Annotated in this window: 48 protein-coding genes (1 of these 48 only partly in view); 19 read left to right on the top strand and 29 right to left on the bottom strand. The window is 72.6% G+C overall.

Annotated features, from left to right (window positions below):
- The 5 genes from BIV23_RS40900 to BIV23_RS40920 form a co-directional block, all read right to left on the bottom strand.
- Positions 1-261: undecaprenyl-diphosphate phosphatase (locus tag BIV23_RS40900; RefSeq protein ID WP_143079147.1), on the bottom strand; the 261-nt coding region annotated here is incomplete at its 3' end.
- Between the two features lie 211 nt (positions 262-472).
- Complete coding sequence (gene mgtA, locus BIV23_RS40905) at positions 473-3148, bottom strand: magnesium-translocating P-type ATPase (RefSeq protein WP_079173735.1); 2676 nt, start codon at positions 3146-3148, stop codon at positions 473-475.
- Positions 3141-3503, bottom strand: a complete 363-nt coding sequence (locus BIV23_RS40910; RefSeq protein ID WP_071386124.1) for an ArsR/SmtB family transcription factor — start codon at positions 3501-3503, stop codon at positions 3141-3143. The genes mgtA and BIV23_RS40910 overlap by 8 nt, the downstream gene beginning before the upstream one ends.
- Before the next feature lie 121 nt (positions 3504-3624).
- Positions 3625-4953: a diaminopimelate decarboxylase gene (lysA, locus tag BIV23_RS40915; RefSeq protein ID WP_071386080.1), complete on the bottom strand. Its 1329-nt coding sequence runs from the start codon at positions 4951-4953 to the stop codon at positions 3625-3627.
- A 14-nt stretch (positions 4954-4967) separates the two neighbouring features.
- On the bottom strand, positions 4968-5309 hold the full coding sequence (locus tag BIV23_RS40920; RefSeq protein WP_071386081.1) for an SAV_915 family protein: 342 nt from the start codon (positions 5307-5309) through the stop codon (positions 4968-4970).
- Positions 5310-5592: 283 nt separating this feature from the next.
- On the opposite strand from BIV23_RS40920, the gene BIV23_RS40925 reads away from it, so the two are divergent.
- The gene (locus BIV23_RS40925) at positions 5593-6132 is read left to right on the top strand and encodes a universal stress protein (protein WP_071386125.1); all 540 of its coding nucleotides are present in this window, start codon (positions 5593-5595) and stop codon (positions 6130-6132) included.
- Between the two features lie 18 nt (positions 6133-6150).
- Here the strand turns inward: BIV23_RS40925 and BIV23_RS40930 are convergent, their stop codons facing one another.
- From BIV23_RS40930 to BIV23_RS40960, 7 genes are all read right to left on the bottom strand, one after another.
- Positions 6151-8700 (bottom strand): sensor histidine kinase, encoded by a 2550-nt coding sequence (locus tag BIV23_RS40930; RefSeq protein ID WP_071386082.1) that lies wholly within the window; start codon positions 8698-8700, stop codon positions 6151-6153.
- A gap of 14 nt (positions 8701-8714) precedes the next feature.
- Positions 8715-9398, bottom strand: a complete 684-nt coding sequence (locus BIV23_RS40935; RefSeq protein WP_071386083.1) for a response regulator — start codon at positions 9396-9398, stop codon at positions 8715-8717.
- An 88-nt stretch (positions 9399-9486) separates the two neighbouring features.
- Positions 9487-10194: a potassium-transporting ATPase subunit C gene (locus BIV23_RS40940; protein ID WP_071386084.1), complete on the bottom strand. Its 708-nt coding sequence runs from the start codon at positions 10192-10194 to the stop codon at positions 9487-9489.
- A 5-nt stretch (positions 10195-10199) separates the two neighbouring features.
- Positions 10200-12305 carry a potassium-transporting ATPase subunit KdpB gene (kdpB, locus tag BIV23_RS40945; protein WP_071386085.1) on the bottom strand — a complete coding sequence of 702 codons (2106 nt, stop codon included), beginning with the start codon at positions 12303-12305 and terminating at the stop codon, positions 10200-10202.
- A gap of 29 nt (positions 12306-12334) precedes the next feature.
- Complete coding sequence (kdpA, locus tag BIV23_RS40950; protein ID WP_071386086.1) at positions 12335-13999, bottom strand: potassium-transporting ATPase subunit KdpA; 1665 nt, start codon at positions 13997-13999, stop codon at positions 12335-12337.
- 8 nt (positions 14000-14007) lie between these two features.
- Complete coding sequence (gene kdpF, locus BIV23_RS40955) at positions 14008-14097, bottom strand: K(+)-transporting ATPase subunit F (protein WP_016434100.1); 90 nt, start codon at positions 14095-14097, stop codon at positions 14008-14010.
- A 240-nt stretch (positions 14098-14337) separates the two neighbouring features.
- Positions 14338-16179 carry an APC family permease gene (locus BIV23_RS40960; protein ID WP_071386087.1) on the bottom strand — a complete coding sequence of 614 codons (1842 nt, stop codon included), beginning with the start codon at positions 16177-16179 and terminating at the stop codon, positions 14338-14340.
- A gap of 197 nt (positions 16180-16376) precedes the next feature.
- Here BIV23_RS40960 and BIV23_RS40965 point away from each other — a divergent pair, with 197 nt between their 5' ends.
- Together BIV23_RS40965 and BIV23_RS40970 are read left to right on the top strand one after the other, a co-directional pair.
- The gene (locus BIV23_RS40965) at positions 16377-16898 is read left to right on the top strand and encodes a hypothetical protein (protein ID WP_071386088.1); all 522 of its coding nucleotides are present in this window, start codon (positions 16377-16379) and stop codon (positions 16896-16898) included.
- A gap of 46 nt (positions 16899-16944) precedes the next feature.
- Positions 16945-17145, top strand: coding sequence for a hypothetical protein (locus BIV23_RS40970; RefSeq protein ID WP_143079225.1), 201 nt, complete (start codon positions 16945-16947; stop codon positions 17143-17145).
- A 42-nt stretch (positions 17146-17187) separates the two neighbouring features.
- Here the strand turns inward: BIV23_RS40970 and BIV23_RS40975 are convergent, their stop codons facing one another.
- Complete coding sequence (locus BIV23_RS40975; protein WP_071386126.1) at positions 17188-18306, bottom strand: methyltransferase domain-containing protein; 1119 nt, start codon at positions 18304-18306, stop codon at positions 17188-17190.
- A 217-nt stretch (positions 18307-18523) separates the two neighbouring features.
- Complete coding sequence (locus BIV23_RS40980) at positions 18524-18931, bottom strand: hypothetical protein (RefSeq protein ID WP_245790895.1); 408 nt, start codon at positions 18929-18931, stop codon at positions 18524-18526.
- Between the two features lie 628 nt (positions 18932-19559).
- On the opposite strand from BIV23_RS40980, the gene BIV23_RS40985 reads away from it, so the two are divergent.
- Positions 19560-20156, top strand: a complete 597-nt coding sequence (locus BIV23_RS40985; RefSeq protein WP_071386127.1) for a DNA-binding protein — start codon at positions 19560-19562, stop codon at positions 20154-20156.
- 127 nt (positions 20157-20283) lie between these two features.
- On the opposite strand, the gene BIV23_RS40990 is transcribed toward BIV23_RS40985, so the two are convergent.
- Positions 20284-21072 (bottom strand): DUF4118 domain-containing protein, encoded by a 789-nt coding sequence (locus BIV23_RS40990; RefSeq protein ID WP_071386090.1) that lies wholly within the window; start codon positions 21070-21072, stop codon positions 20284-20286.
- Positions 21073-21082: 10 nt separating this feature from the next.
- Entirely contained in the window at positions 21083-23584 is a 2502-nt protein-coding gene (locus BIV23_RS40995) for an ATP-binding protein (protein ID WP_071386091.1), read from the bottom strand.
- 247 nt (positions 23585-23831) lie between these two features.
- Here BIV23_RS40995 and BIV23_RS41000 point away from each other — a divergent pair, with 247 nt between their 5' ends.
- The 7 genes from BIV23_RS41000 (at position 23832) to BIV23_RS41025 (ending at position 32657) form a co-directional block, all read left to right on the top strand.
- A complete protein-coding gene (locus BIV23_RS41000) occupies positions 23832-25430 on the top strand; it encodes a Na+/H+ antiporter (RefSeq protein WP_071386092.1) in 1599 nt (532 codons plus the stop codon).
- Between the two features lie 312 nt (positions 25431-25742).
- A complete protein-coding gene (kdpB, locus tag BIV23_RS41005) occupies positions 25743-27896 on the top strand; it encodes a potassium-transporting ATPase subunit KdpB (RefSeq protein WP_071386093.1) in 2154 nt (717 codons plus the stop codon).
- A gap of 384 nt (positions 27897-28280) precedes the next feature.
- Positions 28281-29090, top strand: a complete 810-nt coding sequence (locus tag BIV23_RS41010) for an SDR family NAD(P)-dependent oxidoreductase (protein WP_071386094.1) — start codon at positions 28281-28283, stop codon at positions 29088-29090.
- 51 nt (positions 29091-29141) lie between these two features.
- Positions 29142-29300, top strand: coding sequence for a hypothetical protein (locus tag BIV23_RS52840; RefSeq protein WP_245790896.1), 159 nt, complete (start codon positions 29142-29144; stop codon positions 29298-29300).
- Positions 29301-29444: 144 nt separating this feature from the next.
- Positions 29445-29933 carry a GNAT family N-acetyltransferase gene (locus tag BIV23_RS52845; RefSeq protein ID WP_245790897.1) on the top strand — a complete coding sequence of 163 codons (489 nt, stop codon included), beginning with the start codon at positions 29445-29447 and terminating at the stop codon, positions 29931-29933.
- An 86-nt stretch (positions 29934-30019) separates the two neighbouring features.
- A complete protein-coding gene (locus BIV23_RS41020) occupies positions 30020-30538 on the top strand; it encodes a hypothetical protein (RefSeq protein WP_071386095.1) in 519 nt (172 codons plus the stop codon).
- Between the two features lie 76 nt (positions 30539-30614).
- Positions 30615-32657 (top strand): NAD(+) synthase, encoded by a 2043-nt coding sequence (locus BIV23_RS41025; RefSeq protein WP_071386096.1) that lies wholly within the window; start codon positions 30615-30617, stop codon positions 32655-32657.
- A gap of 21 nt (positions 32658-32678) precedes the next feature.
- Here the strand turns inward: BIV23_RS41025 and BIV23_RS41030 are convergent, their stop codons facing one another.
- On the bottom strand, positions 32679-33539 hold the full coding sequence (locus tag BIV23_RS41030) for a TIGR03943 family putative permease subunit (RefSeq protein WP_071386097.1): 861 nt from the start codon (positions 33537-33539) through the stop codon (positions 32679-32681).
- Positions 33536-34555, bottom strand: coding sequence for a permease (locus BIV23_RS41035; RefSeq protein ID WP_071386098.1), 1020 nt, complete (start codon positions 34553-34555; stop codon positions 33536-33538). The genes BIV23_RS41030 and BIV23_RS41035 overlap by 4 nt, the downstream gene beginning before the upstream one ends.
- A gap of 180 nt (positions 34556-34735) precedes the next feature.
- Between BIV23_RS41035 and BIV23_RS41040 the strand changes: the two genes are divergently transcribed.
- Positions 34736-36598: an NAD-binding protein gene (locus BIV23_RS41040; protein WP_071386099.1), complete on the top strand. Its 1863-nt coding sequence runs from the start codon at positions 34736-34738 to the stop codon at positions 36596-36598.
- A gap of 12 nt (positions 36599-36610) precedes the next feature.
- Here BIV23_RS41040 and BIV23_RS41045 read toward each other — a convergent pair whose 3' ends face one another.
- A complete protein-coding gene (locus tag BIV23_RS41045; protein WP_107471422.1) occupies positions 36611-38410 on the bottom strand; it encodes a S9 family peptidase in 1800 nt (599 codons plus the stop codon).
- Positions 38411-38654: 244 nt separating this feature from the next.
- Here BIV23_RS41045 and BIV23_RS41050 point away from each other — a divergent pair, with 244 nt between their 5' ends.
- Positions 38655-39455: an SURF1 family protein gene (locus BIV23_RS41050; protein ID WP_177240225.1), complete on the top strand. Its 801-nt coding sequence runs from the start codon at positions 38655-38657 to the stop codon at positions 39453-39455.
- Between the two features lie 15 nt (positions 39456-39470).
- Here BIV23_RS41050 and BIV23_RS41055 read toward each other — a convergent pair whose 3' ends face one another.
- From BIV23_RS41055 to BIV23_RS41070, 4 genes are all read right to left on the bottom strand, one after another.
- Complete coding sequence (locus BIV23_RS41055) at positions 39471-40580, bottom strand: hypothetical protein (protein ID WP_071386102.1); 1110 nt, start codon at positions 40578-40580, stop codon at positions 39471-39473.
- 70 nt (positions 40581-40650) lie between these two features.
- On the bottom strand, positions 40651-41331 hold the full coding sequence (locus tag BIV23_RS41060; protein WP_079173737.1) for a SigE family RNA polymerase sigma factor: 681 nt from the start codon (positions 41329-41331) through the stop codon (positions 40651-40653).
- A gap of 335 nt (positions 41332-41666) precedes the next feature.
- Positions 41667-42728 (bottom strand): aspartate-semialdehyde dehydrogenase, encoded by a 1062-nt coding sequence (locus BIV23_RS41065; protein ID WP_071386103.1) that lies wholly within the window; start codon positions 42726-42728, stop codon positions 41667-41669.
- Complete coding sequence (locus BIV23_RS41070; protein WP_071386104.1) at positions 42728-44005, bottom strand: aspartate kinase; 1278 nt, start codon at positions 44003-44005, stop codon at positions 42728-42730. The genes BIV23_RS41065 and BIV23_RS41070 overlap by 1 nt, the downstream gene beginning before the upstream one ends.
- A 211-nt stretch (positions 44006-44216) precedes the next feature.
- Between BIV23_RS41070 and BIV23_RS41075 the strand changes: the two genes are divergently transcribed.
- The gene (locus tag BIV23_RS41075; protein WP_107471423.1) at positions 44217-44945 is read left to right on the top strand and encodes a sulfite exporter TauE/SafE family protein; all 729 of its coding nucleotides are present in this window, start codon (positions 44217-44219) and stop codon (positions 44943-44945) included.
- Positions 44946-45211: 266 nt separating this feature from the next.
- Here the strand turns inward: BIV23_RS41075 and BIV23_RS41080 are convergent, their stop codons facing one another.
- Genes BIV23_RS41080 through BIV23_RS41090 form a run of 3 tightly spaced genes read right to left on the bottom strand, consistent with a single transcriptional unit; the run spans position 45212 to position 46862 of the window.
- The gene (locus BIV23_RS41080) at positions 45212-45874 is read right to left on the bottom strand and encodes a DUF5063 domain-containing protein (protein ID WP_071386105.1); all 663 of its coding nucleotides are present in this window, start codon (positions 45872-45874) and stop codon (positions 45212-45214) included.
- On the bottom strand, positions 45867-46466 hold the full coding sequence (recR, locus tag BIV23_RS41085) for a recombination mediator RecR (RefSeq protein ID WP_031164801.1): 600 nt from the start codon (positions 46464-46466) through the stop codon (positions 45867-45869). The genes BIV23_RS41080 and recR overlap by 8 nt, the downstream gene beginning before the upstream one ends.
- Before the next feature lie 51 nt (positions 46467-46517).
- Positions 46518-46862, bottom strand: a complete 345-nt coding sequence (locus BIV23_RS41090) for a YbaB/EbfC family nucleoid-associated protein (RefSeq protein WP_071386106.1) — start codon at positions 46860-46862, stop codon at positions 46518-46520.
- A 287-nt stretch (positions 46863-47149) separates the two neighbouring features.
- Here BIV23_RS41090 and BIV23_RS41095 point away from each other — a divergent pair, with 287 nt between their 5' ends.
- The gene (locus BIV23_RS41095) at positions 47150-47899 is read left to right on the top strand and encodes an SLATT domain-containing protein (protein ID WP_071386107.1); all 750 of its coding nucleotides are present in this window, start codon (positions 47150-47152) and stop codon (positions 47897-47899) included.
- 27 nt (positions 47900-47926) lie between these two features.
- Here the strand turns inward: BIV23_RS41095 and BIV23_RS41100 are convergent, their stop codons facing one another.
- Positions 47927-49813 (bottom strand): serine/threonine-protein kinase, encoded by a 1887-nt coding sequence (locus BIV23_RS41100; RefSeq protein WP_071386108.1) that lies wholly within the window; start codon positions 49811-49813, stop codon positions 47927-47929.
- Positions 49814-50037: 224 nt separating this feature from the next.
- Here BIV23_RS41100 and BIV23_RS41105 point away from each other — a divergent pair, with 224 nt between their 5' ends.
- From BIV23_RS41105 to BIV23_RS41115, 3 genes are all read left to right on the top strand, one after another.
- Complete coding sequence (locus BIV23_RS41105) at positions 50038-51393, top strand: aspartate aminotransferase family protein (protein WP_071386109.1); 1356 nt, start codon at positions 50038-50040, stop codon at positions 51391-51393.
- Between the two features lie 107 nt (positions 51394-51500).
- Positions 51501-52196 (top strand): GntR family transcriptional regulator, encoded by a 696-nt coding sequence (locus BIV23_RS41110; protein ID WP_071386110.1) that lies wholly within the window; start codon positions 51501-51503, stop codon positions 52194-52196.
- A gap of 61 nt (positions 52197-52257) precedes the next feature.
- Entirely contained in the window at positions 52258-52908 is a 651-nt protein-coding gene (locus BIV23_RS41115; RefSeq protein ID WP_071386111.1) for a hypothetical protein, read from the top strand.
- 108 nt (positions 52909-53016) lie between these two features.
- Here BIV23_RS41115 and BIV23_RS41120 read toward each other — a convergent pair whose 3' ends face one another.
- A complete protein-coding gene (locus BIV23_RS41120) occupies positions 53017-54834 on the bottom strand; it encodes a bifunctional metallophosphatase/5'-nucleotidase (RefSeq protein ID WP_071386112.1) in 1818 nt (605 codons plus the stop codon).
- A gap of 172 nt (positions 54835-55006) precedes the next feature.
- Entirely contained in the window at positions 55007-56290 is a 1284-nt protein-coding gene (locus BIV23_RS41125) for an adenylosuccinate synthase (RefSeq protein ID WP_071386113.1), read from the bottom strand.
- Between the two features lie 212 nt (positions 56291-56502).
- On the opposite strand from BIV23_RS41125, the gene BIV23_RS41130 reads away from it, so the two are divergent.
- On the top strand, positions 56503-57162 hold the 5' portion of the coding sequence (locus tag BIV23_RS41130) for a diacylglycerol kinase (RefSeq protein ID WP_177240226.1). Its footprint extends 180 nt past the window's final position; only the first 660 of its 840 coding nucleotides appear in the window; it begins with the start codon at positions 56503-56505; its stop codon lies off the right edge, out of view.

A 57162-nucleotide genomic window follows, 5' to 3' on the forward strand; every position in this document is an offset into this window, starting at 1 on the left:
CGACGTGACCAGGCCGCGGACGATGCGCACCCAGTCCCGCCAGAAGTAGACGACGAGTGCGAGGGCGGTGGCCAGGTGGAGGCCGACCAGCTCGTTGAGGTAGAGGGATCCGTCGGCGGAGACGTCCAGGTCGTGCTTCCAGTGCCCGCCGAGCAGGGCGGGAATCAGGATGCTGTGCCCCAGGCTGGAGACCGGGAACAGCTCGGTGACGCCTTGCAGCAGGCCGACGCCCACCGCTTCGGGATAGGTCAGAACGGACATCGGCCGGCCTTCGTCTCCAGGTGCGCGAGGGGGCGGAGCCGAGGACCCGCGCGCGGCGGACGGCTCCGGCGGCGCAACCTACTACACGCGAGCAAGAACCCGGACAGGCCGCGCGAAGCACCCGGCTCGCGGCCGGTACCGGCCCCTTATCCGGCCGTCGGCGGTCACCGACACCCGGACCGGCGCCGGGAATCATCCGGTTCCGCCCGGTTCACCAGTCGCCGAGCAGGTTCCGCTCGTGGCGCCTGCGGGCCAGTACGAGCCCGGCGGCGTACAGCGCGAGGACGATGGTGAGAAGCAGGTAATACTCCAGCGGGAGCGTGGTGAGGCCGAGCAGCGGGCCGAGCGGGGACGGCGGCAGCACCAGGCCGATGACCGCGAGGGCGGCCGCGGTCCAGCCGACCGGGCCGGGCGGACGGTCCTCGAAGAGCCGGCGTCCGGTGCGCAGCAGCATCATCACCAGGCTCTGGGTGATCAGGTTCTCGGTGAACCAGCCGGAGTGGAAGACCGCCTCGTCCTCGGCCGGGCCGGGGCCGTGCAGGGCGAGGGCCAGGACGACGAAGGTGGCGAGGTCGGCGGCCGCGTTGAGGACGCCGAACCCGGTGATGAAGCGCAGCAGGGCGCGCGGGTCGAGGGCGGCGGGGCGGCGCAGCAGGGCCGGGTGGGGGCGGTCGTAGGCGAAGGCGAGCTGCACCGTGTCGAAGCACAGGTTCTGCACCAGTACCTGCGCCGGGAGCATCGGCAGGAAGGGCAGCAGCAGACCGGCGGCGAGCATCGCGATGACGTTGCCGACGTTGGACGACAGGGTGATGCGCAGATACGTGGCGATGTTGCCGCCGCTGTGCCGGCCCGCGTGGATGGCGTGGTCGACGGCGGTGAGGTCCTTCTCGGCCAGCACCACGTCGGCGCCCTCCCGGGCCACGTCGGTGGCGTCGCGCGGGGCGATGCCGACGTCGGCCGCCCACAGGGCCGAGACGTCGTTGACCCCGTCGCCGAGGAAGCCCACCGTGTGCCCGCCGGTGCGCAGCGCGGCGCTGATCCGCGCCTTGTGCTCCGGGGTGCAGCGGGCGAAGACCGTCGTACGGCGGGCCAGGTCGGCCAGTTCCGCGTCGGTCAGGGCATCGGTGCGGTCGGCGGTGACCACCTGGTCCGGGCCCAGCTCGATGCCCAGGTCGCGGCAGGCGCGGGCCGCGGTGCCGGGGTGGTCGCCGGTGAGGATCCTGATGGCGACGCCGCGTGCGGCGAGCGCGGCGAGGGCGGGCGCGGCGGTGGGCGCGAGCGCGTCGCGCAGGGTGACGAAGCCGCGGAAGTCGAGGCCGCGCTCGTCGGCCGGGGTGTAGTCGCGCAGCCGGGCCGGGCGTTCGGCGGTGGCGACCGCCAGCACCCGCAGTCCGTCCCGCGCGGCCCGGCCCGCGAGGTCCGCGAGCCGGTCCGCCTCCGCCGGCTCCAGGGCGCAGCGCTCCAGGACGGCCTCCACGGCGCCCTTGACGACGAGCGTGTGCGAGCCCAGCCGGCCGGGGGTGCGCACCACGGCCGTGGCGAGCCGGCGCACGGGGTCGAACGGGAGCGCCGCGACCCCGTCGTACGCCATGAGGTCGTCCTCGTCGGCCGTGTCCAGGACCGCCTCGTCCAGGGCGTCGGGCTCGGGCAGTTCGGCGAGCTGGAGGGTCCACCAGGCGTTGACGGCGGCCCAGCGGACCACCTCGGGATCGTCGGCGCCCGCCGCGTCCAGGCCTCGCTCGACCACCGGCCGGTCCTGGGTGAGGGTGCCCGTCTTGTCCAGGCACAGCACGTCGACCGCGCCCAGGTCGTGCAGGGCCGGGAGCCGTTTGACGATCACCCCGTGCGTACGGGCCAGCAGCGACGCGCCGCGCGCCAGACAGGTGGTGACGACGACCGGCAGCATCTCCGGTGTCAGTCCGACCGCCACCGCCACCGCGAACGGCAGGGTCTCCAGCCCCCGGTCGCGCAGCGCCGCGTTGGCCATCAGCACCAGCGGCGGGGTGAGCAGCATGAACCGGATCAGGATCCACGAGATGCCGTACACCGACCGGTCGAAGGCGCTCGCCTCGCGTCGGCCGACCGTGCGGCCGTGGGCGGCCGCGAACCGGGTGCGCCCGCCCGTCTCCAGCACGACGGCGGTGCCGCTGCCGGTGGCGACGCTGCTGCCCTGGAAGCACAGCTGCGGCTGCTCGAAGACGGCGGTGCCGGCCGGCCCGGCGGCCGCTGCGACGTCGGCCGCGTGTTTCGGGACCGGGGCCGACTCCCCGGTCAGCGCCGACTGGTGCACGGTCAGGCCCCGCGCGCGCAGCAGCCGTACGTCCGCCGGGACCAGGTCGCCCGCGCCGAGCTGGACGATGTCGCCGGGGACCAGGTCCTCCACCGGGACCTCGCGGGCCTCGGGGGCCGCCTCCTCGTCCGCCCGGCGCAGCACGGTGGAGGTGGTGGCGACCAGCTCGCGCAGCTGGGCCATGGACCGGTCGGCGCGGTACTCGCCGGAGGCCCGCAGCACACTGCTGGTCACGACCAGGGCGAGGATCACACAGGCGGTGGACCAGGCGAACACGGCGGCGGAGACCAGGGCGAGACAGAGCAGCACCGCGGTGAAGGGGTCGCGCAGGCCGCGCACCAGCAGGCGCGGCCAGGAGGCGTCCTCGCGGGCGGGCAGCGTGTTCGCGCCGCAGCGGGCGAGGCGCAGCGCGGCCTCGTCCTCGGTCAGTCCGCGCGGCCCCGTGTCCAGCCGCCGCAGCACCTGCAGTGCGGTGGCCGCGTCCGGCGCCCCGGCGGCCGGCTCCGGCCCGGTGCCGTCCGCCGCGCGCGTGCCCGGTACGACCCCGGCGGCCGGCGCCTCGGCGTCCTCTCCCCAGGCCGGGGCGCTCCTAGGCACCGGTCCCCTGCAGCCCGGTCAGCGGCGCGAGGGGCTCCCCGGCACGCTGGGACAGCCGGCCGACCAGCACGCGGACGACCGCGACGGCATCGGGGTCGCCGACGTAGTAGATCTGCCGCCGGCCCTCCCGGCGGGAGCGGACGAGTCCGGCGAGCTTCAGCTTGGACAGGTGCTGGCTGACGGCGGGCAGCGCCCCGCCGACCCGGTCCGCGAGGGCGCTCACGTCGCTCTCTCCCTGGGCCAGCGCCCACATGATGTGCAGTCGCGGCGCCGCGGCCAGCAGCCCGAAGGCGGCGGCCGCCGTCGCGAGCACCTCGGCGGACGGATCCTCGAAGCCGCGGGCGATCTGTGCCACGGTCCCCTCCTTGTCGCCACCCGTCCACCGGTCGATGCGGACCTCGCACATGTGGTGACCAGTCTAGGGGGCGTCGCGGGGATCACCCCGGCGTCGCGGGTCCCGGCACGCGCACCGGCGGCTACAGGCCCACGTCCCGGCCGCGGATGTCCTCCAGGGACTCGCGGCGGACCAGCAGCCGGGCCAGGCCCTCGCGGACGGCGGCCACCGGCGGGCGGCCGACCAGGTTGTAGCCGGAGGCCATCGACAGGTGGTACGCGCCCGCCACCGGTACGGCGAGCAGGTCGCCGGGGTGCACGTCCCCCGGCAGCTCGACCCCGGCGGCCAGCACGTCACCGGCCTCGCAGTGCCGGCCCACGACGGTCACCGGGGCCGGCGCCGCCGTGCTGCGCCGGCCCACCAGCCGGGGCGCGTACCGGACGCCGTACAGCGCCGGGCGCGGGTTGTCGCTCATGCCGCCGTCGACGGCCACGAAGACCCGGTCGCCGGTGTGCTTGACGGACAGCACGCGGTACAGCGCGACGCCCGCCGGGCCCGCGATCGCCCGGCCCGGCTCGATGATCAGGCGGGGCACCGGCAGCCCGGCCGTGGCGCAGGCGTCGGCCAGTTCGGCACGGACCCTGCGGGCCAGCGCCGTCAGGTCCAGTGCCTCCTCGCCGGGGCGGTAGGCGATGCCGTGGCCGCCGCCGAGGTCGAGTTCGGGCAGCACCAGCCCGTGCTGCTCGTACAGCCGGGACATGAGCCCGACCATGCGGCGCACCGCGACCAGGTACGGCTTGACGCTGGTGATCTGGGAGCCCAGGTGGCAGTGCAGGCCGGTGAGCCGGAGCTGCGGCTGGTCGAGGATGCGGGTGATGGCGTGCTGGGCGTAGCCGTCGCGGATGCTGAGCCCGAACTTCTGGTCCTCGGTGCCGGTGCGGATCTTGTCGTGGCCGCCCGCGCCGATGCCGGGCACGACCCGGACCATCACCTTCTGGTGCCCCTGCGGTCCGACGGCGGCGGCCAGCCGGGCGATCTCGGACGGGCTGTCGATGACGACGCGTCCGACGCCGAGGCGCAGCGCGGTCTCCAGGTCGCGCGGGGACTTGGCGTTGCCGTGCAGCACGATCCGCTCCGCCGGGAAGCCGGTGGTGACGGCGAGTTCGAGTTCGCCGGCCGAGCAGACGTCGAGGCCGAGCCCCTCCTCGGCCGTCCAGTGGGCCATGGCCCGGCACAGGAACGCCTTGGCGGCGTAGAGGACTTCGGCGTCGGGGAAGGCGTCGCGGTAGGTGCGGCAGCGGTCGCGGACCTCGGCCTCGTCGAGGACGTATACAGGGGTGCCGAAGCGCTCGGCGATCTCCGCGAGCGGTACGCCGCCCACGGCGAGGTCGCCGTGCGGGGACTCGGCGGTGGAGGCGGGCCACACCGACAACTCGGCGGCCCGGGTGGCTGGTTCGTGAACCGTGGTCATCGTGACTGCCCCTCTCAGGCGGCGAACGCGGATGCCGGTGCGGGCGCCGGCCTGGGTCCTGTCGGCCCGGCGGCCGGGGCGGTGAACTGCGGGTCCACCGTGAGGGCGGTGACGCCGAGCGGGGCGGTCAGCGCGCGCAACGCGGGCTCGGCGAGGCGGATCCAGGGCTGGTCGGGGCCGAGCGTGGCGGTCAGCCGGAGCAGACAGGTGAAACCGACGGCGGTGCGCTCGCCGAGGGGGGTGCGAAAGAGCCGGGCCGCGCATCCCGAGGGTCCCGGCCGGACCGGCACGTACAGGGGTCCGGCCGGGGTCGGATCGGAGGGCTCGGGGTCGTCGCCGAAGAGAAGTGCTGCCATGGGGTGCCTCCCGAAGGGCAGGGAGCGAGTGGTCCGAAGGGCCCCGGACGCGGGGAGGCGGACCGGGGCTCGCCGTCGACGTTATGCCCGCTGTCCGGGGGGTTCCGGCGGGCCCTGACGGGACGCTGACGACGATCCCGGTGACCTTGACGCGCCGCTGACGGGCTCGGCGGAAGGGGTGGGAACAGGCCGTCAGAAGCCCGCCAAGAACTGACGTACGGGCTGTTCGAAGGGCGGGAGGGGCGGTGTGATGGACGTGGTTCCCGCTGACGAGGAGGATCCGATGTCCGAGTACCGCCCGCCTTCGGCCGCCCGGGTCGTGGTGGGAGTGAACGGCTCGCCGGGCGGTGCGGCCGCACTGGCCCGGGCCGCCGTCGAGGCCAGGCGCCGGGGGGCCGAACTCTGGCCGGTGCTGGCGTGGGAGCCGCCGGAGGGCGATCTGGCCTCCCGCCGGTTCCCGGCCACGAGCGCCCTGGTCCCACGGTGGGAGCAGCTGGCCCGCGAGCAGCTGGCCGGCGCGCTGTGCGACGTGTTCGGCGCCGCGGACACCGGGCTGCCCGGACAGGCGGTCGTCGTCCGCGGCGCCCCCGGCCGGGCGCTGGTGCGCACGGCCGACCGGGAGGACGACGTCCTGGTCGTCGGCACCGGCGGCCGCGGCCTGCTGCGCCGCGGCCTGTGGCCGTCGGTCAGCCGCTACTGCCTCGCCCATGCCACCTGCCCCGTGCTGGCGGTACCACCGTCACCGCTGGAGGCGGAACTGGCCGCGGTGCGGCGGCGGAACACCTGGGGACTGCCGTTGCTGCCGCCGACCGCGACCCCCTGAGGCGGGATCAGCCCCCGCTCACCCGCACTCGCCCGACGCCACCGGCCCCGTGCACCGCTCGCGCGACGGCGCCGTCCGTACCGTCAGGACCATCGTCAGTCCCCCGCCCGGCGTGTCCTCCGCGTGCAGCGTGCCGCCGATCGCCTCGGCGAAGCCCCGCGCGACCGCCAGGCCGAGCCCCACGCCGACGCCCCGCGGCGCGTCCCCGTAGCGCTGGAAGGGTTCGAAGATGCGGTCCTTGGCCTCGTCCGGGACACCCGGCCCCCGGTCCACGACCCGCAGTTCGACCCGGTCGGCGAGGGCGCTCGCAAAGACCAGGACCGGCTCGTGCGGCGGGCTGTACTTGACGGCGTTCTCGACCACGTTGGCGACGGCCCGCTCCAGCAGGCCCCGGTCGACCGCGACCATCGGCAGCGTCTCCGGGATGTCCAGCTCCACACTGTCCTCCGGCACCCCGCCGAGCGCCATCGGCACGACCTCGTCCAAGTCCGTCTCGCGGATGATCGGGGTCACCGTGCCGGTCTGCAGGCGGGACATGTCCAGCAGGTTGCCGACCAGGTGGTCGAGGCGGTCGGCGCCCTCCTCGATGGCCGCGAGCAGTTCCGCCCGGTCCCGCGGGGACCACTCGACGTCGTCCGAACGCAGCGAGGTGACCGACGCCTTGATGCCCGCGAGCGGGGTGCGCAGATCGTGGCTGACGGCGGCCAGCAGGGCGGTCCTCATGCGGTTGCCCTCGGCCAGTTCCTCGGCCCGGTCGGCCTCGCGCTGGAGCCTTTGGCGGTCCAGGACGACGGCCGCCTGCGCGGCGAACGCGGCCAGCACCCGGCGGTCGGCGGCGGGCAGCACCCGGCCGCTGAGCGAGAGCGCCATGTGGTCGCCGACGGGGACGTCCACGTCGGCGTCCTCCGGGATCGCGGCCGGGCGGGGGCCCACGCTGCCCGCGCAGGTCCACGGCGCCGTCTCGCCCGAGCGCTCCAGCAGCGCGGCCGACTCCATGCCGAAGGTCTCGCGCACCCGCTCCAGCAGCTCCTCCAGGCCGGTCTCGCCGCGCAGCACGTTCCCGGCGAGGAAGGACAGGATCTCCGACTCGGCGCGCAGCCGGGCCGCCTGCTGGGTGCGCCGGGCCGCGAGGTCCACGACCGAGGCGACGGACACCGCGACCCCGACGAAGATCGCTATGGCGACGATGTTCTTCGGGTCGGCGATCGTGAGGGTGTGGACAGGCGGCGTGAAGTACCAGTTGAGCAGGAGGGAGCCCACGACCGCCGAGGCCAGCGCCGGGTAGAGGCCGCCGAGCAGCGCCGCCGCGACCGTCAGCGTCAGGTACAGCAGCATGTCGTTGGCGAGGCCGACGTCCGGCGTGGTGCTGGTGAGCAGCCAGGTCAGCAGCACAGGTCCGAGCACGCCGACCAGCCAGCCCCGGATGACCCGGGAGCGGCCGAGCCGGGCGCCCCGGGCGGCGGGCAGCGCCGGGCCGCGGCCCCTGCCCGCCTCGTCGTGCGTGATGAGGTGCACGTCGAGGTCGGGACCGGACTCGACGGCGACCGTGGCGCCGACGCCCGGCCCGAGGACGTACTGCCAGCCGCGCCGGCGCGAGACGCCGAGGACGATCTGGGTGGCGTTGACGCCGCGCGCGAAGTCGAGCAGCGCGGCCGGTATGTCGTCGCCCACGACATGGTGGAAGGTGCCGCCGAGGTCCTCGACCAGGGTGCGCTGGTCGGCGAGTTCCTTCGGCGAGGCAGCCCTGAGCCCGTCGCTGCGGGAGATGTAGACCGCCAGCACCTCGCCGCCCGCGCCCTTCTCGGCCAGGCGGGCCGCACGCCGTATCAGCGTGCGCCCCTCGGGGCCGCCGGTCAGGCCGACCACGATGCGTTCGCGCGAGCCCCAGATGGTCGACACCCGGTGCTCGCTGCGGTACTCGGTCAGGTACTCGTCGACCCGGTCGGCCACCCACAGCAGCGCCAACTCCCGCAGGGCGGTGAGGTTTCCGGGCCGGAAGTAGTTGGCGAGGGCCGCGTCGACCTTGTCCGGCCGGTAGATGTTGCCGTGCGCCATCCGGCGGCGCAGCGCCTCCGGGGACATGTCCACCAGCTCGATCTGGCCCGCCCGCCGGACGACCTCGTCCGGCACGGTCTCCTGCTGCCGGACGCCGGTGATCGACTCGACGACGTCGCCCAGCGACTCCAGGTGCTGGATGTTGACCGTCGAGATGACGTCGATCCCGGCGGCGAGCAGCTCCTCGACGTCCTGCCAGCGCCTGGCGTTGCGCGAGCCGGGGATGTTGGTGTGCGGCAGCTCGTCCACGAGCGCCACGCGGGGGCGGCGGGCGAGAACGGCGTCCACGTCCATCTCGGTGAAGACGCTCCCCCGGTACTCGATCTCCTTGCGCGGGATCTGTTCCAGGCCGTGCAGCATCACCTCGGTGCGGGGCCGGCGGTGGTGTTCGACGAAGGCGACCACGCAGTCGGTGCCCCGCTCGATACGGCGGTGGGCCTCCGACAGCATCGCGTACGTCTTGCCGACGCCGGGTGCCGAACCGAGGTAGATCCGGAGCTTGCCGCGTGCCATGTGGTTCCTCGGGGTCATTCCTCGAAGCGGTAGCCCATGCCGGGCTCGGTGATGAGATAGCGGGGGTGGGACGGGTCGGTCTCCAGCTTCCTGCGCAGCTGGGCCATGTAGACCCGCAGGTAGTTGGTCTTGTTGCGCTGCGAGACCCCCCAGACCTCCTGGAGGAGGTGCTTCTGGGTGATCAGCCGGCCGGGGTTGGTCACCAGGATCTCCAGCAGGTGCCACTCGGTCGGGGTCAGCCGGACATCCCGCCCGGCCCGTACGGCCTTCTTGGCGAGCAGGTCGATGCTGAAGTCCGCCGTCCGCACCAGGGTCAGCTCGGGGACGAGCGGGGTGTCCTCGGTGCGGCGGACGGCGGCCCGCAGCCGGGCGAGCAACTCGTCCATGCTGAACGGCTTGGTGACGTAGTCGTCGGCGCCGGCGTCGAGCGCGCCCACCTTCTCGTCGGAGGCCCGCCGGGCGGAGAGCACCATGATCGGCACCCGGCTCCAGCCGCGCAGCGCCTTGATGACGTCGACGCCGTCCATGTCGGGCAGGCCGAGGTCCAGCAGCACCACGTCGGGCTGGCGCGCGGCGGCGAGCCGGAGCGCGGTGGCGCCGTCCGGGGCCGCGTCCACGCCGTAGTGACGTGCCTGCAAGTTGATGACGAGGGCCCGTACGAGCTGCGGGTCGTCCTCCACCACGAGCACCCGGGTCATGGGCGTGTGCCTCTCCTGTCATGCCTGCGGGAGCCGGCACCCGGGGTGTCCCGAGGTGCCGGCTCCCGGCGCGAATCGCGTAAGACCGTCACTTCCCGGCCACGAGGTCCTTGAGCGCGATGTTGAGTTCCAGGACGTTCACCTGCGGCTCACCGATGAAGCCGAGGGTGCGGCCCTGGGTCTGCTCCTTGACGAGCTTGTCCACCGCGGCGACGGACAGTCCGTTCTTCGCGGCGACCCGGTGGACCTGGAGTTCGGCGTACTCCGGGGAGATGGCCGGGTCCAGTCCGGAGCCGGAGGAGGTGACGGCGTCGGCGGGGACGTCGGCCGGCCTGACGGTGTAGCCGGGCACGGTGTTGTCCTTGACCACGGCGTCCCTGGCGGCGAGCACCTGGGCGCAGAGCGTCTTGTCCGCGGGCTGGGCCGGGCAGACGCCCTTCACCGCGCCGCTGTCCGCGGACAGGTTGGTGGCGCCGGACAGGATCAACGAGTACCGCGTGTTGACGGTGTTCGGGCCGAGGCCGTTCTGCGGGCGGCCCTGGAACCACTTCAGGTCCGGGTCCGCGCTGGTCTGCCCCTTCTTCAGCGGCAGGTTGTACGACTGCCCGATCAGGGACGAGCCGACGACCCTGCCGTCCGCCTTGATCTCCGAGCCGTTCGCCTTGTTGTTGAACAGGGCCTGGGCGACACCGGTGACGACCAGCGGGTAGATGACGCCCGTCACCAGGGTCAGCACGAGCAGGGCGCGCAGGCCCGCCCCGAGCAACCGGACGGTGTTGGTAACCGAGTTGTTCATGGCGATCAGCCGATTCCGGGGATGAGGGAGATGAGCAGGTCGATGATCTTGATGCCGACGAAGGGCGCGATCAGGCCGCCGATGCCGTAGATCCCGAGGTTGCGGCGGAGCATCTTGTCCGCGCTCATCGGCCGGTAGCGCACGCCCTTCAGGGACAGGGGCACCAGCGCGATGATGATCAGCGCGTTGAAGACGACGGCCGACAGGATCGCCGAGTTGGGCGAGGACAGGTGCATGATGTTCAGCTTGTCCAGGCCCGGGTAGACCGCCGCGAACAGCGCCGGGATGATCGCGAAGTACTTCGCGACGTCGTTGGCGATGGAGAACGTGGTCAGCGCACCGCGCGTGATCAGCAGCTGCTTTCCGATCTCCACGATCTCGATCAGCTTGGTCGGGTTGGAGTCGAGGTCGACCATGTTGCCGGCCTCCTTGGCGGCCGACGTGCCGGTGTTCATGGCCACGCCGACGTCCGCCTGGGCGAGCGCGGGCGCGTCGTTGGTGCCGTCACCGGTCATCGCGACGAGCTTGCCGCCGGCCTGCTCGCGCTTGATGAGGGCCATCTTGTCCTCGGGGGTGGCCTCGGCGAGGAAGTCGTCGACGCCGGCCTCCTCCGCGATCGCCCTGGCCGTCAGCGGGTTGTCACCCGTGATCATGACCGTCTTGATGCCCATGCGGCGCAGCTCCTCGAACCGCTCCCGCATGCCCTCCTTGACGACGTCCTTCAGGTGGATGACGCCCAGGACGCGGGCGCCCCGGTCGTCCTCGACCGCGACGAGCAGCGGGGTCCCGCCCGCCTCGGAGATCCGGTTGGCGATGGCGTCGGCGTCCTCGGCGACGGTGCCGCCCTCGTCCTTCACCCAGGCGATCACCGAGGCGGTGGCGCCCTTGCGGATCTTGCGGCCGTCGACGTCCACGCCCGACATCCGGGTCTGGGCGGTGAACTCGATCCACTCGGCACCGGACAGCTCGCCCTGGTGCCGCTCGCGCAGCCCGTACTTCTCCTTGGCGAGGACGACGACGGAGCGGCCCTCGGGGGTCTCGTCGGCCAGCGAGGACAGCTGGGCCGCGTCCGCGACCTCCGCCTCGGTGGTGCCCCTGACCGGCGCGAACTCTGCGGCCTGGCGGTTGCCGAGGGTGATGGTGCCGGTCTTGTCCAGCAGCAGCGTGGAGACGTCACCGGCGGCCTCGACCGCACGGCCCGACATCGCCAGCACGTTGCGCTGCACCAGCCGGTCCATTCCCGCGATGCCGATCGCGGAGAGCAGGGCGCCGATCGTGGTCGGGATCAGACAGACCAGCAGGGCGACCAGCACGACCATGGTCAGGTGGGTGCCCGCGTACGTGGCGAACGGCGGCAGCGTGGCGCAGGCCAGCAGGAAGACGATGGTCAGCGAGGCCAGCAGGATGTTCAGCGCGATCTCGTTCGGCGTCTTCTGCCGGGCCGCGCCCTCGACCAGGCTGATCATCCGGTCGATGAAGGTCTCGCCGGGCTTCGTCGTGATCTTGATGACGATCCGGTCGGACAGCACCTTCGTACCGCCCGTGACGGCGCACCGGTCACCGCCGGACTCGCGGATGACGGGCGCGGACTCGCCGGTGATCGCCGACTCGTCCACGGACGCGACGCCCTCGACGACGTCTCCGTCACCGGGGATGACGTCCCCGGCCTCGCAGACGACCAGGTCACCGATGGTCAGCGCGGTGCCGGGCACCTCCTCCTCACCGGTGCCGTCCGCGAGCAGCCGGCGCGCGACGGTGTCGGACTTGGCCTTGCGCAGGGTGTCGGCCTGCGCCTTGCCGCGGCCCTCGGCGACCGCCTCCGCCAGGTTGGCGAAGATCACCGTCAGCCACAGCCAGGCGCTGATGGTCCAGCCGAACCAGTCACCCGGGTGCTGGAAGGAGAAGACGGTGGTCAGGATCGAGCCGACCCACACCACGAACATCACGGGCGACTTGACCATCACCCGCGGGTCGAGCTTGCGGAACGCGTCCGGCAAGGACCTGACCAGTGCCTTGGGGTCGAAGAGGCCCGCGCCGACACGGCCCTCGGCGGGCTGGTGCCCGGTGGGGACGTCGCTGTGCGGCGCCCGGGTGGGGGTGGCTGTGGACATCGAGTCCTCTTGCTTGTCTATGCCAGTGGTCATGACGCCAGTCCCTCCGCGAGCGGACCCAGGGCCAGGGCCGGGAAGTAGGTCAGACCGGTGATGATCAGGATCGCGCCCACCAGCAGGCCGGTGAACAGCGGCTTCTCGGTGCGCAGGGTGCCCGCGGTCTCCGGGACCGGCGTCTGCTCGGCGAGCGAGCCGGCCAGCGCCAGGACGAAGATCATGGGCAGGAAGCGGCCGAGCAGCATCGCGAGTCCGGTCATGGTGTTGTACCAGTCGGTGTTCGCGTTCAGACCGGCGAAGGCCGAGCCGTTGTTGTTCGACGCCGAGGTGAACGCGTACAGCACCTCGGAGAACCCGTGCGCGCCGGAGTTCAGCATCGAGTGCGGCGGGGTCGGCAGCGCCATGGAGGCCGCCGTGAAGACCAGCACCAGGGCGGGGGTGACGAGGATGTAGCAGGCGGCGAGCTTCATCTCGCGGCCGCCGATCTTCTTGCCCAGGTACTCGGGCGTACGGCCGACCATCAGACCCGCGATGAACACCGCGATGACCGCCATGATCAGCATGCCGTAGAGGCCGGAGCCCGTACCACCGGGCGCGATCTCGCCCAGCATCATGCTCAGCATGGTGATGCCGCCGCCCAGGCCGGTGAAGGAGGAGTGGAAGGAGTCCACCGCACCGGTCGAGGTGAGCGTCGTCGCCACCGCGAAGATCGACGATCCCCCGACGCCGAAGCGGACCTCCTTGCCCTCCATCGCGCCGCCCGCGGCCTGCAGCGCCGGGCCGTGGTGGGCGAACTCGGTCCACATCATGAGGACGGTGAAGCCCAGCCAGATGGTGACCATCGTGGCGAGGATCGCGTAGCCCTGCTTCACGTTGCCGACCATCACGCCGAAGGTGCGGGTCAGCGAGAACGGGATGACGAGGATCAGGAAGATCTCGAAGAGGTTGGTGAACCCGGTCGGGTTCTCGAAGGGGTGGGCGGAGTTGGCGTTGAAGTAGCCGCCGCCGTTCGTCCCCAGCTCCTTGATGGCCTCCTGGGAGGCGACCGCGCCGCCGTTCCACTGCTGCGAGCCGCCCATGAACTGGCCGACCTCGTGGATGCCGGAGAAGTTCTGGATGGCACCGCAGGCGACGAGGATCACCCCGGCGACGACCGACATCGGTACCAGGACGCGCAACGTGCCGCGCACCAGGTCCGACCAGAAGTTGCCCAGTTCACCGGTGCGCGAGCGGGCGAAGCCGCGCACGAGGGCGACGGCGACGGCGATGCCGACGGCGGCCGAGACGAAGTTCTGCACGGCCAGACCGGCGGTCTGCACGACGTGCCCCATGGTCTGCTCGCCGGAGTACGACTGCCAGTTGGTGTTGGTCACGAACGACACGGCCGTGTTGAACGACTGCGCCGGGTTCACCGACGAGAAGTGCAGCGAGCCCGGCAGCACGCCCTGGAGCCGCTGGAGGAGGTAGAGGAAGAGGACGCTGACGGCCGAGAAGGCGAGGACGCCGCGCAGGTACGCGGGCCAGGTCATCTCGGCGTCGGGGTCGGCGCCGATGGCCTTGTAGATCCACTTCTCGACGCGCAGGTGCGTGCGCGATTCGTAGACCCTGGCCATGTAGTTGCCGACGGGGACGTAGACGAGCGCCAGCGCGCCTATGAGGGCGAGCAGCTGGAGCACGGCTGCGAGTACGGGACCCATGTCTGTTCTCAGAACCTCTCCGGGAAGATCAGGGCGAGGACGAGATAGCCCAGCAGGGCGACGGCCACGACGAGGCCGACGATGTTCTCGGCGGTCACAGCTTCGTCACCCCCTTGGCGACGAGGGCCACCAGCGCGAAACCCGCGAGCACGGTGACGACGAAGGCCAGATCGGCCATCGCGAACTCCTGGAGTGAGGTTCGGTTGCATCGGACGTGTACGAGGAAAGCGCCTGTGTGGCCGGATCCGACCCCCCGTTGACGGCTCTCATACGGCCGCGCCGACGCCTTTGACGGCTCTCTTACGACCCCTGGCCCATACCGGTGGGTAGCCCTGTGATCACAGTCGGAAGCGCAGCCGGCAGATCACCGCGTCCGTCTCCCGGCGCACGGCGTGGGCGACGACCGCGCCCCGCTGGTTCTGCAGCAGCCGCTGCCACAGCCGCTCCGGCTCGGCCTCCGGGATCAGCACGGTGACCCGGGTGCCCGGTTCGGCGGCGGCCACCTCGCGGACGTACGCGGCGATGGGCCTGCCCAGGGTGCGCCGGGCGCAGGACAGCCGCACCAGCTCCACCCCGGGGTCCCAGTCGGCCCAGGCGCGCTCCAGGGCGTGCAGGTGGGCCCGGTCCTCGGGGTCCGGGTAGCACACGGTGACGGCGCGGACCTCGTCGCCGAGGGAGGCGGCCGCGGTCAGCGCCTCGGAGGTCAGCCGGGACAGCGTGGACACCGGCACCACCACCAGCGAGCGGTCGCGGTGCGGGGCCTGCGGGATCCGGCCGAGCCCGAGGCGCTCGCCGATCCGGCCGTAGGCGCGGTGCACGGCCTCGAAGGCGACGACCAGCAGCGGCAGCGCGATGACGATCAGCCAGGCGCCCTCGGTGAACTTGCTCGCCGTGACGACGACGGTCGCGACGCCGGTGAGGACGGCACCGAAGCCGTTGAGCAGCGCCTTCCCGCGCCAGCCGGGGCCCCGCTGGAGCCACCAGTGCCGGACCATGCCCACCTGCGCGATGGTGAAGCCGACGAAGACGCCGATCGCGAACATCGGCACCAGGGTGTTGGTGTCGCCGCCGGAGAAGACCAGCAGCGCGGCCGAGACGACGGCGAGCGCGAGGACGCCGTGCCGGTGCACCTGGCGGTCGGCCTTCAGGGCGAACACGTGCGGGGCGTAGTTGTCGCGGGCCAGCAGCTTCAGCAGCACCGGCAGCCCGCCGAAGGAGGTGTTCGCGGACAGGGCCAGCAGCAGCATCGTCGCGAACTGGACGACGTAGAAGGCCCAGTTGTGGCCGAAGGAGGCGTCCGCGAGCTGGGCGAGGACGGTGACGCCCTCGACCGGCTGGAGATGGAAGCGGCCGATCAGCACCGACAGGCCGATCAGCATCAGCCCGAGTACGGCGCCGAGCGCGACCTCGGCCCGCTGGGCCCGCCGGACGCGCGGCACCCGGAAGGAGGGCACGGCGTTGGCGATGGCCTCCACGCCGGTCAGCGCGGCACAGCCGGAGGCGAATGCTTTCAGCAGGAGCAGCGTCCCCACGGCGGAGGCGTTGTCGGCGAGGACCGAGGCGTGCCCGGCCGCCGTCGCCGTGCTCACCGGGTGGGAGCGGAACAGCCCCACGCCGATGAGGACGAGGATCGAGCCGACGAAGACGACGGTCGGCACGATGAACGCCTTCGCGGACTCCACGATGCCGCGCAGGTTGACGCCCGTGATCAGGACGAGCACGGCCAGGCACAGCCACAGCCGGTCGGCGTAGAGGGAGGGGAAGGCGGAGGTCAGGGCCGCCACGCCGGCGGTGACGGCGACGGCGACGTTGAGCACGTAGTCCAGCACCAGCGAGGCGGCCGCCACCAGGCTCGTCCGCGCGCCCAGATGCGTCTTCGCGACGGCATACGACCCGCCGCCGTCCGGGAAGGCCGCGATGACCTGCCGGTAGGACGCCACGAGCACGGCGAGCAGGGCGGCGATGGCCAGCGTGACCGGCATCGTGAAGCCCAGTCCGTGCGCACCGGCGGCCGCGAGGACCAGCACGATCGCCTCGGGGCCGTAGGCCACCGACGCCATCGCGTCCAGCGAGAGGGCGGCGAGCCCCGTGACGGCGGTCAGCCGGTGCCGTTCGCCGGTATCAGGCGGCTCCTCGCCGGCGGGAACGGCATCCGGCTGCTCGGTGGTCAGGACGGACATGGGCGTGCTCCTTGTTCATGCGCGGCCTTGCGTGCGCGGGCGCACCCAGGTTCTGTCCGTTTCCGTTCGCGGCCGACCGGTCCTTGCGGGATCTTCGCGCCCAACCGGTCCGTCTTGACGTGACCTTGACGCGTGTCCGCGTCAGGGCCGTGTCAACGAACGCCGGTCCGTAGCCGCAGGTCGGTACGGTCAGCGGTATGGGACGCCCTGAGACGTCGGGTGAGACGGCGAACGACCGGGACTGGGCACGGGAGCGGTGGAGCGCCGTCCGCTGCGCCGCCGTGCCCCTCGTCCTGCTGCTCCTGCTCGACTGGGCCACCGGCCGTGCCGCCCCGTGGCGTACGACGCTGTGGCTGGCGCTCTCCGTCCTGCTCTTCGCCGTGCTGTGTCCCGCCCGTGTCACCGCCGGCCCGAACTGGCTGGCCTCGCGCCGGCTGGGCCGCGAACACCGGGTCCGCACCGACCTGTTGATCTCGGTCCGCGTCCTGGACGGCGTCTCCCAACGGCTGCTGCTGCGGGACGCGTTGGACGGCCGGGTCGAGATCGCCCCCGAGGTCCTGCTCCGCAACCCGCAGCTGTGGCACCACCTCGCCGAGGGGGCCCGACGGGCCACGTCCGACGGACTGCTGCTGTGCGGCGAGACCGCGCTGCACCGCCTGTCCTCCCGGGTGGAGAGGGAGACGGCGCTGGGGGTGTTCAGGGCGTCGGGGCTGGAATAGGGGGCCGGAGCAGGTCCGGGATCCGGTGCCGTGCACCATGTCCGGCATGAACGTACGGACGGCTCGTCCCCGCTGGTGGCTGGGGCTGCGCGGCTTCGGCTGCTTCCTGCTGGGCGGCGGCCTCGGCTTCCTCGCCTACGCGGCGCTCACGCATCGGCCGGGCGGGCCGCCGTGGGGCGGCCTGCTCCTCGGCGCGCTGGTGTGCGGGGTGATGGGTGCACTGTTTCCTGGGCGGCGCCGACGCTGAGCCCCTCAGCCCAGTACCCCCGAAGGCGGGCCGCTCGGGGCATCACACCGGCCAGGACTCTTTCGGGTCATCCAGCCAGGCACGCTGACCATACGCGGTGGCTGTGAGTCCGAACCGGGTCACGTCGGGGGACCCCCGGTCCCGCCACCAGTGATAGACGGTGGACACCTCGTCCCACAGACGGCGCGGGCCTGATTGCCAGACCTCCGCCTCCCGCTCCCCGTCCCTGAACATCACGCACGCCCAGGAGAGATCCGACAGGCTGTAGAACCACACGGGCCGTGCGCCGTCCCGCTTCTCCGCCACGGCTTGGCGACAGGCGGGTACCCGGAGGCCGAGGACGAACGGCAGAGCCGTGTACTGGCCGGTGACGAACTCTTCCTCGGTGACCCCGGTTGCGGTCCGGGCTGCTTCCTCCATGGGACTCGCCGAGAGGTAGTCCGTGTGATGGACCGTCGGGCCCCTCTGCGTGCGGAGCTTCATGAACTCCACAGACTGAGTGAAGGGGCCCGTGACACTCTCCCCCCTGGCTTCCAGGCGGACCACGGCGTCCGCGTTGCCGAAGTGGGTGCCCCACGGGGCGAGGATGATCCCCCCGGGCCGGATCTGTCTGACCCATGCGTCCGGGATATCCCGGACGCCGACAGTGGCCAGGATGCGGTCGTACGGGGCCGAGTCGGGGTGGCCCTCGAACCCGTCGCCCACGACCACCTCCGGGTAGAGGCCATGCCGGCACAGCCGCTCACGGGCCGCCCCCGACACCGACCCGTCCACCTCGATGGTCGTCACATTGCCGGGCCCGAGTAGGTGGGTCAGTGCGCCGGCCGTCTCGCCGGTGCCTGTGCCCACATCCAGCACGCGCATTCCCCCGTCCACGCCCAGGTCCTGAAGGAGGGCATAGACCACGGTGGGCATGGATGAGGAGCTGGTGGACAGCTTCCCCGGGGCGGGGCCCTGGTGTGCGCCGTCGTCCCACTGGGTCACGATGGGAACGTTGCGGTCCGCCGCCGCGTACCAGGCGTCCGGGTCCTCCCGCTTGTCGACGGTCGTGCTCGCACGGGTCTCCAGGTCGTACGGCCACATCAGATCCGGCAGGAACGCGGCCCGGTCGACGGCCGCGAAGGTAGGCGCCCAGTCCGAGGACAGCGCGCCGGATTCCATGAGGACCCGCCCCAGCTCTTTACCGCCGGGGCGGTCCGTACGCAGAACCTCGGGTGTCACTTGCGGTGCTTCCCGTCTCCCTCCGGCGAGGAACCGTCGGGGCTCGGCGGGTCCTGCGGGGGCTGCCAGGGCTGGCTGGCTGGGGTGACCGTCACCCTCGCTCTCGCCGAGCTGGACGTGCAGTTCGATGCGTACGTTCATCGCCCTCTCCTTCACTTCAGTTGGGTCCTGCCTGACTTCGGTGACCTCGACCCCTGGTCGCGTACGGCCCGTGGTCGTCGTCCTGCTCATCACCCTCACAGTCGTCGGCGTCGCCCGGTCGTGACAGGCGGGCGCCTCTGCTGTCGGCGATACGCAACACATCGCCGAGGGACTGTGTAACTGCCCGCAGAGCCAGACGTACCGCGTACTGGCCCGCCTTGCAGTCGTCCAAGACGGCTTGGGCGCCCTTGAGGACGACAGCACCGTCGCGCAACTGGTCTGCCTCGATCCTGTCCGCGATCCGGGCCAGGGCACCGGGTTTGCCGTTGGTGGACAGGAAGCACGGCTTTCCGGTGTCGGTCTCCCACGGCAGCAGTCGCAAACGGGGAGACGGCGCGGGGAGGCTGTTCCGGTCGTAGCCCATCAGGTCGGCATCTCCACGCCGTGAATCCAGCGCGGGCCGATGTCGATTCCGTACGTTGCGAGCACCAGCGTCCGCCGCCGCGCTCGCTGTCGCCGTTTCTCCTCACACCGCTCGTGTGCGACGAGGTAGGGGCGGACAAGGCTGTTGTCCTCACCTCGCAGCATGGGGATACGCGGGAGAGAAGCGGTCGACGGGTCCCGTGGCGGTGGCACGGAGCGTGAGGCGGGTGCCCGGCGGCGCCCCTGCGCGGGGAGCAATAGCCGCAGCAGCAGTCCGACAAGGCGAGCGGTGCTGTGAAACGGCCTGATGGAACGCCCTGCATATCGCTTCGGCTCAGTCATGAAGGGGATCGTGCACTTCCCTGGTGGACGTATCTCCGCATACCCGCGGACAGTTGGGCTTTCCGTGACTAGGGTCGAAGAAGGCCCAAACGTCTGCGTCATGGGGGTTGACTTTGAATACTGTTCTGCGGACGGCTTTGACCGAAGCGGGCTTGACACCGCGACAGCTGGCGTACCGGGTGGGGGTATCGCCGAAGCAAGTGGAACGATGGCTCGGGGACGCTGCGTTGACCCCGCACGCAAGGAACCGTGAGGACGCCGCGCGGGCGTTGGGAGTGGATGAAGAGATGCTGTGGCCACAGACCGTGAAGGATCGCATCAAGACCGGTACCGACCGCGAGATCATTCACAGCTACCCGTACCGTTCGGCCTGCCCCGGGGCCGTGTGGTCCGGACTCATCGACAGCGCCGAATCGGAGATCTTCCTCGCGGGCTACACCAACTACTTCTTCTGGACTCAGATCCCGCAGTTCCCCGAGACCCTGCGCCGGAAGGCCGAGGCGGGCGTGAGAGTGCGGTTCCTTCTCGGCGATCCGGAAGGGGAGGTGACACGACAGCGCGAAGCCATCGAAGACGTCGCGCTGAGCGTGTCCACGCGCATTCGGATCACGCTGGAGCACCTTGACCGGCTCGGGACTCCACCGGGTCTGGAGACGCGCTACAGCAGCGCCGAGGACGCCGTGAACCACGTGTCCCTGTCCGTGTTCCGCTTCGACGACGACGCACTCGTCACCCCTCACCTGGCCCGCCTGGTAGGACACGACTCCCCGCTTCTGCATCTGCGGCGACAGGGCGACGCGGGCATGTTCGCGCGGTTCGCGGAACACGCTGAAGAGCTGTGGAGCCGGGGCACTCCCGTAGGGGAAGAGGAGGGTAACGGCTAGGCACGACGACGAGGACGACCCGGACGCTCCGGCCGCGAACAGCCTGGTTCCGGCCGCTTCCGCCGTCGTTGTCGCCGGACTGGCTCAGGGTCCCGCTCGGCGAGACACCTCGCTGACAGCCCTGCCCTCACCTCCGTACCGGCCCCGCCGTGTCCAGTGCCGCTCCCGTCTGGTCCGCCAGGGTCACCGCGACCAGGCGGGCCTGGAGCGGCGGTACCGCGCCCGGGCCGGGGGTGAGCATGAAGCGGCCCAGGTAGTGGCCGTTGCCGTAGGCGCGCAGTTCGATCTCGCCCGCCGGCCAGCCGGCGGTGTCGACGTCCCATGCCCGCCGGCCCACGCTCACGCTGCCGTCGGCGCACAGGCGCGGCGGCTGCCCGAGCAGGGTGCCGTACTCGAAGCGGCAGGCGGTGAGGCCCAGCAGCTCGGTGAGTTCACCGCGGACGTGGCCGACCACGGTCTCCGTCGAACCCGCCGACTTCGCCAGGTCGGCCGTGCGGTGGATGCGGGACAGATGGGCCTCGTCCGTGACCGTGACGACCTTCAACCGTCGTGCGCGGGCGGCCAGTTGGGAGACGATCACGCCCACCGCCAGCAGCAGCACCGCCGTCGCCACATCACCCGACGCGGTGATGTCGAACGTCTCGTACGGCGGCGTCAGGAAGAAGTCGAACCAGGCCGCCGCCGACAACGCCGCGACCACGCCCGCCGTACGACTGCCCAGCGCGGACACCGCGACCACGGCCACGACGAGCACGAGGGCGGCGTTCGCGTGCGGCAGGCTGGTACGGAAGGGGACGAGGGCCAGGGACACCAGGAGCGGTGCGGTCAGGCCGGCCGTCAGGGCCCAGCGGTCCCGTGGCGCCCAGGCCGACGGCGCCGTCACATGCGGCCTCCATGCGCCGATCACAGCACTCATCACGCGCCTCCTACGCTCTGTGCACGCTCTCTTCGGTCGGTGCGGCACCCATCGTGTGTGCCGCGAACGGCAGCGAGACCACCATCGTCAGCCCGCCGCCCGGGGTGTCCTCGGGGCTGAGGGTGCCGCTCATCGCCTCGGTCAGGCCGCGGGCGAGGGCGAGGCCCAGGCCGAGGCCGGTGGTGTTGTCGGTGTCGCCGAGCCGCTGGAACGGTTCGAAGACCCTTTCCCTGTCGTCCACCGGCAGTCCGGGCCCCCGGTCCACCACCCGCAGCTCCACCCGGCCCGCCAGCGCGCTCGCGGTGACCAGCACCTTCCGGCCGGGCGGGGTGTGCCGGGCGGCGTTGCCGACCAGGTTGGCGATCACCCGCTCCAGCAGCGGCGGGTCGGCCAGGACCGCGGGGATCGCCTCGACGTCGGCCACCTCGACGTCCGGCACGTCCGCCAGGGCCTGCGGCAGCACCTCCTCCAGGGAGGTGGCCCGCAGGTTCAGGGTGAGCGCGCCCGCCTCCAGGCGGCTGAGGTCGAGCAGGTTCTCCACCAGGCGGTTCAGCTTGGCCATCGACTCGTCGGCGGTGGACAGGAGTTCCTCGCGGTCCTCCGCCGTGAAGGTCACGTCGCGGCTGCGCAGCGAGGTGACGGCGGCCCAGCCGGCGGCGAGCGGGGTGCGCAGGTCGTGGCCGACGGCCCGCAGCAGCGCCGTACGCAGCCGGTCGGCGGCCTTCACCGGCTCCACCTCGGCCGCCGCCTGCGCCAGCCGGGCCCGCTCCACGGCCGAGCCCACGTGCGCGGCGAACGCTGCCAGCACCCGCCGCTCGGAGGAGGAGAGGGTGCGGCCGTGCAGGGCGAGCCAGGCGCCGGGGCCGGCCGGTACCGCCGTCAACCCGGGTGCCGCGTCCGGGGGTTCGTCGACCAGGTCCGCCGAGTCCATCCCGAAGGTCTCGCGGGTGCGCTCGAGCAGGGCCGGGATGGTCGCCTCGCCGCGCACGATGCTGCCGGCCAGGGACGACATGGTCTCCGCCTCGGCCGTGGCCCGCGTGGAGCGGCGGGACAGCCGTAGGGAGCGGTCGACCACGGCGGCGACGGTGGCCGCCACGACCGCGAACACCGTCAGCGCCACCAGGGCGTTGGGATCGTCCAGGGTGAAGGCGCCGATGGGCGGGATGAACCAGTAGTTGAGCAGCAGGGACGCCGTGATCGAGGCGATGACCGCCGACGTCACGCCGCCTATGCAGGCCACCCCGACCACCGCGAGCAGGAACAGCAGGGCCTCGGACGTCAGGTTCAGCGTCCCCCGGAGCTGGGCGAGCAGGGCCGTGATCAGGACCGGCAGCACCAGTCCGGCGACCGGGCCCGCGATCAGCCGGGCCGTGGAGAGCGTACGGCGGCGGGACGGCAGCAGGGTGCCGAGGCCGGAGCGTTCGTGGGTGACGCGGTGGACGTCGATGTCCCCGGACAGCTCGGTGACCGTCTCGCCGGTGCCGGGGCCGGTCAGGAAGCGGGCCAGCCGGCCGCGTCTGCTGGTGCCGAGCACGAGCTGGGTGGCGTTCTCGGCGCGGGCGAACTCCACCAGGGCGGTGGCCACGTCGTCGCCGACGACCGAGTGGTAGCTGCCGCCCAGGTCCTCCACGAGCCGGCGCTGCCGGGCCAGGGAGGCGTGCGAGACCCCGCCGGCCGCGAGCCCGTCGCTGCGGGCCACGTGGACGGCGAGCAGATCCCCGCCGGCCGACCGGTCGGCGATGCGGGCGGCCCGCCGGACGAGCGTGTCGCCCTCCGGCCCGCCGGTCAGGGCCACGACGACCCGCTCCCGGGTCTCCCACACCCGGCCGATGCCGTGCTGCGACCGGTACTCCTGCAACGCCTCGTCCACCCGGTCGGCCGTCCACAGCAGCGCCAGCTGCCGCAACGCGGTCAGATTGCCGGGCCGGAAGTAGTTGGCGAGCGCGGCGTCGATCTTCTCCGGGGCGTAGATGTTGCCGTGCGCCATGCGCCGACGCAGCCCCTCGGGCGGAATGTCCACCAGCTCGACCTGCCAAGCCCGCCGCACCACCTCGTCCGGCACGGTCTCGTGCTGCGGCACCCCGGTGATCTTCTCGACCACGTCGTTCAGGGACTCCAGATGCTGGATGTTCAGCGCGGTGATCACGTCGATCCCGTAGTCGAGCAGGGTCTCGATGTCCTGCCAGCGCTTGGGATTGCGGCCGGCGCCGGGGATGTTGCTGTGCGCGAACTCGTCCACGATCGCCACCTGCGGACGCCGCCGGAGCACCGCGGCCAGGTCCATCTCCTCGAACTGCCCGCCCCGGTAGGAGCAGGACGCCCGGGGCACGGCCGCCAGGCCGTCGAGCATGGCCTCGGTCCGCGGCCGCCCGTGGCACTCCGCGAACCCGATCACCACGTCCGCCCCGCGGGCGGCGCGGCGCCGTCCCTCGTCGAGCATGCGGTAGGTCTTGCCGACCCCCGGGGCCGCCCCGAGGTAGACCTTCAGTCGTCCGGGCCGTACGTCACTCATCGCCGCCGACGCGCTCCGCTCACTGATCCGACTGTTCGACCGATTCGAAGGTTCCTCCCCCAAAGGAAGCCGCGTCGCCGGGCCGCCCGCGCGCCCGTTAGCGCTTCCTTGGCGGGTGCCCCGGGGACCTTGACACTGTCTTGATGGGGCCCGGCCCGATAGGGTGACGTCAGGTGTGCCGGGAAGTCTGGTCGGCCGGGGGCCGGAGCGGCTTCCGCAATCCCCTTCCGCATCCCCGGGGGACGGCATGCGCAGCGTCGGTACGGTTCTCGCCCTCGTGGTCCTCGCCACGCTGGTCGCCACCTTCGCGCGCCGCTGGCGCATCCCCGCCCCCTCGCTGCTGGTGGTCGCCGGTCTCGCCGTGGCCCTGCTGCCGGGCACCCCGCAGATCGCGATCAGCCCCCGGATCATCGGCCTCGTCGTGCTGCCCCCGCTGCTGTACGCGAGCGCCGAGGACATGCCCTGGCGGGAGCTGCGCGCGGTGTGGAAGCCGGTCGGGATCCTCGCCGTAGGGCTGGTCCTCGCCTCGGCGGCGGCCGTCGGCGCGGTCGCCGCGTACGTGACCCCGCTGTCCTGGCAGATGGCGTTCGTGCTGGGCGCGGTGCTGGCCAGCACCGACCCGGTGGCCGTCACCGCGCTGGGCCGCCGGCTCGCGCTGCCGCCGCGGGTGCAGGTCCTCGTGCAGGCGGAGAGCCTGTTCAACGACGCGACCTCGCTGGTGCTGGTCCGGGTGGCGGCGGGCATCGCCGTCGCCTCGGCCGCCGCCGACTGGGGCTCGGCGGGCGGCGAGTTCTTCCTGCTCGCGGGCGGCGGCACGGTGATCGGCGCGGCGGTCGCCGGTGTGATCACCCTGATCCGGCGGCGCACCGAGGACCCGGTGCTGGAGACGGTGATCGCACTGGTCACCCCGTACGCCGCCTACCTCCTGGCCGAGGTCGCGCACACCTCGGGCGTGACGTCGTGCGTGGTCGCGGGCGTGGTCCTCGGCGGCCGCGGCGACCGCCTCACCAACGCCCGGATAAGGCTCCAACTGCACGCCGTCTACGGCACGGTGGTGTTCCTGCTGGAGAGCGTGGTGTTCAGCCTGATCGGGCTGGCCCTGCCCGCGCAGGTGCGGGCGCTGGCCCACGGCGACCGGGCCTGGCCGCTGTACGCCCTCGCGGTCGCCGCCACCCTGATCGCCGTACGGCTGCTGTGGCTCGCGCCGCTGTCGGCGGTCGTGCAGCGCAAGGGCGGGATCGGCCGCAGGACCCGCGGGACCAGCCGCCCGAACTGGCGGATCCCGGTGGTGCTGACCTGGGCCGGCACCCGGGGCGTGATGCCGCTGGCCGCCGCGCTGTCCGTCCCGGTGGCCATGAAGGACGGCACACCGCTCGACGGCCGCCCGCTGGTGCTGGTCCTGACCACGTCGGTCGTGGTCGTGACCCTGGTCGTGCAGGGCTTCACGCTGGCCCCGGTCGTGCGCGCCTCCGGCATCGCCCTGGAGCCCGCCCACACCGCCCGCGAGGAGGCCAGGGCCCGCTCCCACCTGGCCCACGCCGGTCTGGCCCGCCTGGAGGAGCTGGCCGAACTGGAGGTCGTCCCCGACGTCGTCCTGGACCGCCTGCGCCGCGGCCTCGCCGCCCGTCTGGAGGACGCCCGGGACCGGCTGGCCGAGAGCGGCGGCGCGGACGGCTCCGCCGTCGAATCGGCCGACCTGGTCTACCGCCAGCTGCGGCGCGACCTGATAGCGGTGGAGACGACGGAACTGCAGCGGCTGTACGACGCCCACACCATCAGCGACACCACCCGGCGCCGCCTCCAGCGGGCACTGGACCTGGAGGAGGCCCGACTGACGGACGTCTGACGGAACTCCCGTACCGCATCGGCCTGTTGCCGCGGATGCAGCCCCGGACCCGGTCCGGCCGTCCGCGAACCCCCTCGCCGGTCCGGTCCGGGGCTGCGCCCGTCGACGATCAGTCTGCGACCGGATCCGGCCGGCCCCGGCCATCGTTGACGCTCCCCTGACGGCTCCTCAGCGTTGTTTGACGGCGCGTTGACGGAGCCGGCGGTGACGCCGTATGAGTGCCGCAAATTCCCCGCTGAGCAGGGCGGACCGGGCGGCGGGCGCGGTTAGATTCGCTGCCTCTGCCCCCCTCCAGAAGGCACGAAGGTGTCCATGCTTCCCGCCGCCCCCGAGCAGACCCCGTCGGCACACCCCGAGCGCGCAGGCCGGGCGAGACCGGCGCGCGGGGCGCGGCGCCGGGCGCCGAGCGGGCTGTTCGAACCCGCCCAGCTCGTCCGCTCCTTGCCCGAGGCCCTGCACAAGCTGCATCCCCGGGTCCTGGTGAAGAACCCGGTGCTCTTCGTCGTCTCCGCCGGTGCGGCCCTGACCACGCTGTCGGCACTGCTGCACCCGGACGTCTTCACCTGGGTCATCAGCCTCTGGCTGTGGCTGACGGTCGTCTTCGCCAACCTCGCCGAGGCCGTCGCCGAGGGCCGCGGCAAGGCACAGGCCCGGGCGCTGCGCCGGGCCCGCACGGACACGGTGGCGCTGCGGCTGGAGCACTGGAGCTACGGCACGAACCTCGCCACCGCCCGCACCGAGGCCGTCGCCGCGACCGACCTCAAGCCCCTGGACGTCGTACTCGTGGCGGCGGGCGAGCTGATCCCGGCCGACGGCGACGTCATCGACGGGGTCGCGGCCGTGGACGAATCGGCGGTGACCGGGGAGTCCGCGCCGGTGATCCGGGAGGCCGGCGGCGACCGCAGCGGGGTCACCGGCGGTACGACGGTGCTGTCCGACCGGATCGTCGTACGAGTCAGCGCACGCCCCGGGCACAGCTTCCTCGACCGGATGATCGCGCTGGTCGAGGGGGCCTCCCGGCAGAAGACCCCGAACGAGATAGCGCTGAACATCCTGCTCGCCTCCCTCACGATCGTCTTCGTCCTGGTCGTGGTCGCCCTGCAGCCGATGGGCGCGTACGCGGGCGCCGCCCAGTCCACGACCGTGCTGGTCGCCCTCCTCGTCACCCTCATCCCGACCACCATCGGCGCCCTGCTCTCGGCGATCGGCATCGCGGGCATGGACCGACTGGTGCAGCGCAACGTGCTCGCCATGTCGGGCCGCGCGGTCGAGGCCGCCGGTGACGTGAACACCCTGCTGCTCGACAAGACCGGCACCATCACCCTCGGCAACCGCGAGGCCGCCGCGTTCGTCCCGATGCCCGGTGTACGGGAAGCGCACCTCGCGGAGGCGGCCCAGCTGTCGTCGCTCGCCGACGAGACCCCGGAGGGCCGCTCCGTCGTCGTCCTCGCCAAGAACCGGCACGGCCTGCGCACGCCGGACCAGGGTGCGCTGACGAACGCCCACTGGGTCGCCTTCAGCGCGCAGACCCGGATGAGCGGGGTCGACCTGCGCTGGCCGAACGGCGCGGTGTGCGCCGTCCGCAAGGGCGCCGCCGGGCAGGTCATCGAGTGGGTGCGCCGGTACGGCGGCCAGGTGCCGCCCGAGGCCCAGCGGTACTCCGACGCGGTGGCCGCCGGCGGCGGCACGCCCCTGCTGGTGGCCGTGCACGACTGGGACGGGCCGCGGGTGCTCGGCCTGATCCACCTCAAGGACGTCGTCAAGGACGGCATCCGCGAACGCTTCGCCGAGCTGCGCCGCATGGGCATCCGCACGGTGATGATCACCGGCGACAACCCGCTGACCGCCCGCGCCATCGCCCAGGAGGCGGGCGTGGACGACTACCTGGCCGAGGCCACCCCCGAGGACAAGCTCGCGCTGATCAGGCGGGAGCAGGAGGGCGGCAAGCTCGTCGCGATGACCGGTGACGGCACCAACGACGCGCCCGCGCTGGCCCAGGCGGACGTCGGCGTGGCCATGAACACCGGCACGTCGGCCGCCAAGGAGGCCGGCAACATGGTCGACCTCGACTCCAACCCGACCAAGCTGATCGAGATCGTCGAGATCGGCAAGCAACTCCTCATCACCCGCGGCGCGTTGACGACCTTCTCCATCACGAACGACGTCGCGAAGTACTTCGCCATCATCCCGGCGATGTTCGCGGGCACGTACCCGGGCCTGAGGTCCCTGAACGTGATGGGCCTGCACAGCCCGACCTCCGCGATCACCTCCGCGATCATCTTCAACGCGCTGATCATCGTCGCCCTGATCCCGCTGGCCCTGCGCGGCGTGCGCTACACCCCCGCCTCCGCGCACGACCTGCTGCGCCGCAACCTGCTCGTCTACGGCCTCGGCGGGCTCGTCCTGCCCTTCGTCGGCATCAAGGTCATCGACCTGGCCGTCTCCCAGGTACCCGGCCTCGGCTGACCCGCGTCCGCCCGCCCGCTGCCCCGTCAAGGACACGTATGCGCACGTCAGAGCCCCGTCAGGGAAGGCGTTTGCGGCTTGCCCGGCCCGAGCGGCGCGGCTTCCATGGAGGGCGTGAACAGCGCCTGGCCCCTTTCCGACCGGCCGCCGAGTCCCTCCCCCAGCCTTCGGCCGGGGGTGCCCCCATCTCGCTTCGCTCGGCCGCCGCGTCGTACGCCGCGCTGAACGGAAGCGCCCGCGCCGCGCCCGCAGCGCGTCCCGCCGACGCCCGCCGTGCCGACGCCGCGTCCGCCGACGCCGCTTTCCGTGACCCGAGGGGCGCCGTGACCGGCTCCGGCGCCCCTCGCTCCTTTTCCTCTCCCTCTCCTCCATCCGGACAGGATCATGACCCAGGCATCCCTTTCATCCCGAACCGTCCTGATCACGGGCGCCACTTCCGGCATCGGCCATGAGACGGCACGACAGCTCGCCGAGCGCGGCGCCACCGTGCTGCTGCACGGCCGTACGGCGGCCGAGGCGCGGGCGGCGGCGGACCGGCTGGCCGCCACGGCAGGCATCCACCCGGCCCAACTGTGTTCGTACGGCGCCGACTTCGCCCACCTGGAAGAGGTCGGGGCCCTCGCCCGCGCGGTCGTCGCCGAGCACCCGCACCTGGACGTCCTCGTCAACAACGCGGGCATGGCGGCTCCCGAGCGGCACACCGTCACCGCCGACGGCAACGAGATCGCCTTCCAGGTCAACTTCCTCGCCCACTACCTGCTCACGTGCCTGCTGGAGCCGGCGCTGACCAGCGACCCCGGCGGCCGGGTGGTGAACGTCTCCTCCTCGCTGCACCGCACGGCCTCCATCAGCTGGGCTGACCCGAACCGCGCCCGCCGCTACTCGCGCGTCGCCGCCTACGCCCAGTCGCAGCTCGCCCTCACGGTCTTCGCCGCCGACCCGCGCGTCACCGCCGTCTCCGTCCACCCGGGCGTCTGCGACACCGCGCTGCTCCCGCTCTACGCTCACGAGGGCACCACCCCCGCCGAGGGCGCCGCGCACGTGGTCCGGCTCTGCGACCCGGCCGTCGAGATCGTCAACGGCGCCTACTACGACCGCGCCGAACGCGTCGACCCGGCCCCGGCGGCCGCCGAGGACCGCACGGTACGGCGCCTGAACAAGCTGGCGGACCTGCTGGTCGGCCGGACCGTCTGAAGTGCGCACCCGAGAGAACTCGCGCGAGGCGTCGACGCTCAGGAGGCCCCGGTGATCGAGATCCCGCCGCCGGACGCACGGGAGCTCGCGCGCTGGTTCCCCACCGGTGCCCCCGGTCCCGCCACGATCGGCGAGCACGCGCTGGCCACCGGCGTCGGCCGGTGGTGGGCCGACCGGCCCGTGCAGCCGCGCGCGATCACCGTCTCCTGAGCCTGGCACGTCGTCCTGCGCGGCAGCCCGCGGCGGCTGACGCCGCAGCTGCTCGCCCCGCTGGCCGGCAGCCGGATCGAGGGCCCGGACCGGTTCCTGCCCGTCCTCGGTGCCGCCTTCGACCGGCTGACCCCGTGGGAGCGCATGGTCTGGACGCTCCAGGCACGGCCGCAGCCCGCGACCGTCCCGCACGCCGTGACCGTACGGCGCCTGGAGCCGGCCGACACCGGTGCCCTGGACGCCCTCGGCCCGGACTCCTCCTGGCTCTCGGCCAGCTGGGGCGGGCCGCTCGGCCTCGCCGCCTCGGGGCACGCCTGGGCCGCGGTGACCCGCGCCGGCCGGATCCTCGCCGTGGCCTGCACCTACTTCCGCGGCACCGGCCACGAGGACGTGGCCGTGTACACCGTCCCCGACCGCCGCCGCCTGCGCCTCGGCCTGTCCTGCGTCACCGCCCTGTGCGCGGACGTCGTCGCCCGGGGCCGCACCCCCGCCTGGAACTGCTCCCTGCACAACCGCGCCAGCCGCCTGCCGGCGTGGCACGCCGGGTTCCGGTTGGTCCGCGAGTACGTCCACCACGCCGTGGGCAGCCCGGTACGGCCCGCCCGGCCGAGCGCCCTGGCAGGCGGCGCGTAAGGATTCCGTCAGGATCCGGCCCGCCCCCGTCAGAAGTCCGTCAGCAGCGGTCGCCGGGCCGCGCGGGCGTGCCTAGCGTCGGCGGTATGCGACGCAGCGCAGCGGCCGGGACCGCCGGCGACCGCCACTGGCGTGGCAGTGCCCGGCTCGCGGTCGGCTGTGCCCTCCTCTTCGGCGCGCTCTCCTTCCTGGTCGACTGGGACGCCGGGACCCTGACCGGGGCGCGCGCCCTGCTCTGGGCCGCCCTAGCGGCAGCGGTGGGCGTGGTGCTGCTGCCGCAGCGGGTGAGCGCGGGCCCCGGCTGGCTCGCGGTGCGCACCCCCTGGCGGCGGCGCGTCGTCCGCACCGACGCGCTCACGGCCGTACGGCAGTACGACGGCGTCTCCTCCCACCTGGTCCTGCGGGACGTCCACGGTCACCGGCTGGAACTGGACCCCCGGATCCTCGCGGCGAACCCGCTGCTCTGGCACGAACTCGACACCGGCGTGCGCCGCTCCCTGGAGCGCGGCACGCTGCGCCGGGGCGCGGACGTCCTGGACCGGCTCGGGCACCGCATCGACGGCGAAGCGGCCGAGGGCGTACTCCGCGCGTCGGGCCTGTCCTGACCCTCCGGGCCCCGCCCCCGTAGGCTTTCCTGGTAGCACCCCGCAGGAACGTCGTGGAGCCGTGAGAGAGGTCCCGTTGAGCTTCTGGTCGATCTATCAGCACGGCTTCGCGCGTGTCGCCGCCTGCACCGGGCACACCGTCATCGCCGACGCGCCCGCCAATGCCGCCTCCGTCCTGCGCCACGCGCGCCGGTGCGACGAGGAGGGCGTGGCCGTCGCCGTGTTCCCCGAGATGTGCCTGTCCGGGTACGCGATCGAGGACCTGCTGCTCCAGGACGCCCTGCTGGACGAGGTCGAGTCGGCGCTCGCCACGGTCGTCGCCGGGTCGGCCGAGCTGCTGCCGGTGCTGGTGGTCGGCGCCCCGCTGCGCCACCGCGGCCGGGTCTACAACTGCGCGGTACTGGTCCACCGGGGCCGGATCCTCGGCGTCGTACCGAAGTCGTACCCGCCGAACTACCGCGAGTTCTACGAGCGCCGCCAGATCGCCGCGGGCGACGACGAGCGCGGCGGAACGATCCGCCTGGCCGGGGCCGACCTCCCCTTCGGCGTGGACCTGCTCTTCGCGGCCGACGACGTCCCGGGGCTCGTCCTGCACACGGAGATCTGCGAGGACATGTGGGTCCCGGTGCCGCCGAGCGCGGAGGCGGCGCTGGCCGGCGCGACCGTGCTGCTCAACCTCTCCGGCAGCCCGATCACCGTCGGCCGCGCCGAGGACCGCAAGCTGCTGTGCCGCTCGGCCTCCGAGCGCTGCCACGCCGCCTACGTCTACGCGGCCGCCGGCCTCGGCGAGTCCACCACCGACCTGTCCTGGGACGGCCAGACCCTGATCTACGAGAACGGGGTGCTGCTGGCCGAGACCGAGCGCTTCCCGGCCGGTGAGCAGTACGCCGTCGCCGACGTCGACCTCGACCTGCTGCGCCAGGAGCGCCAGCGCACGGGCACCTTCGACGACAACCGCCGCACCCACGCCGCCCGCACCGCCGACTTCCGCACGGTGTCCTTCGAGCTCGCCCCGCCCACCACCGCCGACCTGGGCCTGCGCCGCCGCCTGGAGCGCTTCCCGTTCGTGCCCGCCGACGCCGAGCGGCTCGCCCTGGACTGCTACGAGGCCTACAACATCCAGGTCGCCGGGCTCCAGCAGCGCCTCGCCTCGATCGGCGGCCCCAAGGTCGTCATCGGTGTCTCCGGCGGCCTGGACTCCACGCACGCGCTGATCGTCGCCGCCCGCGCGATGGACCGCGCCGGCCGCCCGCGCAGCGACATCCTGGCCTTCACCCTGCCCGGCTTCGCCACCAGCGACCACACCAGGGACAACGCCCACCAGCTGATGCGCGCCCTCGGCGTCACGGCCTCCGAGCTGGACATCACGCCGACCGCGCGGCTGATGCTGAAGGAGATGGGCCACCCCTTCGCCGCCGGCGAGCCGGTCTACGACGTCACCTTCGAGAACGTCCAGGCGGGCCTGCGCACCGACTACCTGTTCCGGCTGGCCAACCAGCGCGACGGCATCGTCCTCGGCACCGGCGACCTCTCCGAGCTGGCGCTCGGCTGGTGCACGTACGGCGTCGGCGACCAGATGAGCCACTACAACGTCAACTCCGGCGTGCCGAAGACGCTGATCCAGCACCTGATCCGGTGGGTCGTCAGCAGCGGCCAGTTCGACGACGAGACCGGCAAGATCCTCACCGCGATCCTGGACACCGAGATCAGCCCCGAGCTGGTGCCGGGCGAGGAGTTGCAGTCCACCGAGTCGAAGATCGGCCCGTACGCCCTGCACGACTTCACCCTCTGGCACGTGCTGCGCTACGGCTTCCGCCCGTCGAAGATCGCCTTCCTGGCCTGGCACGCCTGGCACGACCAGGAGGCCGGCGCCTGGCCGCCCGGCTTCCCCGAGGCCGAGCGCCGCGCCTACGACCTCCCCGAGATCCACCGCTGGCTGGAGGTCTTCGTCCGCCGCTTCTTCGGCTTCTCCCAGTTCAAACGCTCCGCCATGCCGAACGGCCCGAAGGTCTCGGCCGGCGGCGCGCTCTCCCCGCGCGGCGACTGGCGCGCCCCGTCGGACGGCAACGCCCAGGCGTGGCTGCGGGACCTGGCGCGCTTCGACCTGACGGGGGCGTAGGCGCGTCGCGTCGGCGGGCGTTCAGTTGTTCCACGTCTCGTCGTACGGGTCGTGCGGCGCCGGCACCGGCTGCGCCGAGCTGACCTTCAGGAACGGGATCGGCCCGTTGTTGACCGGGTCCCGGCTCAGCCGGGGGCTGTAGGAGCCGGTCACCTCCAGCCAGGCGTCCGGCCTCAGCACCGGGGGCAACGTGCCGGTCAGCCCGATCTTGACCGGCTGGGCGTCCGCCGCACAGCAGTTGAGGGCCATCCGCACCAGATACGGCTGCCCCGAACCGTCCAGCGCGAGGAACCCGGTGACCTGGACCGTCCGCCCGCCCAGGGAACGGCCGTCGCCGTAGGCCGCGCGGGAGGCGTAGTCGACCAAGGACAACCGGGCGGGCCCGCCGCCGCCGGGCAACGGCCCGAGGCCGTACGGCTTCTGGAGCGCCGTCCCCGAGCGCAGCGCGCTGTACGAGCCGAGGGCGGGCGGCGCGACGAGGATGAGCGCGAGGAGAGGCAGCAACAGGAGCCAGGAGACCCGGGGTTCGGGGTGGCCATGACCCTCGTGGGCATGGCCCTCGTGGGCATGGCCCTCGTGGGCGTGGCCTTCGTGGGCATCACCCTCATGGGCATGGCCTTCGTGGGCATCACCCTCATGGGCATGGCCTTCGTGGGGATGGCCTTCGTGGGGATGGCCTTCGTGCGTCCGCTGCCGTGGGCGATGCCGCCCGCGCTCGTACCAGACCGTCGCCAGCGCCCCCACGATCAGCACCGCCCCCGACGCCAGCAGCAGCGGCTGCAGTCCCCCCTTGACGTACCGCAGATACAGACCGGTGCTGCCCGCGTGCAGCAGCGCGGCGCCGAGCAGGAACATGACGGCGGCCTGGGACTGGCGGTTCACAGCAGCACCGCCCCGGTCACCACGGCGCCCGCGACGGCCATCGCGAAGGTGGCGGGCGCGAAGCGCAGGGCGAAGCCGCGGCCGAAGGTGCCGGCCTGCATCGCGAACAGCTTGAGGTCGATCATCGGGCCCACCACCAGGAACACCAGCTTGGCCGTCAGGGAGAACTGGGTCAGGGACGCCGCGACGAACGCGTCCGCCTCCGAGCAGATGGACAGCAGTACGGCGAGGACGGCGAGGGCGAGGATCGCGACCAGCGGGTCGGCGGCGGCCGTGCGCAGCCACTGTGCCGGGGCCACCGCCTTCAGCGTCGCGGCGGCCATCGCGCCGAGCACCAGGAACCCGCCCGCGTGCACGGTGTCGTGCCGGACCGAGTTCCAGAACGCCTCCCCCTTGGTCGCGCCCTCGTGCGCGCCATGGGCCGGCGGGCGCAGCCAGTCGGTGCGGCCCAGCCGCTGCCACAGCCAGCCCATCACGCACGCCACCAGCAGACTCGCGGCGAACCGGCCGAGGACCATCTCCGGGTCGCGGGGAAAGGCCACGGCGGTGGCGGTCAGCACGATCGGGTTGATGGCCGGGGCGGAGAGCAGGAAGGCGAGGGCGGCGGCCGGGGTGACGCCCCGGCGCACCAGCGCGCCCGCCACCGGCACCGACGCGCACTCGCAGCCCGGCAGGATCGCGCCCGCGACCCCGGCCACCGGGACGGCGAGGGCGGCGCGGCGCGGCAGGGCGCGCGCGAAGAAGGACGGCGGGACGAACACCGCGAGCGCCGCCGAGAGCAGCACGCCGAGCACCAGGAAGGGCAGCGCCTGCATGGTCACCGCGACGAACACCGTCATCCAGCTCTGCATCAGCGGGGTGCCGAGGAGTCCGCGGATCGGGGACTGGGCGAGCACGGCGAGGAGCAGGGTCAGGACCAGGACCAGCGGGGAGCTGAGCCGGCGGCCCTCCTGACCCGACGGTGCGTCAGCCGGGCCTGCCTCCGCACCGGGTGGGGCGTCTTCGGTGATGGCCACGTGCGGTTACCTCCGGCTGGTGTACTCCCTCCCCCTCGGTACGCGCATGCTTGCGCAGGTGTTCACACCGTTGCTGGAACCACTCTTCTTCTTGGGGCACTCTTTTCCCTCGTGGCGAGCGTTCCGAATCAGGGCGGGCAGGGTGCGCCGCGCGGCGGGCCGAGGGCCCCGCGTGCGCACATGGTGGTGTGCGGTGACGACGGTCTCGCGCACCGGCTGGCCGCCGAGTTGCGCGGGGTCTACGGCGAGCAGGTCACCCTGGTCGTGCCGCCGGACGAGCGCACCGCCCGCCCGCCGGTGGTCGGGCGGGCCCGGGCGGCGTCGGCGGCGCTGTTCGACCGCGTGGTGAGCGCGACGGTGGGCCGGGCCGGTGCCGCCGCCGGGGCCACGACACCGCCCGCCGCGAGCGCTCCCGGCGGCGCGGACGGGCCGGACGGGCCCCGGGTGCTGGAAGCCGTCGGCATCGGCGAGGCCGTGCTCGCCGAGGCCGGGGTGGAGCGGGCCGCCGCGCTCGCCCTCGTCTTCGACGACGACGAGACCAACATCCGTGCCGCCCTGACCGCCCGCCGGCTCAACCCGCGGCTGCGCCTGGTGCTGCGGCTCTACAACCGCCGGCTGGGCCAGCACATCGAGGAACTCCTCGACCAGGCGGCCGCGTTGGCGACGGGCGACGGCGAGAGCGAGGGCGGCACGGACGCCTCCACGACCGTGCTGTCGGACGCCGACACCGCCGCGCCCGCGCTCGCCGCGACCGCCGTCACGGGCACCAGCAAGGTCGTCCAGACCGAGGGCCTGCTGCTGCGGGCCGTGGAACGCCCGCTGTCCGCCGACGGGCGGCCCGCCGGCTCCGGGCTGTACACGCTGGCCCTGCTGTCGGCGGGCGACCGGTCCGGCGGGGAGGGCCCGGACGGCAACGGGGAGCAGGAGACGCGGCTGCTGCCCGACGACGAGGAGGTCGCGCGGGCCGGCGGGCGCACGGCGCTGGTGCTGGAGCAGGCGTCGGCGGCGGGCGGCCCGGCGGCGGCCACGACCGGCAGCCGCGGGGCGAACGGGCGCGGGGTGGGCGGCGTACCGCCGCTCGCCTCGCTGTTCTCACGCCGGCTGCGGTGGTCGCTGGCGGGCATGGTGGCCTGCGTGGTCGCGCTCGCCGTCGCGCTGTGGCTGGTGAGCGGGATCCAGCCGCTGCGCGCCTTCTACTACACCCTGCTCGATCTGCTCGCCATCGACGATCCGGCCAAGAAGGCGCCCCTCGGCCGGCAGCTCCTCCAACTCCTGTCCGCGCTGGTCGGGTTGCTGCTGCTGCCGGTGCTGCTGGCGGCCGTCCTCGAAGCGCTGGGCACCTTCCGCACCGCCTCCGCCCTGCGCAAGCCGCCTCGCGGCCTCGGCGGGCACGTCGTGCTGCTCGGGCTGGGGAAGATCGGCACCCGGGTCATGACCCGGCTGCGCGAACTGAACGTCCCCGTCGTGTGCGTGGAGTCCGACCCGGAGGCACGCGGGCTCGCGACCGCGCGCCGGCTGCGGGTGCCGGTGGTCCTCGGCGACGTCACCCAGGAGGGCGTCCTGGAGGCCGCCAAGATCCACCGGGCGTACGCCCTCCTCGCCGTGACCAGCGCCGACACCACCAACCTGGAGGCCGTGCTGTACGCGCGCACCGTACGGCCCGATCTGCGGGTGGTGCTGCGGCTCTACGACGACGACTTCGCCACCGCCGTCTACCGCACCCTGCGGACCGCGTACCCGCACGCGCTGACCCGGAGCCGGAGCGTCACGCACCTGGCCGCGCCCGCGTTCGCCGGGGCGATGCTCGGCCGGCAGGTGGTGGGCGCGATCCCCGTGGGCCGCCGGGTCCTGCTCTTCGCCTCCCTGGACGTGGCCGGCCATCCCCAGCTGGAGGGCCGCACCGTCCGCGAGGCCTTCCGGGCCGGCTCCTGGCGGGCCCTGGCCCTGGAGGGCCGCACCGACACGGCCCCGGACCATGTGCTGGAGAAGGGGGACCGCGTCGTCGTCGCGGCCACCCGCAGAGGCCTCGCGGAACTGCGCTGACCCGTATGGGGGTTACGCCCTGGGCAGGTGCCGCGCCGCGAAGTCCATCTCCAGCCGGACCTGCTTGATGCGCTCGTCCACGACCAGGGAGCCGTGGCCGGCGTCGTAGCGGTAGACCTCGTGGGTGGCGCCGCGGGCGTCCAGGCGCTTGACGTAGTTGTCGATCTGGCGGATCGGGCAGCGGGGGTCGTTGACACCGGCCGAGATGTAGACCGGGGCCTTGACCGCGTCGACGTACGTCAGCGGGGAGGACGCCTCGAAGCGCTCCGGGACCTCCTCCGGGGTGCCGCCCAGCAGGGTGCGGTCCATGGCCTTCAGTGCCTCCATCTCGTCGTGGTACGCGGTGACGTAGTCCGCGACGGGCACGACCGCGATGCCCACCGTCCAGGCGTCGGGCTGGGTGCCGATGCCGAGCAGGGTGAGATAGCCGCCCCAGGAGCCGCCGGTGAGGACCAGGCGCTCGGGGTCGGCGAGACCGGAGGAGACCGCCCAGTCGCGGACCGCCGCCACGTCCTCCAGCTCGATCAGGCCGACCCGGTGCTTGAGGGCGTCGGTCCAGGCACGGCCGTATCCTGTGGAGCCGCGGTAGTTGACCCGGACCACCGCGTACCCCTCGTCGACCCAGGCGGCCGGGCCCGCGGCGAAGGAGTCGCTGTCGTGCCAGGTCGGACCGCCGTGCAGGTCGAAGACCGTGGGCAGCGGGCCGGTGGCGCCCGCGGGCTTCTGGATCAGGGCGTGGATACGGCCGCCGGGGCCCTCCACCCAGGCGTCCTCCACCGCCACCGACGGCGGGCACCGCAGGCCGGGCGGGTCCAGGACGACCCCGCCGGACGTGGAGCGCACGGCCGGCGGCTCCTGGGCCGACGACCACAGGTACTCCACGCTGCCGTCGGGGCGGGCCGTGGCGCCCGACACCGTGCCGGGCGGGGTGGGGATGCGGGTCAGCTCGCGGCTCGCCAGGTCGAGGCGGAACAGCTCGCTGCGGGCCTCGAAGCCGTGCGCGACAAGCAGGGCCGAGCCGTCCGGGTACCACTCGGCGCTGACGTCGCCCGGCAGCTCCAGGGCGAGGTCGGTCTCCTCGCCCGTCGCCACGTCCCACACCATGGGCTCCCAGCGGCCCCGGCGCTGATGGCCGATGAGCAGCCGGGTGTCGCCGTCGACCGGGGCGAAGCCGAGCACCTCCAGGCCCAGCTCCTCGGTGCCGCCCTTGGTGTCGTCCAGCTCGGCGACCGTCGTGCCGTCCGGGCGCAGCACGCGCAGCGCCGCGTGCATGGCGTCGCCGTGCTCGGTGTGCTCGACGGCGATCAGGGAGCCGTCGTGCGAGAGGTCGCCGACGCCCGCCGACTCGCGGTGGCGGTAGATCTCGGCCGTGGCCTCGCCGGCGCGGGCGAGGTGGATCGTCGTACCGTCCTCGTCCGTGGAGCGGCCGACCACCGCCGTGCGCCCGTCGCGGGCGAGGGCCAGCCCGGCCGGGTAGGAGGGGGCGAGGCCGGGGACCGCCGGCTCGGCCGCGCCGCCCGCGAAGGGCTGACGGCGCCAGACGCCGAACTCGTCGCCGTCCTTGTCGTCGAACCACCAGATCCAGGTGCCGTCCGGGGAGAGCACGCCGTCCGTCGTGCCGTTCGGCCGGTCCGTCGCCTGGCGCTGCTCGCCCGTCGCGCGGTCCCAGGCATACAGCTCGTACGTCCCCGTCGCGTTCGACACGAACAGGGAGCGGTCCGGCGCGTCCTCCGCCCAGTCGGGCAGCGACACCCGCGGCGCCCGGAAGCGCTTCTCCCAGTCCGGCAGGTCCTGCGTGTTGCTCTCGCTCATCGCCCCAGTCATGCGCCCATACTGCCTGGCCGCGCGGACAATTGTGTGGCGAGTGTCCGCAGCCTGTGGACAACTTTCGGCTCATGACCGCACAGCGCCCTTCGCTGTCCGTCCCGTCGAACCGGCGGGCGGACAAACGTGCCATGTGGGACGGGGGATCCCCCCACGCCCCTCAGGCAGTCGTCAAGGGCTAACGGGCGCCCCGCGGGCGGGCGCCGGGCGGGGGCGCCGTACCGTGGAGGGCGTGTACCGCTTTCTGCTGACACCCCGCTGGTGGGGCATCAACGTCTTCGTGCTGCTCGCCATCCCGTTCTGCATCTTCATGGGGTCGTGGCAGCTGAGCCGGTTCGAGGGGCGGGTGCACGACAGCCGCACCGCGACCAAGCAGGCCGCCTCCGACCAGCGGGAGACCGCGAAGCCGCTGGACACGATGCTGCCCGTGGACCAGGCGACCTCCGGCCGCCGGGTCAGCGCGCACGGGCGGTACGGCACCCAGCTGCTGGTGCCCGGCCGGCAGCTCGACGACAGGAACGGCTTCTACGTCCTCACGCTGCTGCGCACCGACTCCGGCAAGGCCCTGCCGGTCGTACGGGGCTGGCTGCCGGGCACGGCGGACGCGGCGAAGGCCCCGGCCCCGCCGGCCGGTGAGGTCACCGTCACCGGCGCGCTGCAGGCCTCCGAGACGCCCGGCGACAACGGGGTCAGCGCGGCCGGCGGACTCCCGTCGGGCCAGACGGCGGCGATCAGCTCGGCGTCGCTGGTCAACCTGGTGCCGTACAAGCTGTACGACGCCTGGATCACCCTCGACACGGCCGACTCCGGCATGAAGCCCGTCCCCGCGACCGCCCCGGCGGGCAGCGGCCTGGACCTGAAGGCCTTCCAGAACCTCGGCTACACCGGCGAGTGGTTCGTCTTCGCGGGCTTCGTGGTCTTCATGTGGTTCCGCCTGCTGCGGCGCGAGGCGGAGGCGGTACGGGACGCCGCGCTGGGCCTGGTGCCGGAGGAGCCGCAGGACACGGCTCCGGCACCGGTGAGCGCTCCGTAGGAGGCGCCGCCGGGGTCACGACGCCGCCAGCACCCCGGTGTAGTACACGGTCCCCGCGCACGCCTGCGGCACCGTCGCCGAGGCCGTCGGCGAGCCGCCCTGGGCGGTGTGCGTGACCACGACACTGCCCTGGGCCAGGCCTTGCTCCGTGCCCAGCTGGGTCGTCGTGCCCGACGTCGTACCGCCCGAGCCCGAGCCCGTGGTGCCGGACGCGCCCGCCTCCGGGGTGGGGCTCGGGTCCGGCGACGGGCCGCCGGTGGAGCCGGTGGTGGAGCCGCCCGTGGTGGTGGAGCCGCCGGAGGTGGGACAGGTCTGCGAGGGCACGAAGGCGAACTTCTCCTCGTACGCCGCACCGGGCCGCAGCACCAGCCCGGAGACCTCCAGCGCCGGGTCGGGCAGCCCGGTCGCCGCGTCCCCGGCCACGTGCCGGGCGGTGGTGATCCTCGCCGGGTCGGCCGCGCCCTGGGCGGTGGGCGTGACCTTGCCCGCGCCGCCGACGGTGCAGGCGGCGGAGGAGGTGTTGGTGACCTGGAACGTGCCGTAGACGACGCCCGCGGTGTCGGGCGCGGCGGCGCTGCCGGTCGCGGAGCCCAGCTGCGCGGCCTTGCACACCGGTACGCCGCTCGAGGAGAGCGTGGCACTCGGGTCGGCGCCCGCGGAGCCGGTGGCGGCGCCGCCGCCCCTGCCCTTCTCGCCGGTCCTGCCGGGCTGCCTGCCGGGCCTGGCGCTCGCGCCGCCCCCGTCCTTCGCCCCGCCGGTGTCGCCGCCCTGCGCCCGGTCCTGCCCGGTGCCGCCCTGGGCCTGGGAGGACTGGCCGGCCATGGCGGTGTCGGGGTGGGAGCCGCCGGATTCCGAGACGTGCACGAGGGCCGGGATCGCGGTGCCGAAGAACAGGGCCGCGGCGGCCATCCCGACGACGGCCTGCCGCTTGCGGGCCCGCCGGGCCGGCACCGCGCGCCGCAGGTGCTCCAGCGCACCGGACCGCGGCTCGATGTCGTCGACGACGGAGTGCAGCATGCGCCGCAGCGCGAGCTCGTCGTCGCCGAGGCCGCCGAGCTCCGCTCCGAGCCCGTCCGGATCCGGGCCGAGCCCCTCGGCGTTCTTCTCGTCGGGGCCGTGGTTCACAGTTCCGTTCCCAGCGTGCGATTGCTTGTGCTCGTCCTCGTCGTACCGCCTCATGCCGGCCCTCGCTCGCTCATGCCGGTGCCTCCATGGCCACCCGCAGCGCGGCGATGCCCCGCGAACCGTACGCCTTCACCGAGCCCAGGGAGATCCCGAGGCTCTCGGCGACCTGCGCCTCGGTCATGTCCGCGAAGTAGCGCAGCACCAGGACCTCGCGCTGGCGGCGCTGGAGGCCCTTCATCGCCTTGATGAGGTCGCGGCGCTCCAGCTGGTCGTAGGCGCCCTCCTCCGCGCTGGCCATGTCGGGCATCGGCTTGGAGAGCAGCTTCAGGCCGAGGATGCGCCGGCGCAGCGTGGAGCGGGAGAGGTTGACGACCGTCTGGCGCAGGTAGGCGAGGGTCTTCTCCGGGTCGCGCACGCGTTTGCGGGCGGAGTGCACGCGGATGAAGGCCTCCTGTACGACGTCCTCGCAGGAGGCGGTGTCGTCGAGGAGCAGCGCGGCCAGGCCCAGCAGCGAGCGGTAGTGGGCGCGGTAGGTCTCGGTGAGGTGGTCGACGGTGGTCCCGGCGACCGCGTCCGCCGCGGCCTCCTCGGCTCCGGCTTCGTCTCGCTGACTCGGTATGCGGGCGGGCCGCGCGGCGGGCATGGGCGCGATCACCGGCATGCCGCCGGGCGTGCGGGGCCGGAGCGCCGCACGGGGCGGCCGGAGTGCCGCGGTGCCGCGGGCCGCGCTGAGTTCGAGTACCTCTGCCACGCCTGTTGGACGCGTCTCCCCCCGCCAGGGTTGTACGTGCCGGGCGCCACATATGCGACAACCGACGGTGCTTCGAGAGCCGTCATGCGTCCCGCTCTTCCCCTATGTCCGATGTGGACCAGGCGTCCCCACGCCCGGTCCGCTCACGGCGTCCCCGCGCCCGAAGAGTGACCGCAAAGACGCTCCCCGCCCCGCGCACGGTTGCGGGGGCGGGGAGGGAAATCCTCTGTCGCCGCGATCCAGTGGATCAAGTGGTTCGGACCATGCTTCCGGCCACACTTCTTACGCGGATCCTATAAACCTCTTGCCGTCTTCCGGACACGGTGGCCGAATCCCTACGCCGTTCTCTCCGCGGCCACCAGTTCGGCGATCTGCGCGGTGTTCAGCGCGGCGCCCTTGCGGAGGTTGTCGCCGCAGACGAACAGCTCCAGCGCGGTCGGGTCGTCCAGGGCGCGCCGCACCCGCCCGACCCAGGTCGGATCGGTGCCGACGACGTCGGCCGGGGTCGGGAACTCACCGGCTTCCGGATCGTCGTAGAGGACGACCCCCGGCGCGGTCGCGAGGATCTCGCGGGCGCCGTCGACGGTGACCTCGCCCTGGAACCGGGCGTGGACGGTCAGCGAGTGGGTGGTGACGACCGGCACCCGGACACAGGTCACGGCGACCGGCAGCTGCGGCAGCCCGAGGATCTTGCGGGCCTCGTCGCGGACCTTCATCTCCTCCGAGGACCAGCCGTCCTCGCGCAGCGACCCGGCCCACGGCACGACGTTCAGCGCGACCGGCTCCGGGAACGGCCCGGTCTGCTCGCCGACGGCCCGCCGCACGTCACCGGGTTTCGTCCCCAGCTCGGTGCCGGCCACCAGGGACATCTGGGCCCGCAGCGTGTCCACCCCGGCCTGCCCGGCCCCGCTCACCGCCTGGTACGACGACACCACCAGCTCGCGCAGCCCGAACTCGGCGTGCAGCGCGCCCAGGGCGACGATCATCGTCAGCGTGGTGCAGTTGGGGTTGGCGACGATCCCGCGCGGCCGCATCCGTACGGCGTGCGGGTTGACCTCGGGCACCACGAGCGGCACCTCGGGGTCGAGCCGGAAGGCCGCCGAGTTGTCGACGACGACCGCACCGCGCGCGACGGCGATCGGCGCCCACGCGGCGGCGACCTCGTCCGGCACGTCGAACAGGGCGATGTCGACCCCGTCGAAGGCCTCTTCGCTCAGGCCCACCACCTCGACCTCCGCCCCGCGCACGGCCAGCTTGCGGCCGACCGAGCGCGGGGAGGCGATCAGGCGGATCTCGCCCCAGATGTCCGCCCGCTGGGACAGGATCTGGAGCATGACCGCGCCGACGGCCCCGGTCGCTCCCACGACCGCGAGCGTCGGCCTGCCGGTCGGTGCCATTACCGGCCCGTGCCTCCGTAGACGACGGCCTCGTCGGTGTCGGAGTCGAGCCCGAAGGCGGAGTGCACGGCGCGCACGGCCTCCGGCACGTCGTCGGCGCGCGTGACGACCGAGATGCGGATCTCGGAGGTCGAGATCAGCTCGATGTTGACCCCGGCGTCGCTGAGCGCCTCGAAGAACGAGGCCGTGACCCCCGGGTTGGTCTTCATCCCGGCGCCGACCAGCGAGATCTTCCCGATCTGGTCGTCGTAGCGCAGCGAGTCGAAGCCGATGCCCGGCCGGTTCTTCTCCAGCGCGTCGATGGCCCTGCGGCCCTCGGTCTTCGGCAGCGTGAAGGAGATGTCCGTCAGGCCGGTCGCGGCGGCGGACACGTTCTGCACGACCATGTCGATGTTGATCTCGGCATCGGCGATGGTCCGGAAGATCGCGGCGGCCTCACCCGGCTTGTCCGGCACACCGACGACCGTGATCTTGGCCTCGGAGGTGTCGTGTGCGACACCGGAGATGATGGCCTGCTCCACCTTCTTGTCCCCTTGCTCGATCGGCTCGCTGCTGACCCACGTGCCCTGAAGTCCGCTGAAGCTGGACCGGACGTGGATCGGGATGTTGTAACGGCGGGCGTACTCCACACAGCGGTGGAGCAGCACCTTGGACCCGGAGGCGGCGAGCTCCAGCATGTCCTCGAAGGAGATCCAGTCGATCTTCTTCGCCTTCTTCACCACACGCGGGTCGGCGGTGAACACGCCGTCGACGTCGGTGTAGATCTCACAGACCTCGGCGTCGAGCGCGGCGGCCAGCGCCACGGCCGTCGTGTCGGACCCGCCACGCCCCAGCGTGGTGATGTCCTTCTTGTCCTGGCTGACGCCCTGGAAACCGGCGACGATCGCGATGTTGCCCTTGTCCAGCGAGTCGCGGATCCGGCCCGGCGTGACATCGATGATCCGGGCTTTGTTGTGGACCGAGTCGGTGATGACACCTGCCTGGCTGCCGGTGAAGGACTGGGCCTCGTGGCCCAGGTTTTTGATCGCCATCGCCAGCAGGGCCATGGAGATCCGCTCTCCGGCGGTCAGCAGCATGTCGAACTCACGCCCGGCAGGCATCGGAGAAACCTGCTCGGCGAGATCGATCAGCTCGTCCGTCGTGTCGCCCATCGCGGAAACGACGACGACAACCTGGTTGCCGTTCTTCTTCGCTTCCACGATCCGCTTGGCGACGCGCTTGATGCCCTCGGCATCGGCTACGGAGGAGCCTCCGTACTTCTGCACGACAAGGCCCACGTGCGCTCCTCGCTCGGTTCGTTTGTGTCGGCTCAGTCTAACGAGCGCCCGAATTCCACCGCCCTGCTCCCGCATGGTGAGACGTCGGACGTCCGTGTTCCGCATCTGCCCAGACTCCGCCGGGCCACGCGGAAAAGTGCCCCGCGTCACAGCCGTAACCGCATTACCTTTCAACCACAGGGGTTGCCGAGGGGAGCACAGGGGGTGCGGCATGACGGAGCTCCTGCTCGCGGCGATCGTCCTGCTCGGCGGCTGTGTCCAGTGGCTGACCGGCATGGGCTTCGCCCTCGTCGCCGTACCGGCGCTGGTGCTGCTGCTCGGCCCCGCCCAGGGGGTGGTCCTCGCGAACTGCGCCGCCGGCGCGATCAGCGTGGCCGGCCTGGCGGGCGGCCGGCGCCGCGTCCGCCTCACGGCCATGGTCCCGCTCTGCCTCGCGGCGGCCTGCACGGTCCCGGCGGGCGCCTGGCTGACCCGCCGACTCCCGCACCCCGTCCTGCTGTTGGTGATGGGCACCCTGGTCACGGCGGCCGTCCTGCTGGTGATGTGCGGCGCACGGGTCCCGGCCCTGCGCGGCGGCACGGGGGCGGTGACGGCCGGCGCCGTGGGCGGCTTCATGAACGCGGCGGCGGGCGTGGGCGGCCCCCCGGTGTCCCTCTACGCCCTCAACGCGGGCTGGACGGTACGGGAGTTCGTCCCCAACGCCCAGTTCTACGGCGTGGCGGTCAACGCGTTCTCGATCGCCGCGAACGGCGCCCCGCGCCTGACCGCGTCCCAGTGGCTCGTGACGGCCGCGGCGATGACCCTGGGCGCCCTGACCGGAGCCGTCCTCTCCCCCCGCATCCCCGAGCACCGGGCCCGCCACCTGGTCCTCCTGCTGGCCCTGGCGGGCGGCGCCACGACCATGGCCAAGGGCCTGTGGGGAGTGTGGCCCGGCGGTTAGGGTGCGGGGCGTGGCGTACTCCTGGTGGAGGACGACGGGACGACGGCGCCCCGGCCGGCCGGGGCCCTGCGGGCACACGGCCACGAAGTGGTCCGGGACGACCCCCGGGTGATCCTGGCCGGCCCCGGCTCCCTGTCGGCATGCCGCACCCTGCGATCCGGTACGGCGCTGTCGTGCCGGAGCAGGTACGGGGATCGGCTCACGGCTGACGGCCAGTCCCTGGACTCCTGGTTCCCGGGCTGCCGGCCGGAGCCGGTCCGCGGGCGCTACGTCCCCCGGCGGATCCCCAGCGGAGCCCCGATCTCCTCCGCCATGACCCGGCCCGCCTCGAACTCTAGGGTCTCGTCGCCCATGGTGGCCTGGTCGGTGTCCAGGCCGTCGAGCTCTTCCAGGGGCTGGTTGAGGCGGACGTGGATGAGGACCGACTGGAGGGCGCGCAGGACGGAGGAGGCCGTGGGGCCCCAGTTGGAGAAGTAGGAGAACTGCCACCACCACAGGGCCTCGGTGGTGCGGCCCGCGCGGTAGTGGGCCATGCCGTGGCGCAGGTCGGTGATGAGGTCGGCGATGTCGTCGGAGATGCGGGCCGGGACCGCGGGCCTGCGGGGCTCGTAGGGGTCGAAGACCTCCGAGTACACGTCCACCGGCTCCAGCAGGCGGGCCAGGTTCTCCCGGAGTTCGTCCACGTCCGGCTCCGGACCCAGGTCGGGCTCGTAGCGCTCCTCGGGGACGATGTCCTCGTGCGCGCCCAGGCGGCCGCCGGCCAGCAGCAGTTGGGAGACCTCCAGGAGGAGGAAGGGCACGGTCGAACCGGGCTCGTCGCCTCTCGCCACCTCTGTGACGGCCACCAGGAAGCTCTCGACCTGGTCCGCGATCTGGACCACGAAGTCGTCCGGGTTCTGCGTCGAGTCGTGCAGTGTGGCGTCAGACATCTAGGAGTCGTCTCCCCTCGAAGGCGCGGCCGAGGGTCACCTCGTCCGCGTATTCCAGGTCGCCACCCACCGGGAGGCCGCTGGCCAGGCGGGTGACCTTCAGGCCCATGGGCTTGATCATCCGGGCGAGGTAGGTCGCGGTGGCCTCGCCCTCGAGATTCGGGTCCGTCGCCAGGATCAGTTCCGTGACCGTCCCGTCGGCCAACCGCGCGAGAAGTTCTCGTATACGCAGGTCGTCGGGGCCCACACCCTCGATCGGGCTGATCGCGCCGCCGAGCACGTGGTAGCGCCCGCGGAACTCGCGGGTGCGCTCGATGGCCACGACGTCCTTCGGCTCCTCCACCACGCAGATGACCGACGGGTCGCGGCGCGGGTCACGGCAGATGTTGCACAGCTCCTCCTGTGCCACGTTGCCGCAGGTCGCGCAGAAGCGGACCTTCGCCTTCACCTCCAGCAGGGCCTGGGCGAGGCGCTTCACGTCCGTCGGCTCCGCCTGGAGGATGTGGAAGGCGATCCGCTGCGCGCTCTTGGGACCGACGCCGGGCAGCCGCCCCAGCTCGTCGATGAGGTCCTGGACCACGCCTTCGTACACCGGACCGCCCTTCCTGGAGACCTTTCGGTACGTACCGTAGTTGGCCCGGGCTCAGAACGGCAGACCGGGGATGCCCGTGCCGCCGCCGAGCCCCTGGGCCAGCGGGCCGAGCTTCTGCTGCTGGAGCGACTGCGCGTTCTCGTTGGCCGCGTGCACGGCCGCCACGACCAGGTCGGCGAGGGTCTCGGTGTCGTCCGGGTCCACCGCCTTCGGGTCGATCTTCAGCGCGCGCAGCTCGCCCGCGCCGGTCACGGTGGCCCGCACCAGACCGCCGCCCGCCTGCCCGTCGACCTCCGTGTTCGCCAGTTCCTCCTGCGCCCGCTGCAGGTCCTGCTGCATCTTCTGGGCCTGCTGGAGCAACTGCTGCATGTTGGGCTGGCCACCACCGGGGATCACGATCAGCTCCTCTGCGCTCTTCTCGGATTTCTCCGCCGCCTTCTCGGATTTCTCCGCTGAGCATGAGCCTACGTGGTCCACACCGCCCCCGCCCCGCCACTCTTTCGAGTGAGAACCCCAGCAGCCCTATACCTGATCAAGGCCCTCTTCCGGGCGGAAAACCTGGGAAAGGCCCCTCTTCGCCACCCATTGGGCGGTAGGAAGGGTGCCGCGCGTCGGCAGAGATCGGCAGGAATTGTCACGCAATGTAATCAACCGTGGTCAGTAGGGTCAGTAGGGAGTGCCGGGTGGGTCAGCCGGAGATGCAGCCCGAGCGTCCGCCTCAGGACGGGCGGGGCGAGGGCTCGGCCGGGCTGCGGCCGGGCGACCTGACCGGGCGGCCCTTTCCGCTCGGGGACTGGGGCGAGCCCGCCGAGCGGCTGGACGAGCTGTACCGGTGGGCGGAGTGCGGGGCCCTGCGGACGGCGTCCTGGTATCTGCGCGACCGGGTGTGGAAGCGGCGGGGTGCGCGCCTGCTGCGGGGCGGCGCGGCGGCGGGCGTGGCGGCCGGCGCGGCCCTGCCGCTGCTGGATCTGACCGGGGTGGCGCACGGGGTGGCCCCCTGGGGCTGCCTGGCGCTGCTCCTCGCGGTCGCGTGCGTCGGCATCGACCGGTACTTCGGCGTGACCTCCGGCTGGATGCGGGACGTCGCCACGGCACAGGCGGTCGCGCGTCGGCTCCAGGCGTTCCAGTTCGACTGGGCCTCCGAGAGCATCCGGGAGGTGCTGGGCCCGGCGGAGGGCACGGCGGGCGAGGCGGCCGAGCGGTGTCTGGGCGTGCTGCGCCGGTTCTCGGAGGACGTCACCGAGCTGGTGCGCACGGAGACGACCGACTGGATGGTCGAGTTCCGCACCGGGTCCGCGCCGCTGGGCATCCAGACGGCGGTGTCGGCACCGCCGAGGACGGAGCCGGGAGCCGCCGGAGGCCGCTTCCCCCTGCCCCCGGCGAACGGCTCGCGCCCGAACATGCCCAGGCAGCGCCCCCCGGAACCACGATGACCCACCGACCGCCACGCCACCCTGTCCTCACTGCTTGGTGTACGTCAGGCTCTCCCCGCCGCCCGCCTGCTGCCGCTTCAGCGCGTCGCCCGGCAGCAGGGTGATCTCGGTGGCGGCGCCCGGTGTGCAGGAGGAGGCGGGTTCGCCGGAGCTGACGGTGGACGGCCCGACCTCCAACGGGCCGTTTCCGCTGGGCCGTTGGACGAGTTTGGCCTCGAAGACACAGTGGTACGTCCCGCCGCCGTCGGTCGGCCCGTCCGCGACCAGGGTCAGCACGGTGTCGCCCACCTGCCCCTGCCGGATGGTCAGCCGGCGGATGTTGACTCCGCCGGAGCTGTCGATGCTGGTCCGCCAGTCGCCCAGAAAGCCCGCCGGGACCGCCCCGTCCGAGGACACGGAGGAGGAAGAGGAGGGGGAGGACGGTACGGAGGTGCCGGAGCCGGACGAACCCGACGCCCCGCTGTCCGCGGCTGCCGAGGTCACGCCCGGCGACGGGGTCCCGCCGCCCTTGGCCTGCCCGCCGCCGTTCAGCAGCGCGTACACCGAGCCGCCCGCCCCCAGCGCCACGATCAGCGCGATCACGACGAGCAGCGCGGTGGAGCGCCCGCTGCGCCCCTCCGCCTCCTCCGGGGCGGACCCGGACCCGCCGCCGTACGCGTCGTAGGAGGGGTACGGCTGCTGCGGGTATCCGTAGCCACCGGGGCCCTGGGGCTGGGGGTATGTGGGAGCCGGCTGGGGGTACGGCGGCACCGGCTGCGGGTGCTGCTGCGCCTGCCCGTAGCCGAACTGCGTGGGCGCGGACGCGGCCCCGGGCGCCGACGTCTGCCCCGCCACGACGGTGGGCGGCCGGTCGCCGCTCCCGCCGGTCTCGCCCCCGTCCCCCTCGTCGGAGGCGGCGGCATGCTCGGGCGAGCCGCCGCGGCCCCCGCCGTCGACGGCACCGCCCGCACCCGCCGGGGCCGAAGCCGGGGCGGCACCCAGCGTGGGCTCCTCCACCTCCAGCAACTGCACGGCGTGCCGGCCCAGTTGGGCGACCAGCACCCCGGGCAGCCAGGGGTCCCGGGACCGGCCCCCGGACACGGTGTCCTCCGCCCCGGTCCGCTCCAGGATCACGTCCAGCGACGGCCGGGCCGCCGGGTCCTTGCGCAGGCACCCCCGCACCAGGTCGGCGATCCCCTCCGGCACCCCCGTGAGATCCGGCTCCTCCTGGGCGATCCGGAACATCAGCGCGTGCCCGCCGCTGCCCGCGGTCCCGAAGGGCAGGGCGCCGGTCGCCGCGTACGCCAGCACGGACCCCAGGCAGAAGACGTCGCACGCGGGGGTGATCCGGTCGCCCCGCACCTGCTCGGGCGCCATGAACCCGGGCGACCCCACCAGCGCCCCGGTCCGGGTCAGGCCTTCCTCGCCGCCGCCCGGCGAGGCCGTCTCCAGCGCCCGGGCGATCCCGAAGTCGATGACGCGCGGCCCGTCGATGGTCACCAGCACGTTCGAGGGCTTGAGGTCCCGGTGCACGATCCCCGCCGCGTGGATGTCCTTCAGCGCGTGCGCGAGCCCGGCCGCCAGGATCCGTACCGAGCGCTCGGGCAGCGCCCCGTGGTCGCGGCCGACGACCTGCTGCAGGCTGGGCCCGGCCACGTACCCGGTCGCCACCCAGGGCACGGCGGCCTCGGTGTCCGCGTCGAGCACGGGAGCGGTCCAGTACCCGCCGACCCGCCGCGCGGCGGCCACCTCCTGCCGGAAGCGGGCCCGGAACTCCTCCTCGCGGGCCAGCTCCTCGCGGACGAGTTTCACGGCGACGGTACGGCCCCGGTCCGACCGGGCCAGAAACACGTGTCCCATCCCACCGGCACCCAGCCGCGCCAGCAGCCGGTACCCCCCGATGAGCTGCGGATCCCCGGGCCCCAGCTTCTCCATGTCTCGCGCCGCCCTCCCCATACGCCCCTGATGGGCAACGGACCGAGAATAGTGCGGTCGCACAAGGAGTCGAGCAGGCCCGCCTCCACGGTTCCGTAACGGGCCGGCCGGCCTGTTCCGGGCCCTCCGGGAGCCGCCGTTCGACAACCTGTCGCAAAAACCCCCTGTCCACGGAACAAGACGCCGATAGGCCTTCCGCATCGCGGACATTTACGCTCGGCCGCATGACCCCTCAGCCCCATCCCGAAGCCGGTGCCGCGGTGAAGGCCGCGGACCGCGCGCACGTCTTCCACTCCTGGTCGGCCCAGGACCTCATCGACCCGCTCGCCGTCGCCGGCGCGGAAGGGTCGTACTTCTGGGACTACGACGGCAAGCGGTATCTGGACTTCACCAGCGGGCTCGTCTTCACGAACATCGGCTACCAGCACCCCGAGGTCGTCGCGGCGATCCAGGAGCAGGCGGCCAGGATGACCACCTTCGCGCCCGCGTTCGCCGTCGAGGCGCGCTCGGAGGCGGCCCGGCTGATCGCCGAGCGGACCCCGGGCGACCTGGACAAGGTCTTCTTCACCAACGGCGGCGCCGACGCCGTCGAGCACGCGGTGCGCATGGCCCGCCTGCACACCGGCCGCCCGAAGGTCCTGTCGGCGTACCGCTCGTACCACGGCGGCACTCAGCAGGCGGTCAACATCACCGGTGACCCGAGGCGGTGGGCGAGCGACAGCGCCGCGGCCGGTGTCGTGCACTTCTGGGCGCCGTACCTCTACCGCTCCCGCTTCTACGCCGAGAACGAGGAGCAGGAGACCGCGCGCGCCCTGGAGCACCTGGAGACGACGATCGCCTTCGAGGGCCCCGGCACCGTCGCCGCGATCATCCTGGAGACCGTCCCGGGCACGGCCGGGATCATGGTCCCGCCGCCCGGCTACCTCGCCGGTGTCCGCGAGATCTGCGACCGCCACGGCATCGTCTTCGTCCTGGACGAGGTGATGGCGGGCTTCGGGCGCACCGGTGAGTGGTTCGCGGCCGACCTGTTCGGTGTCGTGCCCGACCTGATGACCTTCGCCAAGGGCGTGAACTCCGGTTACGTCCCGCTCGGCGGTGTCGCCATCTCCCAGGAGATCGCCGAGACCTTCGGCAAGCGCCCCTACCCCGGCGGCCTGACCTACTCCGGCCACCCGCTGGCCTGCGCCGCCGCCGTCGCCACGATCGACGTGATGGCGCGCGAGGGCGTCGTCGAGAACGCCAGGCGCCTGGGCGCCACGCTCCTCGGCCCCGCGCTCGCCGAGCTGGCCGAGCGCCATCCGAGCGTCGGCGAGGTCCGCGGCACCGGCATGTTCTGGGCGCTGGAGCTGGTGAAGAACCGCGAGACCCGCGAGCCGCTGGTGCCGTACAACGCGGCCGGCGAGGCGAACGCCCCCATGGCCGCCTTCACGGCCGCCGCCAGGCAGCACGGCCTGTGGCCCTTCGTGAACATGAACCGCACCCATGTGGTCCCGCCGTGCAACGTCACCGAGGCCGAGCTGAAGGAGGGGCTGGCCGCCCTCGACGCGGCGCTGGGCGTGGCCGACGCGTACACGGTGTGACCGAACCGCGGCTGCCGCCGGGAAGACTCGAACGCGTAAGGTGACGTGCTCGTACGTAAGCAGACGAGTACGAGTACGTCACCCACCGCGTGAGGAGAGTCCCGATCATGTCCGGCAACGCCGCTGTGACGCGCAGCACGCTGCGCCAGCAGATCGCGGACGCGCTCCGTGACGAGGTGCTCGCGGGGCGGCTGCGACCGGGCCGGGCGTTCACGGTCAAGGAGATCGCCGACCAGTACGGCGTCTCCGCCACCCCCGTCCGCGAGGCGCTGGTCGACCTGTCCGCGCAGGGCATCCTGGAGGCCGACCAGCACCGCGGCTTCCGCGTGCCGGAGTACTCCGTCACCGACTACCGGAACATGATCGAGGCCCGCAGCCTGGTCACCGACGGCATGTTCCAGGCGCTCACCACCGGCCACCCCGCCTTCCGCACCCCGCCCGAGGACCCCCGCACGACCGCCGCGCTCACCACGGTCCGCCGCCGCGGCGAGGAGGCCGCGCGGGCCGCGACAGCGGGCGACCTGACCATCCTCATCGGCTACGACCTGCGTTTCTGGCGTGAGCTGAGCGCCCTGTTCGGCAACCCGTACCTGGGCGACTTCCTGCACCGGCTGCGCGTGCAGTCCTGGGTCTGCGCGGTCCAGCACCTGCTGCGCCTGCCCGACCTGCGCGGGCGCCTGTGGGCCGGGCACACCGAGCTGGTCGACGCGCTGGCCCGCCGCGAGGCCGACACCGCACGCCGGATCGTCGCCGCCTCCAACGCCCACTCCCTCGCCCTGCTGGAGCACCTGACCAACGGGTGATCGAGCAGTACCCTTCCCTGACCACCTTCTGTGTGCGAGTGATGTGTGCGAGGAGCCCTCTTTGGCCTGTGACCTGTGGCTGGTGCCGCTCGTGGATGTGTTGTGCCACACCCCGGACAATCCGTTCGCCGACGAACTCGCGCAGTACAACAAGGCACTGGCGGAGGCCGGCCTGCCGCCGGTGCCGGTGTACCAGTACATGCCGGGCCTGAACGGCGAGGTCGCCCCGGTGGCCGGCTTCGACTACGACGCCCTGCACTTCCTGCGCCGCGCCTACCTCCTCCAGGCGTGCGGCCTGCCGGTGACCCCGGTCGGCGAACTGGGCAGTGACTACGAGCAGTTGCTGGAGATGTTCGAGTCCACGGCCCAGCAGTCCCACCTGGTCTGGCACTACGACCACGCGGGCGCGTACGTCCCCGTCGACTTCCCGCACCCGCTGTCCAACGACGAACTCCTCGCGGGCGGCGGCCCGTTGGGCAGCGCGCAGAGCCTGCTGCGGGAGCTGGAGTACGTGGCCCCGTCGCTCGGCATCGACCCGGCCAACCCCCCGGCCGCCCCGGCGCCCCCCACTGCCCCCACGGAGCTGGAGGAACCGGCGGTCCCGGCGCCCTACGACCCGAGCCCCTTCGCCCGCGAACGGCACGTCTGGCTGGGCCTGCACGCGGCGGCGACCCGCTCCCTCGCCCAGGGCTCGATGATCGTCTTCAGCTGACCGGCGGCCGTGAGCCGTCGGCCCCGGGCACCCCGCCGGGAGACGACGAGGCGGGCCACCGCCCGCAGGAGCAGTGACCCGCCGTGCCCGCCGGGTGGACGCGGTGGTCTAGAAGACCGGCGTCCCCGCCTGCGTCAGCTTCCAGTTGACCTTCGCGAAGTCCGCCGGGTCCAGCGCCTTCTTCGCCGTCACGTAGTCGATCATCAGCTGCCGGATCTCGGTGGTCGAGCTGTAGGCGATCGGCGCCGAGCCGATGTGCGGGTAGCCGGAACCGCCGTTCGCCCGGTAGTTGTTGACAGCCACGACGAACACCTGGTCGGCGGCGACCGGGGCACCGTTGTAGGAGAGGTTCTTGATCCGGGACCCCTCGGGCTGCGCGATGTCGATCTCGTAGTCGACGCCGGCGGCCACGTCGTACATGTAGTCCCAGAAGCTGTTGGCGTTGGTCAGCGTCGCGGTGTCGACCTTCGTGCCGGCCGGGACCTGGTGGTAGTACTTCGCCGCGTACTCCAGGTAGTCCTTGAGCTGGGCGCCCGTCAGCTTCTTGCCGTACAGGGTGTTGTCGTAGATGTAGAGCCCGGCGATGTCCTTGATGGTGACGTTGCCCTTGGGGATGTCGGCGGTGCGGCTGAAGGGCGCGGCGACGGAGATCAGCGGGAGGGCGGCGTCGGCCGCCGAGAGGCCCGCCTTGACCGTGTCGGCCTGGACCTTCTGGATGAAGTCCATGATCGGCACGTCCTTCCAGCAGGAGTCGGCCGCCGAGAGGTCCTCGGTGCAGGTGCCGACCGCCGTGTTGACGTACTTCACGACCAGCTCGTGGTCGGCCTCCAGGAGCTTCTTGATCTCCGGGTCCTCGTCCACCGTGTTGGGGTTGAGGGTCTGGGCCTTCTTGCCGACGACCTTCCAGCGGCCGCGCTCCAGCTCGACCTCGAAGTCGAAGACGCTGAGCCGGTAGCCCCAGCAGTACGGCTCGGAGAGGAGGACCTCCTCGCCGGTCTCCGCGTTCTTGACGGTGTACGACGGCACCTCGACGTGGGTGTGGCCGACCAGGATCGCGTCGATGCCGGGGACCTGCTCGGCGACGATGTTGGAGGCGTTCTCGACGTACGGCAGCGCGTCGCCGTACGAGGACGAGCCGTCCAGGCCCGAGTGGTCGGTCAGGAAGACCACGTCACAGCCGAGCGCCCGCAGCCGGGGCACGTACTTCTTCGCCTGCTCCACCAGCCCGGGGAAGACCATCTTCCCGCTGACGTTGTCCTTGTCCCACAGGGCGATCCCGGGGTTGGTGAGCCCGAGGATGCCGACCTTGATGTCGGGGGCGCCGGGCACGCAGATCCGCTTCACGGTGTACGGATGGAACGCGGGCTTCAGCGTCTTCGCGTCGAGCGCGTTCGCGCCGAGCAGCGGGAAGTGACACTGCTTCTCGAACCTGCGCAGCGTCTCGATGCCGTAGTTGAACTCGTGGTTGCCGAGGGCGGCGGCGTCGTAGCGCATGTGGTTCATGGCCACGGCCATCGGGTGCCGGGGGCCCTTCTTGCCGCCGGTCCCGGTGATGGGGTCGACGCGCGCGAAGTAGTAGGCGAGCGAGGTGCCCTGGATGATGTCACCGGCGTCGACGAGGAGGACTCGGTGCTCGCCCTTGGCCTCGCGCTGCTGCTTGATGAGCGTGGCGACCCGCGCGACACCCACGGAGTTGCCCGCCTTGTCGCTGTAGGCCGCGTCCTTGTAGTAGTCCCAGTCGAAGACGTGGCTGTGCAGGTCGGTGGTGCCGAGGATGGAGAACGACCAGGTGCGCGGCGTGTGTTCGCGCTTTCGCTCGGCCGCCTGCGCGGGCGCGGCGGCGACGGTCCCGGCCGCGGCGACGGCCGCTCCGGTGACGGCCGACTTCTTCACGAACTCCCGGCGGTTCATGGGACTGACGGGCATTCAGGGCTCCTGGAGCGAGGACGAAAGGGAGGAGTGGGCGGAACGCGGCGGCAACTACCCGCGTAGATGCTTGCCTTGGACTCTTCCCCTGAGAACCACGAACAACCCAAGGGCCGGTCAAGGAACTTCATGTCCATGACCGGCCCGTGAAGCGGGGGCGAACTCCCGGGAACTAGAGGAACGAGTTGATCTCGATCGTCTCGTCCCGGCCCGGGCCCACGCCGATCGCGGAGATCGGGGCGCCGGACATCTCCTCCAGGGCCTTGACGTAGTTCTGGGCGTTCTTCGGCAGGTCCGCGAAGGACTTGGCCTTGGTGATGTCCTCGCTCCAGCCCGGCAGCGTCTCGTAGACCGGCTTCGCGTGGTGGAAGTCCGTCTGCGAGTAGGGCAGTTCCTCGACGCGCCTGCCGTCGATCTCGTACGCCACGCAGACCGGGATCTGCTCCCAGCCGGTCAGCACGTCCAGCTTGGTGAGGAAGAAGTCGGTCAGGCCGTTCACGCGGGTCGCGTAGCGGGCGATGACGGCGTCGAACCAGCCGCAGCGGCGGTCACGGCCGGTGGTGACACCCCGCTCGCCGCCGATGCGGCGCAGCGCCTCGCCGTCCTCGTCGAACAGCTCGGTCGGGAACGGGCCGGCACCGACGCGGGTGGTGTACGCCTTCAGGATGCCGATGACCCGGCTGATCTTCGTCGGGCCCACGCCGGCGCCGGTGCAGGCGCCGCCCGCGGTCGGGTTGGAGGAGGTGACGAAGGGGTACGTGCCGTGGTCGATGTCGAGGAGGGTGCCCTGACCGCCCTCGAACAGCACGACCTTGTCGTCCTCCAGCGCCTGGTTCAGGACCAGGACGGTGTCGGTGACGTACGGCTTGATCTGCTCGGCGTAGCCCAGCAGCTCCTCGACGACCTGGTCCACGGCGATCGCGCGCCGGTTGTAGAGCTTGGTCAGGAGCTGGTTCTTGACGTCGAGGGCCGCCTCGACCTTCTGGGTCAGGATCGACTCGTCGTACAGGTCCTGGACCCGGATGCCCACGCGGTTGATCTTGTCGGCGTAGGTCGGGCCGATGCCGCGACCGGTGGTGCCGATCCTGCGCTTGCCGAGGAAGCGTTCCGTCACCTTGTCGACGGTCACGTTGTACGGCGTGATGATGTGCGCGTTACCGCTGATCAGGAGCTTGGACGTGTCGACGCCACGCTCGTTCAGACCGCTCAGCTCGGAGAGCAGGACCGACGGGTCGACGACGACACCGTTGCCGATGACCGGCGTACAGCCGGGAGAGAGGATTCCGGAAGGGAGAAGGTGGAGCGCGTACTTCTGGTCGCCCACGACGACCGTGTGGCCGGCGTTGTTGCCGCCCTGGTAGCGCACTACATAGTCCACCGAGCCACCGAGCAGGTCGGTCGCCTTCCCCTTGCCTTCGTCACCCCACTGAGCACCGAGCAGCACAAGTGCGGGCACGCGCGTACACCCCTTCCGGGCGGGGCATGTCCAAGGTCGGGGGCGTGGGCGTAAGGTTCACCGCCGCGTGCCACAGCGACCGCCGTTGGTCGCACAACCGTCGGACCGGATGCCCCGGAATAGACGAAGCCCCTGGCGCAATAGCGCAAGGGGCTCTTGCACAAAGATGCTACCCGAGGAAGCGAGGCAGGACCGAGGTGGCGACTTTCGCGATGTCCGACCAGCTGCTGGTGATCATCGATCCGGCGGCACGGCAGACGGACGGCGAGTCCGTTCGCATCGCGAAAGACGTGCTCAGCGCGGGTGCGGCGGCGAAAGTGTGCCTCCCGGACGGCCCGGCGGAATTCGCCCGGGCGCTGGGCCGAAGGGGTTCACGCCGGCCGGTGGTCATCGGCGACGACCACGCTCTGCTACGAGCGGTCACGCTGCTGCACCGCGAGCGCGAACTGGCCGGATGCGGTCTGTCCGTGGTGCCGGTCGGCGAGGCCGGAGAAACGTCCCTGACGCAGTCGCTGGGCGTGCCCGGCGGCGCGGTGGCGGCGGCCCGGGCGGTCCTGGACGGCACGGAACGGCGGCTGGACCTGCTGGTCGACGACAGCGACGGAGTCGTCCTGACCGGGCTGGCGATCCCGCCGGCCCGGCGCGTCCCCGCGCCCGAGCCGGTGGCGTCGGCCGCCGGCCGCTGGTACCGCACCCTGCTGGCCCGCACCCTGCCCGCCCGTCCGCCCCGGCTCCCGGCGGTCCCCGCACCCGGCCCCACCCGGCTGCGCGTGCAGCTCGACGGCGAGACGCTCGTGGACCTGGACGAGCCACTGGAGTCCCTGACGGTGACTCCCGGGGCACCCGGGACGTCCGGCGGCGGCACGGCCGAG

The sequence above is a fragment of the Streptomyces monashensis genome, from assembly GCF_001866665.1.
In the GTDB taxonomy this organism is placed as follows: Bacteria; Actinomycetota; Actinomycetes; order Streptomycetales; family Streptomycetaceae; genus Streptomyces; species Streptomyces monashensis.

Bases quoted from the DNA above. Each gene is read 5' to 3' on its own strand.
- kdpB (WP_071386093.1), top strand. From the start codon at position 25,743: ATGCTTCCCGCCGCCCCCGAGCAGACCCCGTCGGCACACCCCGAGCGC.
- BIV23_RS40940 (WP_071386084.1), bottom strand. From the start codon at position 10,194: ATGAACAACTCGGTTACCAACACCGTCCGGTTGCTCGGGGCGGGCCTG.
- BIV23_RS40960 (WP_071386087.1), bottom strand. From the start codon at position 16,179: ATGTCCGTCCTGACCACCGAGCAGCCGGATGCCGTTCCCGCCGGCGAG.
- BIV23_RS40975 (WP_071386126.1), bottom strand. From the start codon at position 18,306: ATGGAATCCGGCGCGCTGTCCTCGGACTGGGCGCCTACCTTCGCGGCC.
- kdpB (WP_071386085.1), bottom strand. From the start codon at position 12,305: ATGTCCACAGCCACCCCCACCCGGGCGCCGCACAGCGACGTCCCCACC.
- BIV23_RS40970 (WP_143079225.1), top strand. From the start codon at position 16,945: ATGAACGTACGGACGGCTCGTCCCCGCTGGTGGCTGGGGCTGCGCGGC.
- BIV23_RS41020 (WP_071386095.1), top strand. From the start codon at position 30,020: ATGCGACGCAGCGCAGCGGCCGGGACCGCCGGCGACCGCCACTGGCGT.
- BIV23_RS40990 (WP_071386090.1), bottom strand. From the start codon at position 21,072: ATGAGTGCTGTGATCGGCGCATGGAGGCCGCATGTGACGGCGCCGTCG.
- BIV23_RS41120 (WP_071386112.1), bottom strand. From the start codon at position 54,834: ATGCCCGTCAGTCCCATGAACCGCCGGGAGTTCGTGAAGAAGTCGGCC.
- BIV23_RS40925 (WP_071386125.1), top strand. From the start codon at position 5,593: ATGTCCGAGTACCGCCCGCCTTCGGCCGCCCGGGTCGTGGTGGGAGTG.
- kdpA (WP_071386086.1), bottom strand. From the start codon at position 13,999: ATGGGTCCCGTACTCGCAGCCGTGCTCCAGCTGCTCGCCCTCATAGGC.
- BIV23_RS41110 (WP_071386110.1), top strand. From the start codon at position 51,501: ATGTCCGGCAACGCCGCTGTGACGCGCAGCACGCTGCGCCAGCAGATC.
- BIV23_RS52845 (WP_245790897.1), top strand. From the start codon at position 29,445: ATGGTCTGGACGCTCCAGGCACGGCCGCAGCCCGCGACCGTCCCGCAC.
- BIV23_RS40920 (WP_071386081.1), bottom strand. From the start codon at position 5,309: ATGGCAGCACTTCTCTTCGGCGACGACCCCGAGCCCTCCGATCCGACC.
- BIV23_RS40980 (WP_245790895.1), bottom strand. From the start codon at position 18,931: ATGGGCTACGACCGGAACAGCCTCCCCGCGCCGTCTCCCCGTTTGCGA.
- BIV23_RS41080 (WP_071386105.1), bottom strand. From the start codon at position 45,874: ATGTCTGACGCCACACTGCACGACTCGACGCAGAACCCGGACGACTTC.
- BIV23_RS40930 (WP_071386082.1), bottom strand. From the start codon at position 8,700: ATGGCACGCGGCAAGCTCCGGATCTACCTCGGTTCGGCACCCGGCGTC.
- BIV23_RS40995 (WP_071386091.1), bottom strand. From the start codon at position 23,584: ATGAGTGACGTACGGCCCGGACGACTGAAGGTCTACCTCGGGGCGGCC.
- BIV23_RS40965 (WP_071386088.1), top strand. From the start codon at position 16,377: ATGGGACGCCCTGAGACGTCGGGTGAGACGGCGAACGACCGGGACTGG.
- BIV23_RS41040 (WP_071386099.1), top strand. From the start codon at position 34,736: ATGGTGGTGTGCGGTGACGACGGTCTCGCGCACCGGCTGGCCGCCGAG.
- lysA (WP_071386080.1), bottom strand. From the start codon at position 4,953: ATGACCACGGTTCACGAACCAGCCACCCGGGCCGCCGAGTTGTCGGTG.
- BIV23_RS40985 (WP_071386127.1), top strand. From the start codon at position 19,560: ATGCTGTGGCCACAGACCGTGAAGGATCGCATCAAGACCGGTACCGAC.
- BIV23_RS40935 (WP_071386083.1), bottom strand. From the start codon at position 9,398: ATGACCCGGGTGCTCGTGGTGGAGGACGACCCGCAGCTCGTACGGGCC.
- BIV23_RS41100 (WP_071386108.1), bottom strand. From the start codon at position 49,813: ATGGAGAAGCTGGGGCCCGGGGATCCGCAGCTCATCGGGGGGTACCGG.
- BIV23_RS41075 (WP_107471423.1), top strand. From the start codon at position 44,217: ATGACGGAGCTCCTGCTCGCGGCGATCGTCCTGCTCGGCGGCTGTGTC.
- BIV23_RS41065 (WP_071386103.1), bottom strand. From the start codon at position 42,728: ATGGCACCGACCGGCAGGCCGACGCTCGCGGTCGTGGGAGCGACCGGG.
- BIV23_RS41010 (WP_071386094.1), top strand. From the start codon at position 28,281: ATGACCCAGGCATCCCTTTCATCCCGAACCGTCCTGATCACGGGCGCC.
- BIV23_RS41105 (WP_071386109.1), top strand. From the start codon at position 50,038: ATGACCCCTCAGCCCCATCCCGAAGCCGGTGCCGCGGTGAAGGCCGCG.
- BIV23_RS41000 (WP_071386092.1), top strand. From the start codon at position 23,832: ATGCGCAGCGTCGGTACGGTTCTCGCCCTCGTGGTCCTCGCCACGCTG.
- BIV23_RS41045 (WP_107471422.1), bottom strand. From the start codon at position 38,410: ATGAGCGAGAGCAACACGCAGGACCTGCCGGACTGGGAGAAGCGCTTC.